Source organism: Actinomadura litoris (assembly GCF_009733595.1).
Taxonomy (GTDB): Bacteria; Actinomycetota; Actinomycetes; order Streptosporangiales; family Streptosporangiaceae; genus Spirillospora; species Spirillospora litoris.
Map to the genome: position 1 here is coordinate 168,284 of NZ_WOFH01000004.1, position 54,934 is coordinate 223,217.

59 protein-coding genes (2 of these 59 cut by a window edge) are annotated in these 54,934 nt (G+C 70.5%); 30 read left to right on the forward strand and 29 right to left on the reverse strand.

All coding sequences use genetic code 11. From position 1 onward, the window contains the following. From GNZ18_RS12065 to GNZ18_RS12075, 3 genes are all read left to right on the forward strand, one after another. A protein-coding gene (locus GNZ18_RS12065; protein ID WP_156216400.1) for a VOC family protein crosses the window boundary here: on the forward strand, nt 1–189 show its 3' portion. 186 nt of this gene lie to the left of the window's left edge; 189 of the gene's 375 nt are visible here — the last part of the coding sequence; the start codon falls outside the window, past its left edge; it ends in the stop codon at nt 187–189. Between the two features lie 160 nt (nt 190–349). Then, entirely contained in the window at nt 350–847 is a 498-nt protein-coding gene (locus tag GNZ18_RS12070) for a pyridoxamine 5'-phosphate oxidase family protein (RefSeq protein ID WP_156216401.1), read from the forward strand. Between the two features lie 21 nt (nt 848–868). Continuing rightward, the gene (locus tag GNZ18_RS12075; protein WP_173390770.1) at nt 869–1,279 is read left to right on the forward strand and encodes a YciI family protein; all 411 of its coding nucleotides are present in this window, start codon (nt 869–871) and stop codon (nt 1,277–1,279) included. Between the two features lie 493 nt (nt 1,280–1,772). On the opposite strand, the gene GNZ18_RS12080 is transcribed toward GNZ18_RS12075, so the two are convergent. Beyond that, nucleotides 1,773–3,059 carry a serine hydrolase domain-containing protein gene (locus tag GNZ18_RS12080; RefSeq protein WP_156216403.1) on the reverse strand — a complete coding sequence of 429 codons (1,287 nt, stop codon included), beginning with the start codon at nt 3,057–3,059 and terminating at the stop codon, nt 1,773–1,775. A gap of 110 nt (nt 3,060–3,169) precedes the next feature. On the opposite strand from GNZ18_RS12080, the gene GNZ18_RS12085 reads away from it, so the two are divergent. Next, nucleotides 3,170–3,322 (forward strand): hypothetical protein, encoded by a 153-nt coding sequence (locus tag GNZ18_RS12085; protein WP_156216404.1) that lies wholly within the window; start codon nt 3,170–3,172, stop codon nt 3,320–3,322. Nucleotides 3,323–3,940: 618 nt separating this feature from the next. On the opposite strand, the gene GNZ18_RS12090 is transcribed toward GNZ18_RS12085, so the two are convergent. From GNZ18_RS12090 to GNZ18_RS41160, 3 genes are all read right to left on the reverse strand, one after another. After that, nucleotides 3,941–5,332: a S1 family peptidase gene (locus tag GNZ18_RS12090; protein WP_156216405.1), complete on the reverse strand. Its 1,392-nt coding sequence runs from the start codon at nt 5,330–5,332 to the stop codon at nt 3,941–3,943. Between the two features lie 452 nt (nt 5,333–5,784). Beyond that, nucleotides 5,785–6,114 (reverse strand): hypothetical protein, encoded by a 330-nt coding sequence (locus GNZ18_RS12095; RefSeq protein ID WP_156216406.1) that lies wholly within the window; start codon nt 6,112–6,114, stop codon nt 5,785–5,787. A gap of 124 nt (nt 6,115–6,238) precedes the next feature. Then, complete coding sequence (locus tag GNZ18_RS41160; RefSeq protein WP_216651253.1) at nt 6,239–6,469, reverse strand: hypothetical protein; 231 nt, start codon at nt 6,467–6,469, stop codon at nt 6,239–6,241. A 682-nt stretch (nt 6,470–7,151) separates the two neighbouring features. Between GNZ18_RS41160 and sigJ the strand changes: the two genes are divergently transcribed. From sigJ to GNZ18_RS12115, 3 genes are all read left to right on the forward strand, one after another. Next, a complete protein-coding gene (gene sigJ / locus GNZ18_RS12105) occupies nt 7,152–8,024 on the forward strand; it encodes an RNA polymerase sigma factor SigJ (RefSeq protein WP_312874447.1) in 873 nt (290 codons plus the stop codon). A gap of 69 nt (nt 8,025–8,093) precedes the next feature. Continuing rightward, nucleotides 8,094–9,275, forward strand: coding sequence for an NAD(P)/FAD-dependent oxidoreductase (locus GNZ18_RS12110; protein ID WP_156216407.1), 1,182 nt, complete (start codon nt 8,094–8,096; stop codon nt 9,273–9,275). A 230-nt stretch (nt 9,276–9,505) separates the two neighbouring features. Then, nucleotides 9,506–9,994 (forward strand): pyridoxamine 5'-phosphate oxidase family protein, encoded by a 489-nt coding sequence (locus tag GNZ18_RS12115; RefSeq protein ID WP_216651254.1) that lies wholly within the window; start codon nt 9,506–9,508, stop codon nt 9,992–9,994. On the opposite strand, the gene GNZ18_RS12120 is transcribed toward GNZ18_RS12115, so the two are convergent. From GNZ18_RS12120 to GNZ18_RS12135, 4 genes are all read right to left on the reverse strand, one after another. Then, nucleotides 9,931–10,668, reverse strand: coding sequence for a recombinase family protein (locus GNZ18_RS12120; RefSeq protein WP_216651255.1), 738 nt, complete (start codon nt 10,666–10,668; stop codon nt 9,931–9,933). The genes GNZ18_RS12115 and GNZ18_RS12120 overlap by 64 nt on opposite strands. A 176-nt stretch (nt 10,669–10,844) precedes the next feature. After that, nucleotides 10,845–11,354 (reverse strand): S1 RNA-binding domain-containing protein, encoded by a 510-nt coding sequence (locus tag GNZ18_RS12125; RefSeq protein WP_156216408.1) that lies wholly within the window; start codon nt 11,352–11,354, stop codon nt 10,845–10,847. A gap of 1 nt (nt 11,355) precedes the next feature. Beyond that, nucleotides 11,356–11,997, reverse strand: a complete 642-nt coding sequence (locus GNZ18_RS12130) for a hypothetical protein (protein ID WP_156216409.1) — start codon at nt 11,995–11,997, stop codon at nt 11,356–11,358. Then, entirely contained in the window at nt 11,994–12,428 is a 435-nt protein-coding gene (locus GNZ18_RS12135) for a recombinase family protein (protein WP_312874448.1), read from the reverse strand. The genes GNZ18_RS12130 and GNZ18_RS12135 overlap by 4 nt, the downstream gene beginning before the upstream one ends. Before the next feature lie 130 nt (nt 12,429–12,558). Between GNZ18_RS12135 and GNZ18_RS12140 the strand changes: the two genes are divergently transcribed. Continuing rightward, on the forward strand, nt 12,559–13,794 hold the full coding sequence (locus GNZ18_RS12140) for an epoxide hydrolase family protein (protein WP_156216410.1): 1,236 nt from the start codon (nt 12,559–12,561) through the stop codon (nt 13,792–13,794). Nucleotides 13,795–14,010: 216 nt separating this feature from the next. Here the strand turns inward: GNZ18_RS12140 and GNZ18_RS12145 are convergent, their stop codons facing one another. Together GNZ18_RS12145 and GNZ18_RS12150 are read right to left on the reverse strand one after the other, a co-directional pair. Then, nucleotides 14,011–14,175: a hypothetical protein gene (locus GNZ18_RS12145; protein WP_156216411.1), complete on the reverse strand. Its 165-nt coding sequence runs from the start codon at nt 14,173–14,175 to the stop codon at nt 14,011–14,013. 348 nt (nt 14,176–14,523) lie between these two features. After that, nucleotides 14,524–15,717 carry a coiled-coil domain-containing protein gene (locus GNZ18_RS12150; protein ID WP_156216412.1) on the reverse strand — a complete coding sequence of 398 codons (1,194 nt, stop codon included), beginning with the start codon at nt 15,715–15,717 and terminating at the stop codon, nt 14,524–14,526. A 526-nt stretch (nt 15,718–16,243) separates the two neighbouring features. On the opposite strand from GNZ18_RS12150, the gene GNZ18_RS12155 reads away from it, so the two are divergent. Continuing rightward, on the forward strand, nt 16,244–17,107 hold the full coding sequence (locus GNZ18_RS12155) for a tyrosine-type recombinase/integrase (RefSeq protein WP_173390750.1): 864 nt from the start codon (nt 16,244–16,246) through the stop codon (nt 17,105–17,107). A gap of 148 nt (nt 17,108–17,255) precedes the next feature. Here the strand turns inward: GNZ18_RS12155 and GNZ18_RS12160 are convergent, their stop codons facing one another. Beyond that, on the reverse strand, nt 17,256–18,158 hold the full coding sequence (locus GNZ18_RS12160; protein WP_312874449.1) for a LysR family transcriptional regulator: 903 nt from the start codon (nt 18,156–18,158) through the stop codon (nt 17,256–17,258). A 188-nt stretch (nt 18,159–18,346) separates the two neighbouring features. Between GNZ18_RS12160 and GNZ18_RS12165 the strand changes: the two genes are divergently transcribed. The 6 genes from GNZ18_RS12165 (at nt 18,347) to GNZ18_RS12190 (ending at nt 22,412) form a co-directional block, all read left to right on the forward strand. Then, nucleotides 18,347–18,652 (forward strand): DUF1330 domain-containing protein, encoded by a 306-nt coding sequence (locus GNZ18_RS12165; protein ID WP_156216414.1) that lies wholly within the window; start codon nt 18,347–18,349, stop codon nt 18,650–18,652. A gap of 408 nt (nt 18,653–19,060) precedes the next feature. Then, a complete protein-coding gene (locus GNZ18_RS12170; protein WP_156216415.1) occupies nt 19,061–19,936 on the forward strand; it encodes an SDR family NAD(P)-dependent oxidoreductase in 876 nt (291 codons plus the stop codon). 9 nt (nt 19,937–19,945) lie between these two features. Further along, on the forward strand, nt 19,946–20,431 hold the full coding sequence (locus GNZ18_RS12175) for a MerR family transcriptional regulator (protein ID WP_156216416.1): 486 nt from the start codon (nt 19,946–19,948) through the stop codon (nt 20,429–20,431). A 287-nt stretch (nt 20,432–20,718) separates the two neighbouring features. After that, nucleotides 20,719–21,069: an ArsR/SmtB family transcription factor gene (locus GNZ18_RS12180; RefSeq protein ID WP_216651256.1), complete on the forward strand. Its 351-nt coding sequence runs from the start codon at nt 20,719–20,721 to the stop codon at nt 21,067–21,069. 2 nt (nt 21,070–21,071) lie between these two features. After that, on the forward strand, nt 21,072–21,596 hold the full coding sequence (locus tag GNZ18_RS12185; RefSeq protein WP_156216418.1) for an SRPBCC family protein: 525 nt from the start codon (nt 21,072–21,074) through the stop codon (nt 21,594–21,596). Nucleotides 21,597–21,602: 6 nt separating this feature from the next. After that, a complete protein-coding gene (locus tag GNZ18_RS12190) occupies nt 21,603–22,412 on the forward strand; it encodes an alpha/beta fold hydrolase (protein WP_156216419.1) in 810 nt (269 codons plus the stop codon). A gap of 117 nt (nt 22,413–22,529) precedes the next feature. Here GNZ18_RS12190 and GNZ18_RS12195 read toward each other — a convergent pair whose 3' ends face one another. After that, nucleotides 22,530–22,994 (reverse strand): DUF6194 family protein, encoded by a 465-nt coding sequence (locus tag GNZ18_RS12195; protein WP_156216420.1) that lies wholly within the window; start codon nt 22,992–22,994, stop codon nt 22,530–22,532. 87 nt (nt 22,995–23,081) lie between these two features. Here GNZ18_RS12195 and GNZ18_RS12200 point away from each other — a divergent pair, with 87 nt between their 5' ends. Further along, nucleotides 23,082–23,783 carry a MerR family transcriptional regulator gene (locus GNZ18_RS12200; RefSeq protein WP_214619464.1) on the forward strand — a complete coding sequence of 234 codons (702 nt, stop codon included), beginning with the start codon at nt 23,082–23,084 and terminating at the stop codon, nt 23,781–23,783. 75 nt (nt 23,784–23,858) lie between these two features. On the opposite strand, the gene GNZ18_RS12205 is transcribed toward GNZ18_RS12200, so the two are convergent. The 3 genes from GNZ18_RS12205 to GNZ18_RS12215 are packed head-to-tail and all read right to left on the reverse strand — an operon-like array spanning nt 23,859 to nt 26,094. Next, nucleotides 23,859–25,103: an RNA polymerase sigma factor gene (locus GNZ18_RS12205; RefSeq protein ID WP_312874450.1), complete on the reverse strand. Its 1,245-nt coding sequence runs from the start codon at nt 25,101–25,103 to the stop codon at nt 23,859–23,861. Next, complete coding sequence (locus GNZ18_RS12210) at nt 25,100–25,423, reverse strand: YciI family protein (protein WP_156216423.1); 324 nt, start codon at nt 25,421–25,423, stop codon at nt 25,100–25,102. Before GNZ18_RS12210 ends, GNZ18_RS12205 begins: the two co-directional genes overlap by 4 nt. 35 nt (nt 25,424–25,458) lie before the next feature. After that, a complete protein-coding gene (locus GNZ18_RS12215; protein WP_156216424.1) occupies nt 25,459–26,094 on the reverse strand; it encodes a dihydrofolate reductase family protein in 636 nt (211 codons plus the stop codon). A gap of 169 nt (nt 26,095–26,263) precedes the next feature. Here GNZ18_RS12215 and GNZ18_RS12220 point away from each other — a divergent pair, with 169 nt between their 5' ends. Together GNZ18_RS12220 and GNZ18_RS12225 are read left to right on the forward strand one after the other, a co-directional pair. Beyond that, nucleotides 26,264–26,836 (forward strand): TetR/AcrR family transcriptional regulator, encoded by a 573-nt coding sequence (locus tag GNZ18_RS12220; RefSeq protein ID WP_156216425.1) that lies wholly within the window; start codon nt 26,264–26,266, stop codon nt 26,834–26,836. An 86-nt stretch (nt 26,837–26,922) separates the two neighbouring features. Then, the gene (locus tag GNZ18_RS12225; RefSeq protein WP_312874451.1) at nt 26,923–27,540 is read left to right on the forward strand and encodes a DUF4865 family protein; all 618 of its coding nucleotides are present in this window, start codon (nt 26,923–26,925) and stop codon (nt 27,538–27,540) included. 17 nt (nt 27,541–27,557) lie between these two features. Here GNZ18_RS12225 and pntB read toward each other — a convergent pair whose 3' ends face one another. The 3 genes from pntB to GNZ18_RS12240 all read right to left on the reverse strand — a co-directional run bounded on the left by pntB (nt 27,558) and on the right by GNZ18_RS12240 (nt 31,392). Continuing rightward, nucleotides 27,558–29,012, reverse strand: coding sequence for a Re/Si-specific NAD(P)(+) transhydrogenase subunit beta (gene pntB, locus GNZ18_RS12230; protein ID WP_156216426.1), 1,455 nt, complete (start codon nt 29,010–29,012; stop codon nt 27,558–27,560). Between the two features lie 3 nt (nt 29,013–29,015). After that, nucleotides 29,016–30,548 carry a Re/Si-specific NAD(P)(+) transhydrogenase subunit alpha gene (locus GNZ18_RS12235; RefSeq protein WP_156216427.1) on the reverse strand — a complete coding sequence of 511 codons (1,533 nt, stop codon included), beginning with the start codon at nt 30,546–30,548 and terminating at the stop codon, nt 29,016–29,018. Nucleotides 30,549–30,846: 298 nt separating this feature from the next. Continuing rightward, nucleotides 30,847–31,392, reverse strand: a complete 546-nt coding sequence (locus GNZ18_RS12240) for a TetR/AcrR family transcriptional regulator (protein WP_156216428.1) — start codon at nt 31,390–31,392, stop codon at nt 30,847–30,849. 95 nt (nt 31,393–31,487) lie between these two features. On the opposite strand from GNZ18_RS12240, the gene GNZ18_RS12245 reads away from it, so the two are divergent. Then, on the forward strand, nt 31,488–32,726 hold the full coding sequence (locus GNZ18_RS12245) for an MFS transporter (RefSeq protein WP_312874452.1): 1,239 nt from the start codon (nt 31,488–31,490) through the stop codon (nt 32,724–32,726). Nucleotides 32,727–33,039: 313 nt separating this feature from the next. Next, nucleotides 33,040–34,455, forward strand: coding sequence for a rifampin monooxygenase (rox, locus tag GNZ18_RS12250; protein ID WP_312874453.1), 1,416 nt, complete (start codon nt 33,040–33,042; stop codon nt 34,453–34,455). A gap of 123 nt (nt 34,456–34,578) precedes the next feature. Here rox and GNZ18_RS12255 read toward each other — a convergent pair whose 3' ends face one another. Next, complete coding sequence (locus GNZ18_RS12255; RefSeq protein WP_216651258.1) at nt 34,579–36,081, reverse strand: MFS transporter; 1,503 nt, start codon at nt 36,079–36,081, stop codon at nt 34,579–34,581. 114 nt (nt 36,082–36,195) lie between these two features. Between GNZ18_RS12255 and GNZ18_RS12260 the strand changes: the two genes are divergently transcribed. Beyond that, a complete protein-coding gene (locus GNZ18_RS12260; protein ID WP_312874454.1) occupies nt 36,196–36,816 on the forward strand; it encodes a TetR family transcriptional regulator in 621 nt (206 codons plus the stop codon). 85 nt (nt 36,817–36,901) lie between these two features. Here GNZ18_RS12260 and GNZ18_RS12265 read toward each other — a convergent pair whose 3' ends face one another. After that, the gene (locus tag GNZ18_RS12265) at nt 36,902–37,252 is read right to left on the reverse strand and encodes a winged helix-turn-helix transcriptional regulator (protein ID WP_156216431.1); all 351 of its coding nucleotides are present in this window, start codon (nt 37,250–37,252) and stop codon (nt 36,902–36,904) included. Between the two features lie 78 nt (nt 37,253–37,330). On the opposite strand from GNZ18_RS12265, the gene GNZ18_RS12270 reads away from it, so the two are divergent. From GNZ18_RS12270 to GNZ18_RS12285, 4 genes are all read left to right on the forward strand, one after another. Further along, nucleotides 37,331–38,179, forward strand: coding sequence for an MBL fold metallo-hydrolase (locus GNZ18_RS12270; protein WP_173390751.1), 849 nt, complete (start codon nt 37,331–37,333; stop codon nt 38,177–38,179). Further along, complete coding sequence (locus tag GNZ18_RS12275) at nt 38,179–39,177, forward strand: quinone oxidoreductase family protein (RefSeq protein WP_156216432.1); 999 nt, start codon at nt 38,179–38,181, stop codon at nt 39,175–39,177. The genes GNZ18_RS12270 and GNZ18_RS12275 overlap by 1 nt, the downstream gene beginning before the upstream one ends. A gap of 37 nt (nt 39,178–39,214) precedes the next feature. Then, nucleotides 39,215–39,688, forward strand: coding sequence for an NUDIX domain-containing protein (locus GNZ18_RS12280; protein ID WP_312874455.1), 474 nt, complete (start codon nt 39,215–39,217; stop codon nt 39,686–39,688). A 63-nt stretch (nt 39,689–39,751) separates the two neighbouring features. Further along, nucleotides 39,752–40,135 (forward strand): hypothetical protein, encoded by a 384-nt coding sequence (locus tag GNZ18_RS12285; protein ID WP_156216433.1) that lies wholly within the window; start codon nt 39,752–39,754, stop codon nt 40,133–40,135. Nucleotides 40,136–40,152: 17 nt separating this feature from the next. Here the strand turns inward: GNZ18_RS12285 and GNZ18_RS12290 are convergent, their stop codons facing one another. After that, nucleotides 40,153–40,806, reverse strand: a complete 654-nt coding sequence (locus GNZ18_RS12290; RefSeq protein WP_156216434.1) for a TetR/AcrR family transcriptional regulator — start codon at nt 40,804–40,806, stop codon at nt 40,153–40,155. Nucleotides 40,807–40,922: 116 nt separating this feature from the next. On the opposite strand from GNZ18_RS12290, the gene GNZ18_RS12295 reads away from it, so the two are divergent. Further along, nucleotides 40,923–41,864: an alpha/beta hydrolase gene (locus GNZ18_RS12295; protein WP_156216435.1), complete on the forward strand. Its 942-nt coding sequence runs from the start codon at nt 40,923–40,925 to the stop codon at nt 41,862–41,864. Between the two features lie 455 nt (nt 41,865–42,319). Here GNZ18_RS12295 and GNZ18_RS12300 read toward each other — a convergent pair whose 3' ends face one another. Beyond that, on the reverse strand, nt 42,320–42,931 hold the full coding sequence (locus GNZ18_RS12300) for a DUF2867 domain-containing protein (RefSeq protein WP_156216436.1): 612 nt from the start codon (nt 42,929–42,931) through the stop codon (nt 42,320–42,322). Nucleotides 42,932–43,034: 103 nt separating this feature from the next. Between GNZ18_RS12300 and GNZ18_RS12305 the strand changes: the two genes are divergently transcribed. The 3 genes from GNZ18_RS12305 to GNZ18_RS12315 all read left to right on the forward strand — a co-directional run bounded on the left by GNZ18_RS12305 (nt 43,035) and on the right by GNZ18_RS12315 (nt 45,992). Continuing rightward, nucleotides 43,035–43,604: a TetR/AcrR family transcriptional regulator gene (locus GNZ18_RS12305; RefSeq protein WP_312874456.1), complete on the forward strand. Its 570-nt coding sequence runs from the start codon at nt 43,035–43,037 to the stop codon at nt 43,602–43,604. Between the two features lie 339 nt (nt 43,605–43,943). Continuing rightward, the gene (locus GNZ18_RS12310) at nt 43,944–44,450 is read left to right on the forward strand and encodes a cupin domain-containing protein (RefSeq protein WP_156216438.1); all 507 of its coding nucleotides are present in this window, start codon (nt 43,944–43,946) and stop codon (nt 44,448–44,450) included. A gap of 78 nt (nt 44,451–44,528) precedes the next feature. Then, nucleotides 44,529–45,992, forward strand: coding sequence for an MFS transporter (locus GNZ18_RS12315; RefSeq protein ID WP_156216439.1), 1,464 nt, complete (start codon nt 44,529–44,531; stop codon nt 45,990–45,992). A 72-nt stretch (nt 45,993–46,064) separates the two neighbouring features. On the opposite strand, the gene pdxR is transcribed toward GNZ18_RS12315, so the two are convergent. Next, nucleotides 46,065–47,507: a MocR-like pyridoxine biosynthesis transcription factor PdxR gene (pdxR, locus tag GNZ18_RS12320; protein WP_312874457.1), complete on the reverse strand. Its 1,443-nt coding sequence runs from the start codon at nt 47,505–47,507 to the stop codon at nt 46,065–46,067. A gap of 212 nt (nt 47,508–47,719) precedes the next feature. Next, nucleotides 47,720–48,115, reverse strand: a complete 396-nt coding sequence (locus GNZ18_RS12325) for a cupin domain-containing protein (RefSeq protein WP_156216441.1) — start codon at nt 48,113–48,115, stop codon at nt 47,720–47,722. 51 nt (nt 48,116–48,166) lie between these two features. Between GNZ18_RS12325 and GNZ18_RS12330 the strand changes: the two genes are divergently transcribed. Next, the gene (locus tag GNZ18_RS12330; protein ID WP_156216442.1) at nt 48,167–49,156 is read left to right on the forward strand and encodes a helix-turn-helix domain-containing protein; all 990 of its coding nucleotides are present in this window, start codon (nt 48,167–48,169) and stop codon (nt 49,154–49,156) included. Nucleotides 49,157–49,257: 101 nt separating this feature from the next. Here the strand turns inward: GNZ18_RS12330 and GNZ18_RS12335 are convergent, their stop codons facing one another. The 5 genes from GNZ18_RS12335 to GNZ18_RS12355 all read right to left on the reverse strand — a co-directional run. Next, nucleotides 49,258–50,259, reverse strand: coding sequence for an isopenicillin N synthase family dioxygenase (locus GNZ18_RS12335; protein WP_156216443.1), 1,002 nt, complete (start codon nt 50,257–50,259; stop codon nt 49,258–49,260). A 256-nt stretch (nt 50,260–50,515) separates the two neighbouring features. Then, nucleotides 50,516–51,475 carry a sulfotransferase gene (locus tag GNZ18_RS43630; RefSeq protein WP_216651260.1) on the reverse strand — a complete coding sequence of 320 codons (960 nt, stop codon included), beginning with the start codon at nt 51,473–51,475 and terminating at the stop codon, nt 50,516–50,518. A 116-nt stretch (nt 51,476–51,591) separates the two neighbouring features. Continuing rightward, nucleotides 51,592–52,281: a response regulator transcription factor gene (locus tag GNZ18_RS12345; RefSeq protein ID WP_312874458.1), complete on the reverse strand. Its 690-nt coding sequence runs from the start codon at nt 52,279–52,281 to the stop codon at nt 51,592–51,594. Next, entirely contained in the window at nt 52,278–53,486 is a 1,209-nt protein-coding gene (locus GNZ18_RS12350) for a sensor histidine kinase (RefSeq protein ID WP_214619436.1), read from the reverse strand. Before GNZ18_RS12350 ends, GNZ18_RS12345 begins: the two co-directional genes overlap by 4 nt. Further along, nucleotides 53,473–54,934: the 3' portion of an MMPL family transporter gene (locus GNZ18_RS12355; RefSeq protein ID WP_312874459.1), read on the reverse strand. The gene runs 710 nt beyond the window's last position; 1,462 of the gene's 2,172 nt are visible here — the last part of the coding sequence; its start codon lies beyond the right edge, outside the window; its stop codon occupies nt 53,473–53,475. The genes GNZ18_RS12350 and GNZ18_RS12355 overlap by 14 nt, the downstream gene beginning before the upstream one ends.

Consider the following 54,934-nt stretch of genomic DNA (forward strand, 5'->3'; position numbering starts at 1 on the left):
AGGGTCGCCAAACTGCCGCTGCACATCGACGTGAACGCCACCGACCGCGACCAGGACGCCGAACTCGAACGCCTCCTGGCGCTGGGCGCGCGCCCGGTCGACATCGGCCAGACCGGCGAGGAGTCCTGGCACTGCCTGGCCGACCCCGAGGGCAACGAGTTCTGCCTACTCCGGGCCCGCCTGAGCTGAGCCCGGATCGGTGGCCGGCGGCGATCCACATCACGTGGCGCAGGCCGGAACCGAAAGTTCTTTCAGATCGGTTCGTCCGAGGTGTCGAGAAGACGGCATCGGCTCCGTCCCTGGGGCACGAGTGGCCACCACGGCCATGTGAGCAACAGGGAGACCGACCATGCACCCGAACGAGATCGCCGAGATCCTCGACCGCCCGCACAGCCGGGAACTGCTGGCCCGCGACGTGACCCGCCTGGCCTACGTCGCCCAGGACGGAACGCCGCGCTCGATCCCGATCTCGTTCACCTGGAACGGCTCCGAGATCGTCATGTGCACGACCAAGAACGCGCCGAAGCTCCCCGCCCTGCGCAGCAATCCCGCGGTCGCCCTGACAATCGACACCGAGGTGCACCCGCCGAAGATCCTGCTGCTCCGCGGCCAGGCCGAACTGGACGTCGTCGACGGCATCCCGGACGAGTTCCTCCAGATCAACGGCTCCTACGAGATGACGCCCGAGCAGCGGGCCGCCTGGGAGGCCGAGGTCCGTTCGCTCTACGACGGCATGGTCCGGATCGTCGTGACCCCCACCTGGGTGAAGCTGATCGACTTCGAGACGACCCTCCCCAGCGCGGTCGAGGAACTCGTCCGGCAGCGGGCCGAACGTCAGAACGCCTGACCGCGCACTCACAAGGGAACCCTGATGAAGTATCTGATCCTGAAGCACTACCAGGGCGGTCCGCCTCCCGCCGTCGAGCACGACTCGATGGACCGGTGGACGCCGCAAGAAGTCGACGCGCACATCCAGTACATGCGCGAGTTCGGCGCCCGTCTCCAGGAGCGGGGCGAGTTCGTCGACACCCGGGCCCTGACGCCCGAAGGCACGTTCGTACGCTACGACGGCCAGGGGCGCCCACCGGTGACCGACGGCCCGTTCGCCGAGACCAAGGACCTCATCGCCGGCTGGTACATCATCGACGTGGACTCCTGGGACCGCGCACTTGAGGTGGCCGGGGAACTGTCGGCAGCCCCAGGCCCCGGCGGCGAGCCCCTCCACGAATGGCTGGAAGTCCGCCCCTTCCTGGCCGACACTCCCGCAGCCCCCAACTGAGACCGATCCCCGAAGTGCGCGGTGTCCTCGTCCGCCGCGAAGCCGACGAGGACACCGCCCAGAAGGCCCCCAACACAGGTGATCGCACGTCTGATCGTTGGTCAGACGACCTACCTGACACTCACCGGCTGCGCAATGCAGGGTGGGGGGAGTGAGCGGCCGTGCGCATTCGCAGTGGTCGGAGGCCAGATCGCCATCGCCTGGCTCCGCGTCGGCTCTCTCACCCCTTGGACAGGGTGTCCTACCCGGGCGTCGTCGAGGCCGGTGCCGCTCTCAGACACGGGTTGAGCAGCATGGACCAAGGGCCCTGGCCATGCGCGGACGGGGGCATCGCTGATCGCCACCTACAGAAGGGGGAGACGCGGCCGATGAGGAGATCGACGACGCGCTCCCCGTGCGGACCAAGCGGCTGCCGGAGCTCTCGCCGCGGCGCAGCCCAAGGCTGACCGTCTCCGAGGGGCCGTCAGATTCTTCCCCGCATCCATTCGCATGCTCAGACTTCGATTCGTCCGGACGCGCGAACGTCGGCCCGGCCCGTGTGCAGGTAACGCGCACGGCCCTCGCCGTCGTCTCCCAGAAACGCGACGGGTCCGTGGCCAGGCTCGGCGGGCAGCAGGGAGTCGCCCCGCCAGCCGAGCAGCTCCGTGCGGTACGGCTTGTTGCCGGCCTTCACCGCGAGGCCGAGGGGGATCTGCTCCAGCCACAGCCGTCCCCGATCGTCCGGGCTCACCGTGGTCCGGCTCGTGCTCGACAGGTAGACGCCCGCGCAGCGCCTGACGTCCGGGCGCGCCGCCGGGTCGGGGACGGGTTCGGCGGGCGACTCGACGACCATGCCGAGGATCTCCTTCATCAGCGGCTTGCGGTCGCCGCCGTTGGTGAGGATCGCCACCGACACCTCGCGGCCGGGGTCGACCCGCAGGACGGCCGACTGCCCGATGGTGTTGCCGTTGTGGCCGAACACCGGGCCGCCCGGCAGGTCGTAGAGCTCCCAGCCCAGGCCCCAGGCCGTCCCCCAGCCGATGTCTGGCAGGGCGACCTGCGGCTCCCGCATGGCCCGCAGTCCCTCGTCGGCGAGATGCGCACGGGCGAAGGCCAGCAGGTCGCGGGGGGTCATGGCGAGCATCGACCCGGCGGGTGCTTCCGAGCGCGGCATCGCCCAGACCGGGACGGGGCGCCCGCCCAGGTGCCCGACCGCCGCGCGATGGAGGATCGCCTCGTACGGATCGCTCGACGCGTGCGTCATGCCCAGGGGTGTGAACAGGTGGTCGCGCATGCACCGGTCGAACGGCTCGCCCCGCACGGCCTCGACGATCCGGCCGAGGACGCAGTAGCCCGCGTTGTTGTAGGAGAACATCGCCCCGGGCTCGAAGATCTGCGGTACGTCCGCAAGCAGTTCCACATACCTCTCCAGGCAGTCGTCGCCCTTGCCCGTGTCGGTGAACAGGTCCCCCTCGAACCCGGCCGTGTGGCACAGCAGCTGCCGGACGGTCGCCTCCCGAAACCCGGGAAGGTATCTGTCCACCGGCGCGTCGAGCTCCACCAGCCCCTCGGCGACGAGCCCCATCACCAGCGTCGCCGTCAGCACCTTGGTGACCGACCCGATCTGGAACACCGAGTCGACCGTCGCCTCCACCCCCGTCGCCGTGCTCAGCACCCCCGCCGCCGCCTCGGCGACCCGCCCCCCGGCATCGACGGCGACCGCCACCCCCGGTACCCCGTGCTCCTCCGCCAGCCCCGGCAGCCGCTCCCGCAGCCACCCCCCGATGTCATCGATCTCCATTCCCCTTCACCCCACCGTAGACAGCCACGCCGACACCGAGTCTGCTCGGCGGCGTTCAGGGAACGCAGTCCGCCGGGCAGATCGGGGAGTCGGAAGAGTAGCCGCCCACCATGGCGACGTCGTGCCGCAGGAACAGCGACAGCGGAGCCGTCGCCCGGACGGCGGCGACCGCGCTGATCGAGAAGGTCGAGCCCCTGCTGACCGCCGAGCTGAACGGGCTGCTGGTGCACGACGCTGCACATGCCCCCGGCTGGCGTGGCTGACCAAGCCGCCGACCGCGAGCGAGTCCGTTCCTGCGTGGCCTGGACGCTTGTCGGCTGGACGTGTCGATGATCCCAGCCGAGCGCCGCCGGTTTACGGCCTCTGTGGGACGCCGCTCGACCGACCAGGCGATGCAGCGCCCCGACCCGCGGCGGTGATACCCGATCCTGCTGACGCCGCCGGCCCAGTCGCCGTGCTGGACGACGTCGTCACCCTGTTCGACCACGCGGTGTCGGCGCGCGAGTCGCGGACCAGATCAGGACCGACGCTGAGTTGACCGAACGGGCCAAGCAGGGGAGGCCCGGCAGCCGCTGATGACCGAGATCCCTGCCGGTGCTGACCGAACCGTCCACCGCGGGCGCGCGGCAGCGCGGTAGGGGCACGGAGAAGATCACGGGCCGCGCCCCCGGCCATCCGGTGCCGGATCGGCGAGCAAGTCCGACTTCACGGTACCGGCGGCCGGCACGACGACATCCCATTGAGGACCAGCCTCCTGGCCGAACCACAATGGAATGCCGCCGGACCGCGTGCTACGTGATCACATTCTCCGTGAGGTCTCTTACGTGACGCCAGGAAGGAACGGCACACTAAGAGCACCATGTGATGGGGTGCGTGGCGTCCTACTTGGTGAAGACCTTGTAGTCGGTCCTGTCCCGGAGAATGCGGATCGTGGTGAACACCGTGCCGGTAGGCCCTCCGCCGCTGAGAGTGCCGTAGGCTTTGCCACCGTAGTAGAAGGGTCCGCCGCTGTCACCGCCCGCCGCAATCAGCTTCCCGGTCCGGACCTGCTTGCCCACCGTGACGCCGTCGGTGAATTCCACGGTGAGTTCAACCGCATTGATGGTGTCGCATTTCTCATTGCTGGTCAGGCCGTAGTGGCAGACCCGGATGCCGACCCGGGGGGTGTTCTCCGAGGTCGCGTAGCGCTTCTGGGTGTGGGTGAAGTAGAAGGTCCGGGTGACGGCGTACGAACCTGCGGTGTTGATGGCGAAGTCACCGTACTTGCCCCGGTGGTACCACACGTTGCCGACCTCGGTTCCCCCGCTGTCGTTGCCGTGGTTGCGGTAGGACTCGGTGCCCGGGCCCAGGCAGTGCTGGGCGGTGGAGGTCCGGTAGAGCGCGGGCCCGGAGACGGCCCTCTCCAGGTTGAAACCGGTGGTGCAGTTACCGTTCAGGTGCCCGCCTCCCCGAATGTAGCCGTCCATTGGTCGTGTCCGGACATCGCCGGCGATGACGACCTTCGCGCTGACTCCCTCGCCGCGGAGCGCGGGAAGCCCGTTCAGCTCCTTTTCGAGGGCGCTGTCATGCTTGACGCCGGGCTTGAGCTGCGCGCTGACGTCGATCACGCCCGACCGGGCATCGGGGCTGGCCGTGACCGCCGCGACGGCCGGGTGGTCGCTCACCTTCTGGTGCACCCGCTCGGACTCCGCCGCTATCTCGGCCTGGTTGTAACCGAGGTCACCGCTGATCGTCGTCTTCACCGGCAGTGCCTTGGCGTCCTCGACGGCCGCCGCCGGGATCTCTCCCTTGAAACCGAACCATGCCCATGAGCCGTCCTCGGCTTTGACGGCACCGGAGAAGAGGTCCGGATAGTCGGCCTCGAACTTGTCGGCGATGTCACTGAATCTGCTCTGCCAGCCCTGCGCGTCGATGGTTTCGGCCAGGTTCTTGCCGTCGTCATTGGCGATCAGGTTCAGGTCATGGATTTCCGCGGCGGTCAGATCGTCGATGGTGACCTCTGGGATGTCGACCCGCCCATCGGGTTCATCGGCCTTGGTCAGCTTGGGCGCCGCGCGGGCAACGTAGTCGTCGATCGCCTGCTTGAGGGGAATCCCCCTCTGCTCCGCGTCAGCTTTTATCTGGTCGAGGGTGGGGCGGTGGATCGGCTGCTGGTCGGCCAGCACGATCTCGGATTCGGAGGGCTCGCCGGGTAGGGCCATCGCCGACGTCATGGGCATGAGCGCGGCGGCGGTCACCGCCGCTGCGGCGAGCGTTATGGGGACGATGGTCAAGCGACGCATGCTCGGTATTTCCTTTCGAGGGGGCCGGGAGGATGAGATCGAGAGGGGAAACGGACGGGATTGGGGGCCCGGCGCGCACGAGATATGGCCGGTGATGCCGATGCGCGAGCGCCCGCCGCGCGAGCAGTGTTGTCGTCAGGTGTTCATCGCCACCGTTCTGCTGGATCGTCGGACTCGGGGTTGGAGTCGAGGCAGGCGAACGCCACCACGACCGCCGCCAATGCAAACGATCTTGCTCTAGATGATCTTGGCAAGCCATCGCGGGAAAAACAAGGGGATGATCATGAACGAGGCCCCTGCGAATGACCGCGCGCGGTTCTGGAGCGTCCCGGACGAGCTGCCAGCCCGGGCTCGCGAAGCGGTACCGGAGGTGGGCCGGCGTGCAGCTTCACTGGCCGGCCCTGGGCATGGTCGGGGGCCCGGCACTCCTTGCGGCTCCCGGACTAGTGATCGGTTGAGCCCCACCCGGCCGCGCGCAGACCTGGCAGCGGTGCTTCGGCCAGAAGCCGAGGTCCCCGTCCGGCATCGCCCGCCTGATCGGCGGCCGCACCGGCGGTCCGCTGTTCTTGGCCGACCGGCGGCCTGCCCCGGCCAGCGCACGCGCGGCCGCCGGCCTGTGCCCACCCGCTGGCCAGCGCCGACTGGCGTAAGGGCGCGCGGAGTGCCTGTTCCAGCAGGACACCGAACAGCGCGACCCGCACCGGAGCGGATGCACACTCCACCGGCTCCGACACCCGCGCGCCCGCAACCACCGTCAGCAGCGGGTCCAGCATTGCCCGCTGCTCAACAACCTGCACAACGAGTCCCACAACCGCTGGCCGGCCGCCTCCGGCACCGAGCCCACCAGCCAGGCCAGCATCCACGCCCGCGCGTCCATGCAGGCCCTGGCGTCCCAGCTCAGACACCAGCCGCAAACCAACCGAAGATCACGTGCTCGCCGCTGCGGCGGCCTGTTCCTCGTGCTCTCGCAGCATCCGCATGACGGTGGCGGGCGCAGGGGTGGAGGGCCATGGACAGCGTGTCGTCGTCGGTGACCCCGGCGCCGCCGATGGGCTTGCCGCGTTTGCGTGCGGACTCGTGGCCGTCGAGGGTGCGGTCTCGGATGTACTCGCGCTCCATGCCGGACATGGCGCGAGCACGGTGAAGACGATGCCGGACGGGTCGCGCGGGCCTTCGGCTCTCCGGTGAGGAACTCCAGACCGACGTCGCCGGCCTCCAGCTCGGGTCGCTTGGTGGCGCGGGTGGAGATCTTCTCCGGGAAGTCCCGTCACACCGGCCTCGGTCAGGGAGTCGAGTTGTGCGTCGATGCGTGGGCGTAGCCGAGGCGGATGTCGATTTCCGAAGCCGCCTGCACGGATGTCTGGAGTCCCCTGCACTGGTGAGGTAGACCTCACGCGGTCTTCTGCCTGGTCGTCTGGGGAGTCGGGCGCAGACGCCAGCTGGTCACTACGGCGAGCCCCCGCACCCTGCGATCGAGCCCAGAACCAGGGATGCCGGTCCTGGCGGCGATCACGCCGAGCGAACCGCCTTGGGCTTTCAGGAACCGGGCATATTCGCCCCAGACAGCGGCGAGGGCCTAGTCGAGGTCGTTGCCTTTGGCGGCGGGTGGTGCCAGAGAAGCCGCGGTCGACCTAGGACTCAAATCGGTTCGGGCGCGTTCCGTTGGAGGATCCTCTTACGGAACATCATTGCAAGATCGCTATCGGTGATAGCGGCCGGTGTGCGTTATCGGGTCGGCTCGGGGCGGTAGATCGCTCTTATCTAGCATTGGGCGTCGACCACTGAACTGTGGGGAGACAGGGGGCCGAGGGTGGGGTTGTCGGGCACGTGGGCGGAGGCCGACTGGGAGCTGTATCGCCCGGCGGTCTTCGGGGCGGCCTACCGGATCCTTGGCAGCGTGGCCGAGGCGGAGGACGTGACGCAGGAGGTCTGGCTGCGCGCCACGGCCGCGGATCTGGTGCAGGTGCGTGATCTGCGGGCCTGGCTGGTGACCGTGGCCGCCCGCACGTCGTACAACGTCCTGCAATCGGCGCGTGTGCGGCGCGAGTCCTACGTCGGTCCCTGGCTGCCCGAACCGCTGCTGACCGGTCCTGACGCCGCCGCCCGGGTGCTGCTGGATGAGTCGGTGGGCACCGCGATGCTGGTGGTCATGGAGCGGCTCACCCCGGCCGAGCGTGTGGCACTGGTTCTGCATGACGTCTTCGATTTTCCGTTCACGCACATCGCTGAGGTGCTGGCCGTCACGCCCGCTGCCGGCCGCAAGCTCGCCTCCCGCGCGCGGGCGCGGGTCGCCGCGGTGCGGGAGCGTCCGCGGGCGAGCCGGGCCGAGACCGAGCGGGTGCTCAAGGCGTTCAAGGCGGCCGCCGACGCCGGTGATATGGCCCGGCTCGTCGAACTGCTGAACCCCGAGGCGGTCTATGTCGCCGACGGAGGCGGCAGGGCGACCGCCGCGCGCCGGCCGGTTCGGGGTGCTGAACCGATCGCCCTGCTGGCGATCAGGCAGATCGAGATCCGACGCCCGGACGCGTTCGAGATCATCGAGGTGAACGGGCGACCGGCCCTGGCGACCTACTGCGGCGGGAAGCTGATCTGGCTCGACACCGTGGAGATCACCGACGGGCGGATCACCGAGCTGCGGAGACTGGTCAATCCCGAGAAGCTGGAGCGCGTCGGTCACATCTGAGCCCGCTGTCTTGTCTCCCTGGCACCCCCACCGATCCCCGGTGGGGCGAGGCTGAGAGAGGACGACTCGATGGCACGCGTTGTGATCATCGGAGGCGGTTTCGCGGGCGTGTGGAGCGCGGCGGGAGCCGCGCTGGCACGTACCCGCACCACGCCGGGGGACACGAGCGCCGGCGCGGACCTGCACATCACGCTCATCACGCCGAACGAGCATCTGGTGCTGCGGCCGCGGCTGTACGAGCCGGAGCCGGAGCTGGCCAAGGTCGCGCTGAGTAAGATCCTCGACCCGATCGGCGTCGAGCACCGGCGGGCCTGGGTGAACACGATCGACACCGACCGTCGAGTGGTGGTGGCAGGTGGTGAGGAGATCGTCTACGACCGCCTGGTCCTGGCGGCGGGCAGCGCGCTGGTCCGGCCGCGGGACCTTCCCGGCAATGAACGGCTCTTCGACATCGACACCCTGGAGGCGGCCCGTCGGCTCGCCGACCATCTGCGTGGCCGGGAGAACCACTCGGTCGTAGTGGTCGGTGCCGGGTTCACCGGCCTGGAGGCCGCGACCGAACTCGCGGCCCGCGGCCGGGTGCTGCTGGTGGATCGGGCGCAGGCGATCGGAGAGCAACTCGGCCCGGGCCCGCGCACGGCCATCGAAGCGGCCTTGGACGAACTGGGGGTCGAGCGGCGCCTTGGAACGACGCTGGAGGAGGTAGGCGACGGATACGCCGTCCTGTCCGACGGCACCAAGGTTCTGGCGGACGCGGTGGTCTGGTCGGTGGGTATGCGGGCCAGCGAGCTCACCCGGCAGATCTCCGGCGAACTCGACCACCTCGGCCGGGTGCCGGTCGACCGTCACCTGCGCGCGCTTCCGGAGGTCTTCGTCGCCGGCGACACCGCCGCGGCGGCCTTCGACGCCGAGCACACCGTCATGCAGGCCTGCCAGCACGCCACCCCGCTCGGCAAGGTCGCCGGCTACAACGCCGGGGCCGACCTGCTCGGCATCCCGCCGCGCGACTTCACCCCCGGTCCCTACGTCACCTGCCTGGACCTGGGCGGCGCCGGAGGGATCTTCACCCGCGGCTGGGACCGCAGAGTCATGGCCGTCGGCGCCGACGGCAAGGACATCAAGCAGCGGATCAACCAGGCGATCCACCCGCCGGTAGATGACGCCTCAAGGATCCTCGCCGCCGCCGACCGCGTCCACATCGAACTTCCCTTCTTCCCCCGCACCCAGGAAGACCCACCCCCGGCGGCATAGTCCCCGCCCTGCAGAACACGGGCGGCCCACCAGGCCGGCCGCATAGCAAGCATCCCTTGTCGGACCCGGGAGGCAGCCTGCCCAACAGCCCCACACGCCAAGCGACGAGCCGCTCGCAGGCTCCCGCTGACGAATGGTCCGGCGACGTGTCGAAGCGCGCAGCGCCGTTGATCTAGAACGTACAGCCGCCAACAGGCGGAGAACTTTCGCCCACGTGAAGGAGGATCGTCGTGCACACTGACGAAGAACTCACCTCAATCCCGGTCCCGCGCAGCCTGGCCGAGCGGCGGGCCCATGCTCGAAACCGGCTCGAAACCGGCTTCCAGATGTGGCTGGCCACCGGCAGCGACGGCCATGGTGCGCATCTGATCCCCGTGGCCTATGCCTGGGACGGCTCGGCCCTGTTTACCGCGACCTTCGCCAAGAGCCGCACTGTCGCCAACATCAAAGCCCACCCACAAGCGCGGGTCGCTCTCGGCGACACCGCCGACGTCATCATGATCGACACCAGCGCGTCGCTGATCGACGTCCCTGACATCGACGCCGGCATCGCCGAGCACTACGCCAAAGTCTCCACAGATCCCCGCACCCACCCGGAGGGCATTTTCCTCTACCTACGCCTGCACCCCGGGCGCATCCAAGTCTGGAACGGCTTTCACGAATTCGTTGGGCGCACGGTCATGCGGGATGGCCGATGGCTGGACACCCCAGTCGACTGAAGCGGTCTCAGACTGGCGTGCGCCCCCCGGGATGGACGATCCATCCCGGGGGGCGGAAGGCCGATGTGATCACCCTGCCTGCCGCCCATCCCCACTCTCTGGCTGGTTCGGTCGAGGTAGCGGTGCAACGAGGTCTTGGGGATGCCGGTCTTGGCGGCGATCACGCCGAGGGAGTCGCCTTGGGATTTGAGGAGCCGGGCGTATTCGATCTTGTCTTCGGGGGCGGACGATCTGGCGGCCGGAGGCTTCGGTGACGGCGCGGGCGTGGCTGGCGCACTCGGCGGTGAAGGTGCTCTCCATCTCGGCGAACAGGGCGAGCAGCAAGAAAACGATGCGGCCCATGCCCTCGTGGGGGTGCTGATGGGCAGCGGGTCGGCGAGTGACCGTATGCCGATGCCCTTCTCGGCCAGGTTGAGGACCTCGCGCAGGTTGCGGCCGATCCGGTCCAGGGTGTGCACGACGATCGTGTCGCCGGACCGGGCGTAGGCCAGGAGCCGGTTCAGGCCGTCGCGGTCGACGGCGGGGCCGGTCTTCTTGTCGGCGTGGATCCGCTCGTCGCCGATCCCGGCGGCGGCCAGGACGGCCAGTCGGCGGTCGAGGGACTGCTTGGTGGTGGAGACCCGGGCGTAGCCGAGTTCGAGCCCGCCCTGAGGATGCTGATTCCCGGTTCCCATCCCCGAATCGCACCGTAAGCCAGTTCCGTACGGGTCCTTTCGGAACGCACTTGTGGAACGACTTTCGGAACGGATGGCGTCCGGTCACGCCCTTTCCAAGGTGCGCGGACGGGTCAGTTCCGTAGTGGCCTGCACGGATGTCCGTACTCCTGTGCACACTGGCCAGTACTCGGTGCTCAGCGCGCAAGGGTGAGTCCGATCCTGCGCCGCGTGACGTCCACCTGAGCGATCTTCACGGTGAGGACATCTCCGATCTCCGCGGTCCGCTCGCCTGGTTCGGAGTTGTGCAGGAGTCCCTCGAAGCCGTGTTCGTCGTCTTCGACGCGGACGAAGACGCCGAAGGGGACGGCCTTAGTGACGGGGCCGGTGACGGTCCGGCCGATCCGCTGCTGGAGCTCGACCAGCGGGTCGTCCTGGAGCGCTTTGAGAGAGAGCGGCACCCGTCGGCGCTCGATGTCGACGTCGAGGACCTCGGCGGTGATCTGCTGGTCGACGCTGACGACGTCGGAGGGGTGGCTGATGGGCCGCCAGGAGAGCTCGGGGATATTGATCATCGCGGTGAAGCCGCCGATGTCGACGAAGGTCACGCCGAAGCCGGCGATCTCGGTGACCGTGCCGGTGATCACCTGACCACGGCGCAGGGTTCGCAGGAAGGCTAATTCCCTCTGGCTGACGGACTCGGTCATGTCACTGGCCTCCGGATGTACTGACCGGGTTGGTTGTACTAGCCGCCTCAAGGAGCCGGGCCACCGTCAACAGGTCGCGGGTGCGGAAGTACTCTGCTTGGTCGTCGCGCCACAGGGCGGGCTGTAGACGGGCCGTGAGCTGATCGATGCAGTGGATCAGCAGCCGCTGCTGAGCGGATGCCAGGCGGCCGCCCGTATCAAGGCACACCTGCGCGAATTCACACACCTCCTGCGAGGGCTTGTCGTCATCGGCGATCAGGGCCGCGAGTCGTTGCCGGTGCCAGAAGCGCACGGCGTGCAGCGCCGCCTCCTGGCGTGCTCCGTACCAGTGTGTGGGGGTGTACGGGTTGGGCTCGCTGGGGTGGGGGCTCCGCTGGCCAGTCCGCTTGGCCTGCCGGCGGGCGGCCGCGTAGGTCCGTTGCTCGGCATGCCAGGCGGAACGGCTGACCTCCAGGACGGCCAGGGCTCGTAGCAGGGCGGCCTCATCTGTGCGGAACGGCCCGGCTTTGGCCTGCAGGAAACTCAGCGTCGCCTGGAAACCGATCGGCCGGTAGAGCTGTACACAGGAGCGAAGCGCCGATACGCGCCGTCCATACGGCAAGGCGGGGTCGCGCACCTTGCGGGCGAAATTGCCGAAACTCATCTGGCCGCATCACGAATCCGCTCCAGCGCCCGATACACCGTCGCCCGCCCAATAGAGAACACCTCCATCAGCTCGGCGATGGTGTGGTCGCCGGTGCCGTGCATGCGCACCAGCTCGGCCTGCTGCCGGGCGGTGAGCTTGGGGGCGCGGCCTTTGAGCTTGCCGCGGGTGCGCATCTTCAAAAGGTCGGCCTCGAACTCGGCGAAGACGGCGCGCATGTTGAAGAACATCGTGCTCATGGGGTCGGCGGGGTCGTAGATGCTGCCGCCCAGCGACAGCCGGACTTCGCGGACGGCCAGGGTGTCGCCGATGTCGAGGACCGAGCGGGCGAGCCGGTCTTCGTGGACGCCGAAACCGGCCAGGATCTCTGTCTGGGCGGTGAGGTCGTGGAACTCGGTCGAGCATCGGGCGTAGCCGATCAGTTCTCCCACCCGCGCAGCGTACTGTTTAGCCCCCGTTACCAAACACTTTCGCTGACCACCCTGGAAATGGCCCGGCTCGCCGCCCAACCATCCAACGGGCCGACGGCACCGCTTCACCCACCCGGTAAGGAACCACGCCATGACCACCCTGCAGTCCTTTCCCCTGGAGCCCACTCCGATCCACGTGTCCGACGAGGTCCTCGATGACCTGCGTGCCCGTCTCAGGCTGACCCGTCCGCCGCTGGATGAAGGGAATGAAGACTGGTTCTACGGCGTCCCGGACGGCTATCTCCGTGAGCTGGTCGCCTACTGGCAGGACGGCTACGACTGGCGCAAGGCCGAGGCCGCCATCAACGCCTACGAGCACTACCAGGTGAGCGTCGCCGGGGTCCCGGTGCACTTCATGCGCAAGCCCGGCCGCGGCCCTCGCCCGATCCCGTTGATCCTCACCCACGGCTGGCCGTGGACGTTCTGGCACTGGTCGAAGGTGGTCGACCCGCTCGCCGACCCGGCCGCGTTCGGCGGCGACCCCGCCGACGCGTTCGACGTCATCGTGCCGTCCCTGCCCGGCTTCGGTTTCCCCGGCCCGCTCACCGGATTTCCCGACGTCAACTTCTGGAAGATCGCCGACCTCTGGCACACCCTGATGACCGAGACCCTGGGATACGAGAAGTACGCCGCCGGGGGCTGCGACATCGGCGGGCTCGTCTCCAGCCAGCTCGGCCACAAGTACGCCGACGAGCTGTACGGCATCCACATCGCCTCCGGGCTGCCGCTCGACTTCTTCACCGGTCCCCGCGCCTGGGACCTCGCCCAGGGCCGGCCCCTCACCGACGACCAGCCCGCCGAGGTCCGCGCCCGCATCATCGAGCGGGACCGCCGCTCGGCGTCCCACCTCGCCGTGCACATGCTCGACGGCGCCACCCTGGCCCACGGGCTCAGCGACTCACCCGCCGGGCTACTCGCCTGGCTGCTGGAGCGCTGGAACGCCTGGAGCGACAACGGCGGCGACCTTGAGTCCGTCTTCACCAAGGACAACATGCTCACCCACGCCACGATCTACTGGGCGAACAACTCCATCGCCACGTCGATCCGCTACTACGCCAATGCCAACCGCTACCCCTGGACCCCCGCCCACGACCGCACCCCGGTCGTACAGGCCCCGGTCGGCCTCACCTTCGTCACCTACGAGAACCCGCCCGGCATCGACACCGCCGACGAGCGCGTCCGCGCGTTCAAGTCCAGCCCGCAAGCCGATTGGTGCAACCACGTCAACGTCAATGCTCACGACCACGGCGGCCACTTCATCCCCTGGGAGAACCCCGACGCCTGGGTGAGCGACCTGCGCCGCACCTTCCACGGCCGCAGGTCCTGAACGACCCGGCGCGCTCGTCGGGCGCCGGGCCAGGTGAACGTCGCCTCGCGAGGTCGTTGCGGGCTGACCGGCCCGCACCGACCGCCACGCCGTGTGCTTGGGCTGACCTCCCTGGGGGAATCCGCGCGCCACCACTCCTTGCGGCAGCCAGGCCATGCCCACCGCGGCACCCGTTCCGTCAGCGGTCCTCTCCAGAGCAACAGCAAGCTCCGGCCATCAGCAGCGGGTCCCGCATTGCCCGCTGCTCAGCAGCCTGCACAACGAGTCCCACAGCCGCTGGCCGGCCGCCCCTCGCACCGAGCCCACCAGCCAGGCCAGCGTCCACGCCTGCGCGTCCATGCACTCCCGCAGATCCCCGGTGACCTCGGCGGAGCCCCCCATCTCTCGTCCTGCCGGATCTCCCCGGTATGCGTGCGGGCCGTGCCGTCAGCACGACGGATCAGCGTTCACCAACTGCTCCGCCGGACCTGCCGCAGGTCGGGCGTGAACCGGCCCAAGAACCGCACGGCCTCTCCCGGCTTAGTTCCCGGTCCGCGTCCGCCATGAGGACCAGCCGCTCCAACTCGGCGCGCGACGGCGTCCCACCGACCGCCCCGCCCCAGCACCCTCCGAGATCGACAACAGCGGCCCACGAGGGCTGGAGGTGTCAATCACATAGGTCAATCCTCCAGACGCGCACGAGTTCGCGGAGATGTTCCTCAAGCCTCTTTCCTGGTCGCCGCTCAGGTTTCAAACCCCAGGCCGGTCCGAAGGGTGTCGTGAGGCGGCCTGCTGTTCGGCGGTAACGGCGCGTTCGCGTTGCGCGTCGGCCTCGGCGCGGGCTGCGGCGCGTTCGCGTTCCAATGCCTGGAGTTGGGCGCGGTGTCCGGCCTGGGCGACGGCCAGGTCGGTGCGGGCCTGATCGCGCTCCCCACGCATGCGTTCGGCCGTTTCTTCGGCATCCAACTGCCGGGAGCGGGCCTGGTCGACCTCACGCTCGGCCGCTTCGCGGGCGGTTCGCAGGTCCTGGACGCCCTGCCGGCGGACGGCGTCGGTCTGCTGCTCGGCGTGTTCCAACCGCGTGGTGAGGTCGCCGATCACCGCGTCCTTCTCGGTGAGGGCCTGACGGGTGGCTGCCAGGTCGGCGGTCGATGCCTCCAGCCGGGCGGCTCGATCATCGCGCTCGTCCCGTACGCGCTCCAACTCGCCTTGGACCCGCCGCAGGTGCGCCTCGGTCTCGGCGAGGCGGCGCCTGGTCTCCTCCAGTGCGGCGCGGGCCTGGTTCCCGCTCTTGATGGCCTCGGCGGTCTCCTGCTCGGCCTTGGCCCGGGCGACCTGCTCGGCGGCCGCGGCGCGTTCTGCCAGGCGGGTCCGCTCGGCGGCCTCGGCGGCGCGCTCGTCGGCCTGCCGGACGGCGTCGCGGGCTGCGTCGGCCTGGTCGCGGGCGGTCTGCTCGCGGCGTTCGGCGGACCTGCGGGCATTGTCGGCCTCGGTCACGGCGTCACGGGCCTGAGCGATCTCGTTTTCAAGCTCGCTGTTGCGCGCGGCCAGAGTCTCTTTGAGTTCGGTGAGGGCTTCGGCGTGCTTCTCGTCGCGGTCGGCGGTCTCGCGCAGCAGCCGCGCGTGGGCGCGGCGGGCCGCCTCCTCCCGGTCGGTCCATGCGATGAGTGTCTGGAGCGGCTGGGCGAGGGCGGCTCCGACGGCCGAGTCACGGGCCCGCCGCGCGGCCTCCTTGCAGTCCTGCCCGCCGGGTCCCTCCCCGCTGCGGTGGTACTCGCGGCGTCGGCCGGTACCCGCGGGCGCGGGGAGCGGTTCCTGGCACTGCTTGCACCGCCCGTACGGAGCATCCGGATCCGGTGCGCCGCCAGGCGCGGTGACCACCTCGTCCGTGAGCTGGACACCGGACGGGACGTTGACCGAGGCCTGATCAGGTTCGGAGCGCATGATCACTACTCTAAGGGAGGTTTCGCGAAACCACGATCAGGTTTCAAGGTTTCGCGAAACCTGTTTCGTCTTCAGCATCTGGTTTGGGTTAATACAGACTTAACCCCAACCGGATTCAAGATCATCGGCTAGGCTCGTGGAACCTGCGCCGTCGCCTCAGGAGGGTTGATCATGCGAGCAGTGTCACGGGACGGCGGCGTGCCGCGACCTGCGCCGGGTCGCCACCGGATCTCCTAACCACCATCTGCGTTCATCACGGAGACCACCAGCCATGTCCACTCTCGGCGACAACCGCGAGCCTCTCGCCATGCAGACCGCTGTCGGGACGTCCGCGGCCATCCCTCCGATCGAGCAACCGGTAGATCCGGACCATGGTCTGTCGCCCGCCGCAGCCGCACGCGTCATGGCCGGGCTGGCCGACAACACCAGCAGGGCCTACACGCGACACTGGGCCACCTTCACTCGCTGGTGCGAGCTGACAGGCCGGACCGCGCTACCCGCCACCCGGGAGACGCTTGCGGAGTACATGCATCACCTGACCGGCACCACCACCCAGTACGGCCGCCCGCCCGCCCCCTCGACCATCGACGCGATGCTCAGCTGCGTGCAGTCGGCGCACAAGCTCGCCGGACACGACTGCGACGCCCGGCTGGCCCGCATGGCGCTGCGCGCCTACCGCAGGGAGCGCGCCAGCGATCCCGATCCGGCGCGCCGCTACCGGGCCCGCCGCGCCCCGGAGATCGACCTCGGCGGGCTCCGCGCCATGATCGACGCGATCGGCTCGGCCGCGGAGGCGCACCGGATCAGCCCGCTGCGTGCCGAGCGCGACCAGGTCGTCCTCGTCCTCGGCTTCGCCATGATGGGCCGCCGCTCGGAAGTCGCCGCGCTGGACATCGAGGATCTGACGTTCACCGGGCGCGGCCTGATCGTCGGCGTGCGGCGATCCAAGTCCGACCAGGACGCGATCGGCCGAGAGGTGATCCTCAAACCAGGACGCCGTCCGCAGACCGACCCGGTCGCCCTGCTCCGCAGCTGGGTGGCCACATTGGACGCGCACGGCATCACCAGCGGCCCGCTGCTACGCGGCATCGACAGGCGCGACCACCTGGCCGGTACGTCCGGCTATGCCGGTCGCGGCGCCGGCCGGATCAGCGACGAGACGCTCAACACGATCGTGCGCGACGCTGCCCGGCGCGCCGACCTGGACGACGCCGCCAGGTACACCTTCCATGGGCTGCGCGCCGGAGCGGCCACCGCCGCCGCAGAGTCCGGCGCGGCCCCCTCCACCATCCAGGAGCACGGCCGCTGGAACAGCCTGGCGATGGTGTTCCGCTACTGGCGGCGCGGCTCGGCATGGGCCAACAACGCCCTGGACGACGTAGGGCTTTGACCAGGCCCTTTCTCCTGAAACTACGCCGAGGCGGCGTGGGCGTGCTCGACGGCTACGAGGTCCGTCTCGCGCTTGGGCCGGACCTGTGCACCTCCGAGGGAGCCCCCAGGGCATTTCCGCGAGGGTCTTGCAGACGTCCGTTTACGCGTCAGTCCGGCAGCCAGTGCAGCTCGTGCGCCAGGCTCTTGGCGGCGGCGCGGATGCGGCGGTGAAGGGGCGACTGCTCGCGCGGGAGGACCAGGTGGAACGTCAAGCTGGGCGCGCCCCGCAGCGGTCGCCAGGTGAGACCGGCCGGTGATGCCGTGGCCGCGGATTCCCCGGCCGGGGCGAGCGTGACCCCATCGCGCAGGTCGCGCTGAGACATGTCGAAGGAGACAGCGGCCGTGTGGAATCGCGGGCGTGGTCGGGTGTCCTGGAACAGTGCGGACAGCTGATCGTGGACCACGGGGTTGGCCATACGGTCCGGGAGTCGCAGTGGATAGGCGGCCGCGTCGGCGATCTCGATCTCGGGGTGTTCGGCCAACGGATGGTGTTGCGACAGCTGGACCCCGATGCGCTGACGCCGCAGCAGGAATCGGCGCACCCCACGGCCCGGCTGTTCACCTCGGGTGATCCCGGCATCGATGCGGCCGTCGGCGACCGCGGGGGAGATCTCCGGTGTCGCCATCGGGACGGCGCCGACCTCAAGTCCGCTGTTGCCGCGCATCAGCCTGTCCACCAGGGCCGGTGCCGTCTCTGCCCCGGCGCTGAGGCTGTATCCGATGCGCAGCGTGCCCAGTTCACCGGCCGCCGCGCTCCGGGCGGTGTCCCAGGCCCGGTCCAGCGCCGCCAGCGCGGGCGGTGCGGACTCCGCCAAAGCCGTACCGGCCGTGGTCAATGCGACGCTACGCGTGTTGCGGACCAGTAGGGCCGTACCGAGTTCCGCCTCCAACCGGCGCATCCGGGCGCTGAGTGCGGGCTGTGCGATACCGATCCGTGCGGCCGCGCGGGTGAAGTTCAACTCCTGCGCCAGGACAAGGAAGTACCGCAGGCTCACCGTGTCCGGCGCCACGTGACCTCCCTGCCGATTGATAACGATCCGTTCTTAGTCTATCGCGTATCGGTCTTTCCCTCGACCGTCTATCAAGCTCTAACCTGCGCATATGACGATTCAACGGAGCGCAGCACCCATCGCAGGGACCGATCGGCCTGAGTGTCGATTCGAAGTCGGACATGGTCGGCCGAACGCAGGAGGTTTCCATGGCTAAGGGCTACTGGGTCAGTGTCTACCCCGCCATTTCCGACCCGGAGGAGCTGGCCGCCTACGACGAACTGGCCGGGGCGGCTGTCCAGGCTGGGGGCGGGCGCCTTCTGTCCCTCCTCCCGGCGAATGGCGGTCGAATCGTCGCCCACGAGGCCGGAACCACGCATCGCGTCGTCCTGATCGAGTTCGACAGCTTCGAACAGGCCGTCGCGGCATACGAGAGCGAGGCGTACCAGAAGGCGCTGGTGGCCCTCCCCGACGGCTTCGAGCGCGACTTCCGCATCATCGAAGGCATCGACTGACCGGCGTGCCCAGCCATCGCTGAGCGTCCGTCACCAGAGGGAAACCGGGAGCGCCGAGCTCGACACGGCCCTTCTCCGCCTGGTCGCGGTGCTCGGCGCCGCCCGCGTGCAGCTCCCACGGCCGCAACACCAGCGCGACGCTCATCGGCTGCCGCTGATGGTGGACTCCGGGCCCGCTCCCGATCGTGTCTCCGGCTGCCAGGTACTCCCGTTTAGGGCTGGTAGCACGGGCTGGGCGGGGCTGGAGACTCCAGGGTTCGCGGGGGGACTGGAGGATCCTCAGCGAACCTGGGGCGACGTTGGTCCGTGGGGGGCGTATTCGGTCCTGGGTGCGGGGACGAGGGACGACGTGCGGTGCCGGACGATCCGCTTGCGTTTGAGCGCGCTCGAACTCCTAGCGTCGTCGGCATGACAGCTCAATCTGGAACTCAGCGGACATGGATCATCACCGGTGCGTCGGCGGGCTTCGGCCGCGCCATCGCCGAGTGCGCGGTCGGGCGGGGCGACAACGTGGTGCTGGCCGTGCGGCGGCCCCTGTCGGTGGCCGACCTCGCGGACGCCCACCGCGACCAGGTGCTGGTCGCCGAGCTCGACGTGCGTGACACCGGGCGCGCCGGGGACGTCGTGCGGTCTGCGGTCGACCGGTTCGGCCGGGTGGACGTGCTGGTGAACAACGCCGGTCGCGGCGTCGTCGGCGCTGCCGAGGAGGTCGGCGCAGAGGAGCTTCGCGCGTCTTTGGAACTGCACCTGCTGGGTCCTGCGGCGCTCGTGCGGGCCGTCCTGCCGTACTTTCGCGAGCAGGGGTCGGGCACGATCGTGCAGATGAGCAGCCAGGGCGGGCGCACCTCCTTCCCCGGCGTCGGCGCGTACTCGGCAGGCAAGTTCGCGCTCGAAGGCTGGTCGGAGGCGCTGGCCGGCGAGGTCGCGCCGTTCGGGGTCCGGGTGATGATCGTCGAGCCGAGCCGGTTCCGCACCTCGTTCAACGCGCCCGACGTGCTCGGGGTCGCCGACGCCAGCGCCGCGTACAACGGGCTGCTGGAAGCCGTCCGCAACGACATGGCGAGCGCCGACGGGATCCAGGAAGGCGATCCAGTGCGGGCCGCGGAGATCATCGTGGACCTGGTCGGCGGTGACGAGCTGCCGCTGCGCCTTCCGCTCGGGCGGGAGGCGGTCGAGCGCATCGGAAGGTCCTACCGGCGGAACCTGGAGGAGCTCGAACGCTGGGCTCCTACCGCGCGTGCCGCCGACTTCCCCGGAGCCTCCGCGTCCGCCCGGCCGATCTAGAGTGGTGTCATGGCCACGGACGATCTGATGTCGAGGGCGCTCGCCGCCCTCGACGAGGTCGACGGCCCGATGTCGGTCGAGGTGATCCACCGCCTCGTCGACGTCGGCGCCGCCAACGAACCCATGACCATCACGGAGGTCGCCGACCTGCTCGACATGTCGCCGCACACGCTGCGCTACTACGAGCGGATCGGGCTGGTCGAGGTGGCCCGCGACGCCAGCGGCCACCGCAGCTACGACGCGGCGGCGGTACGGAGACTGGTGTTCCTGACCCGCATGCGCCTGTCCGGGATGGCCATGCGCGACCTTCAGCACTACATGCGGCTGGCCGACGAGGGCGACGACACCGTCCCCGAGCGACTTGACCTCCTACTCGAACATCGCGACACGATCCGCCGGCAGCTCAAGGAGCTGACCCTGTCGCTGGCGGCGACCGAATACAAGATCGCCACCTACGGCGGCCGAACCGGCCCGGCGTCCGGGGGAGAGGGCTGACCCGTCGGCGCCGAACCGCGCCGCATGGGTCTGCGGCGTCCGGCGCCGACCGGGGAGCGTTGAAACCGATCGCCTTCTCGGCCTTCCGCTCTGCCCGCGTGTTGCTCCGTCCTTGGCCATGGACGGTTCTCACGGCGACCGCACCGCATCTGCCGGCAACCCTGTAGGCAGGACTCGCGCACGGTCCGGTCCATCCGTCCCGGCGACTCGATCTTCAGACGCCCGCAGCTCTGAGTCAACTCGAATATGCACTTGTGTGTATATACACGCTGATGTATGTTCGAGGGGTGGTCAACAGTGTGCAACAGCGGTTGACGGTGATCTCGGAGCCGAATCGGTTCCGGATCGTCGAGTTGCTCAAGGACGGCCCGCTGCCGGTGGGCGGAATCGTCGACGCGCTGGGCCTGGGCCAGCCGCAGGTGTCCCGGCATCTGCGGCTGCTCGCCGAGGCGGGTGTGGTCGAGGTGACCAGACGGGCGCAGCAGCGGATCTACCGGCTGAACACCGGGTCGATGCGCGAGTTGGGCGACTGGGTGCAGGGATTCGCCGTCCTGTGGTCGGAACGGATGGACCGTCTCGGCTCCTTCCTCGAAGACGGCGACCGGGCACCCGACGAGACGGGCCAGGAAGGAGCTTGAGGATGGCCGAGGGCATCGTGATCGACGAGGCGAGCAACACCGTGCGCATCAGGCGCACCTACACCGCCGGCGTCGACCGTGTCTGGTGGGCCTGGACGGACGCCGAGGCGATCAGCCGCTGGTGGGGTCCGCAGGGCTGGGCCACGACCGTCTATGAGATGGACGTGCGGCCGGGCGGACGCTGGCGGTTCCAGATCGCGCCGGAGGACCGATCGGCCGACCCGGTCCGCAGCATCGCCAGCTACCAGGTGGTCGACGCGCGTGCCGAGCTGCGCTACGACGCCGCTTTCGCCGACCAGGGGTGGCGGCCCGACGACACGGGCACCTTTCCGACCGCGGTGGCCTTCGCCTCGACCGGGACCGGCTGCGCCGTCGAGGTCGCGGCGAGCTTTCCCGACGGTCACGCGCTGCGGCGGGCCGTTGAGCTCCAGATGGCCGAGGGATACGCCGAGGCTCTCGGACGACTCGCCGACCTGCTGGACGACATCGACGGCGATCACGCCGACGCACGAACAACCAAGGAGTAACTCGATATGTCCGGCCTTCCCACCGTCGCCTCCGCCGACGGAACGACGATCGCCTATGAGAAGACCGGTTCGGGTCCCGCGATCATCGTGATCAGCAACGTCGCCGAGGACCACACCGGTGTCGCCGGCCTGGCCGCGGCGCTGTCCGAACATTTCACCGTGATCAGCTTCGACCGCCGCGGTCGCGGCGCCAGCGGCGACCCGCAGCCCTACGACCCGGCGCGCGAGATCGACGACATCGCCGCGCTGATCGATGTCGCCGGCGGCTCGGCGGCCCTGGCCAGCGGATCCGGTGCCTGCGGGCTCGCCCTCGACGCCGCCGACGCGCTGGGCGGCAAGGTGACCGGGCTCTATCTGTATGAGCCGCCGTTCATCGTCGATGAATCCCGGACTCCGGCGCCCGCCGACTACGTCGAACACCAGCAGGCGTTGGTCGCGGCGGGCCGGCGTGGCGAGGCCGTCGAGTACTTCATGACCGAGATGGTCGGTGTCCCGGCCGAGTTCATCCCGGCGATGAAGCAGGACCCGTCCTGGGACGCGATGGCCGAGTACGCCCACACCTATGCCTACGAGGGCCAGATCCTGCGCGGCCTCCAAGACGGCAGACCGCTGCCCGCCGACCGCTGGTCGATCGACGCCCCGGTCGCGGTGGCCGTCGGCGGCAACGGCGAGGCGTTCATCCGCGAGGGCGCCCACGCATTGGCCAAGATCCTGCCGGACGTCACCGTGCTGACCCTGCCCGACCAGGACCATTCCGCGTTCTGGATGGCACCCGAACCGGTCGCCCGGCAAGTACGCACGTTTCTGCAAGGCTGACGACCACTGCCCACACGTTCGTGCGAAGCCATCAGCCGGTGGACGGCTCCAGTTGTCCACCGGCACTGGCCACTACGGGGCCGAACCCTTCGGAGTAGAGGGAAGACCGTGGATCCCTCATCCAGCACGTCGCTCATGGCGTGAGCGTGCGAGCTGGTACGCGGTACGCAGCAGTTCACGGGTCGGGGCTTCAGTGCGCCCGCCCGGGTTCACCACTGCCAGCCAGCCGGCGGTGCCGTAGACAGGGTGCGCGATCACGGTGTCGGTGGCGCTCGGGTCGGACCCGGCGGAGGCCGCCTCGCGTGGTGCGCGACCGGTCCACTGGACGAACGCCTCCTTCCCGGCGGCGATGTTCACGCGGAAGGTCTCCGGCCGGTCCAGACGCGATGCCTCGTCGTCGGGGTAGTTCTTGGTCACCACGGTCGCGAACGGTTGAGTCGTCACCGGGGTGGTCCCGTCAGGCGCGTAGTAGAAGAACGTGTCGCCCCAGCTGATCTCCGGCGTCCCGTCGCCGGGCGCGGGCCTGAGGGTCAGGACGCCGTCCAGCCCGTCCACGAAGCCGATGATCTCCTCGATGGTCATGTTCTCTAGCGTTGCATTGAAGTGCATGTGGAGACTTTGACGCGGAGGCAAGGGGGTGCCGGTATGCCAAGTCTCAAATCGGGCGGTATGCGGACCGCTGATGTCGCACGGCGCGCCGGGTACTCCGTCCAGCAGGTTCGCAACCTTGAGCGCGACGGTGTGCTCCCACCCGCGACGCGGACGGCCACGGGCTACCGGATCTACGGAGAGGTGCACCTGCACTCAGCACTGGCCTACCGAGCCCTCGCGGCGGGGGCGGGACCGAGTGAGGCGAAGAAGATCGTCCGGGCCTTCCACGAGCGCCCCCTCTCACAGGCACTCGCCCTTCTCGACGCGGCGCACGCACGGCTCGATGTGGAACGCGTGGAACTGAGGCAGGCCGAGGAGGCCGCCGAGGCGATCTCCAGCGAACCGATCGAGGACGTGCACGCGTCGGACTCGATGAGCGTCTCCGAACTCGCCGCCGCCCTCGGCGTGCGCCCTTCGACGTTGCGGCACTGGCACGCGGAGGAACTCGTCGTTCCGGACCGCGACCCCGTGCGCGGAACGCGGCGATACACACCGGCCCAGGTGCGGGACGCGCGGATCGTCCACCAGCTGCGCAAGGCCGGATACCGCATCCCGCCCCTTCGAGCGATCATGCCGGAGCTGCGGCGCACCCGCCGTTCGCGGGACGTCGCCACCGCGCTGGCCGCCAGGGACGCCGGCATCACCGCTCGGTCGAGGGCCCTCCTCGACGGCGCCACCGCACTCGGCGCCGTGCTCTCCGTTCACAGCCGAACGGCCTGATCTGGGATCGCGGGGGAGCGCCTCTCACCGGTCGACTCAGAACCCCGTCCTCGCCGACGCCCGCACGCGTCGCGGTCAGTGCGGTTGGTCGCGGCGGCGGGTCAGGTAGGCGGTCTCGGCGGTGTTGCCCGCCAGGTCGATGGCCTTGTCGTACGCCGCCCGCGCCTGCCGGCTCCGGCCCAGCCGGCGCAGCAGGTCGGCGCGGGTGGCGTGGTAGGCGTGGTAGCCGGACAGCGTGTCCCCAAGACGGTCCACGGCCGCCAGCGCCACCTGCGGGCCGTCCAGTTCGGCGACCGCGACGGCCCGGTTGAGGGCGATGATCGGTGAGGAGTCGAGGCGGACGAGCTGGTCGTAGAGGGCGAGGACCTGCGTCCAGTCCGTGTCGCGGACGTCGCGGGCGGAGGTGTGCACGGCGTTGATCGCCGCCAGGATCTGGTAGCGGCCCGGAGCCGTCCCCGCCGCGGCGGCGGCTAGGCGCCCGCGTACCAGGCGGTGCCCCTCGGCGATCAGCGAGGCATCCCAGGCACCGCGGTCCTGCTCGGCCAGCGGGACCAGTTCCCCGTCGGCCGAGACCCGGGCGGTGCCGCGGGCCTCGGTGAGCAGCATCAGTGCCAGCAGTCCGGCCGCCTCGCCGTCGTCCGGCATGAGGGCGCGGATCAGCCGGGCGAGCCGGATCGCCTCGGCGGTCAGGCCGGGACGTAGCGGGTCGGTGCCGGGGCCGGTCGCCAGGTAGCCCTCGTTGAACACCAGGAACAGGACGGCGAGCACCCCGGACACGCGCGCCGGGAGGTCCTCCGCCGACGGCACCCGATACGGGACGCGGGCCGCCTTGATCTTGGCCTTCGCGCGGGTGATCCGCTGTTCCATGGCGGTCTCCCGCACCAGGAAGGCGCGGGCGATCTCGGGCACGGTCAGACCGCCGACCATGCGCAGCGTCAACGCCACGCGGGCCTGCATGGCCAGCGCGGGATGGCAGCAGGTGAAGATCAGCCGGAGCCGGTCGTCGTCGATGGCGCCGACGGTCTCGGGCGGGCCGTCGTAGACCATCTGAGCCTCCCTGTGCTTGTCGTCGCGCTTGTTCTCGCGCCGGATCCGGTCGATGGCCTTGCGGGCGGCGGTGGTGGTCAGCCAGGCGCCGGGGTTGGGCGGGACGCCCTCGGCCGGCCATCGCCGGACGGCGGTCGCGAACGCCTCGGCGGCTGCCTCCTCGGCGATGTCGAGGTCACCGAAACGCCTGGTCAGACCGGCGACCACCCGGGCCCACTCCTCGTGGTGCGCCCGGGTGAGCGCCGCCTGGACGTCGATCGCCGGGTTCCTCACAGGAACGGCCGCACCTCGACCTTCCGGTTGCAGGCCCTCGACCCGTCGGCGGCGAGCCTGAGCGCCACGTCCAGGTCGGGCGCCTCGATGATCCAGAAGCCGGCGAGGTACTCCTTGGACTCCAGGAACGGTCCGTCGGTGACGAGCGCCTCCCCGTCCCGGTTGTCGACGACGGTGGCCGTCTCGGGGGCGGCGAGGCCGCCGGCGAAGACCCAGTGGCCCCCGGTGTGGAGCCGGTCGTTGAACACGTCGATCGCGGCTTGCTCGGCCGGGGTGGCGAGCGTGGGCCGGTCGTGGACCACGGACATCAGGTACCGCATCTCAAGATCACCTCCTGTGGCGTCATGCCCCTTGTCTACCGGCTTGCCGCCTCGGCCGGCGGGTAGGTCGGGCGTCCGGCCGGCCGGTAGAGCTGGGTCGTCACGCCCCTGGAGTCGACGCGCGACTCGACCAGGTCGAGCGCGAGATCCGGGCCGGTCTCAGGGAACAGCCGCGTGCCCTGGCCGAGGATCACCGGGACCACGATCAGGGTCATCTCGTCCACCAGGTCGTGCTCCAGCAGCGACCGGACCAGGGTGCCGCTGCCGTGCACCTGCACCTCGCCCCCCGGCCGGGCCTTCAACTCCCGGACGGCCGCCGCGACGTCCCCGGACAGGACGGTGGTCTCCGCCCACTCCGGGTCGGTGAGCGTGGTCGACGCCACGTACTTGGGGGCGGTGTTCAGCGCCCGCCAGACGGGCTCCCAACCGGGGACGTCCCGGGCCGTCCAGGAACCCCACGAACCGGCGAACAGCTCGTAGGTCCGGCGGCCGAACAGGAACGCGTCCGCGCGCTGGTAGGTCCGGTTGATAAGGGCGTCGGTCTCCGCGTCACCCCTCCCCAGGGCCCAGCCGCCGCGCACGAACCCGTTCCTGCGGTCCTCCTCCGACGCGCCGCCGTTGCCCTGCACCACCCCGTCGACGGTGACCTGGGTCATGGTCGTCAGCTTCATGATCGCGGATCCTTCACCTCTGCGCCGCCCCCCGTGGGCGGCCTCACCCCTGCTACGAACACCACCACCCCGATCCGACACCGCCTCCCGGATTTCTCTAAAGAAATTTCCAGGAAGCCTGTCGCCGACGATCCGCAATCCTGTACCTACGAGTATGTACACTGCTCGCATGAGCACTGCGGACCGCCTGATCGAGAGCACTCGCGAGCTGCTCTGGGAGCGCGGCTACGTCGGCACCAGCCCCAAGGCGATCCAGCAGCGGGCCGGGGCCGGGCAGGGCAGCATGTACCACCACTTCACCGGCAAGCCGGATCTGGCGCTCGCCGCGATCCGGCGGACCGCCGAGGAGATGTGCGCCAAGGCCGAGGAGCTGCTCTCCGCGCCGGGGACCGCCATGGACCGCGTCGCCGCGTACCTCCACCGGGAGCGGGACGCTCTCAAGGGCTGCCCGATAGGCCGCCTCACCCAGGACCCCGACGTCATGGCCGACCCCGCGTTGCGGGCCCCGGTCGACGAAACGCTCGCCTGGCTGCGAGAACGCCTTGCCCGGGTGCTGGAGGAGGGGCGCGAGCGCGGCGAACTGGATGCCGCGCTGGACCCGCGCGCGACCGCCGCGACGATCGTCGCGACCTTGCAGGGCGCCTACGTCCTGGCCCGTGCCGCCGGTTCCGTGCGGCCGTTCGACCAGGCGATCACCGGGGTGCTGGGCCTTCTGACCGCGCATGTCCGCCCCACTGAGTAGAGAGGGCCCGTCCATTCACGCGTGTCTTCCGTACCGCGCCGCCCGACCTGTCCGCTGATAGCCCACGAGGAAAGGCAGCAGCGTCCGTGTATGCGAAGCAGTACGAGCTCACCCTGCCCGCCGACTACGACATGCAGATCATCCGCAAGCGGGTCGCCGAGGGCGGGCACGTCCTCGACCATCGGGCCGGGCTGGGGCTGAAGGCGTACGCCATCCGGGAACGCGGTATCGACGGCTCACCGGTCAACCAGTACGCCCCCTTCTATTTGTGGAACGACACCGGCGCGATGGCGCGATTCCTCGTCGGCGGGGGAGGGTTCCAGAACATCGTCCGCGACTTCGGCCGCCCCGTCGTCCGGCACTGGACGGGCATCGCCTGCCATGCCGGTCCCGCCCGTGCGGCACTTCCCCGGGCGGCCTCGCGCCGCCTCACCTCGATACCCTCCGACCCCGACCTGGACGGCACCGGGCTGGGCCTCTCCGAACTGATCGAGTGGGAGGCCGGACAACTGCGGCGGCTCTCCGGCCATGACGGTATCCACACCGCCGCGCTGGCCGTCGATCCCCGGCATTGGCAACTGGTGCGGTTCGTGGTGTGGGCGGACTCCTCCGCACCGGACGAGGAGGCGACCGAGCACTACGAGGTTCTGCACCTCTCCGCCCCCGGGCTGCGGAATCTGCCCGAGGGGCGGAGCTGGTGCTGACCACCGCGCCGAGCTGATCAGGATCGCGAGGCGGTCGCCAGGGGAGTGGCGTGCTGGAGGGCCTGGAGAATGTCGTTGACCCTTTCCTTGGCGTCCCCGAAGAGCATCTGCGTGTTGTCGCGGAAGAACAGCGGGTTCTGGACGCCGGCGTACCCCGTGGCCATGGAGCGCTTGAACACGACGACCTGGGCGGCGTTCCAGACCTCCAGGACGGGCATTCCGGCGATGGGGCTCGTGGGGTCCTCTTCGGCGGCGGGGTTGACGATGTCGTTGGCGCCGATCACCAGGACCACGTCGGCGGCGCCGAAGTCGTCGTTGATCTCGTCCATCTCCAGCACCAGGTCGTAGGGCACCTTGGCCTCGGCGAGCAGCACGTTCATGTGTCCGGGCAGGCGGCCGGCGACCGGGTGGATGCCGAACCTGACCTGGACGCCGCGCTCCCGCAGCCGCTCGGTCAGCGCGGCGACCGGGGCCTGCGCCTGGGCGACGGCCATGCCGTAGCCGGGGGTGATGATCACCGAGGAGGCCCCGGCGAGCGCCTCGGCGGTCTCCTCGGCGGTGATCTCCCGGTGCCGGCCCTGGTCGGCGCCGGACGCCGCGGGCGCTTCGAGCCCGAAGCCGCCGGCGATGACCGAGATGAACGAGCGGTTCATCGCCTTGCACATGATGGCCGACAGGTAGGCGCCGGAGGAGCCCACGAGCGCGCCGACGATGATCAGAAGGTCGTTGCCGAGCAGGAACCCCGACGCGGCGGCCGCCCATCCCGAGTAGCTGTTGAGCATGGAGACCACCACCGGCATGTCGCCGCCGCCGATGGAGGCGACCAGGTGCCAGCCGAGCAGCAGCGCCACCGCCGTGACCGCGACGAGCGCCCACGCCTGGGGTTCGACGACGAAGACGACGGTGAGCGCGACGAAGGCGGCGAGCGCGGCGACGTTGAGCAGGTTCTTGCCCGGCAGCATCAGCGGCGCGGACTTCAGCCTGCCCGACAGCTTCCCGAACGCCACGACCGAGCCGGTCAGGGTGACGGCGCCGATGAACACGCCGATGAAGACCTCGGCGCTGTGGATGCCGAGCATGTCCTCGCGGGCGAGCGAGGCCGCCTCCGTCCCGTCGGGGTGGCGTTCGACGTGCAGGTAGCCGCTCCAGCCGACCAGGACGGCGGCCAGCCCGACGAAGCTGTGCAGCAGCGCGATGAGCTCGGGCATCGCGGTCATCTCCACCGCGCGGGCCCGGTTCAGGCCGATCAGCGCGCCGACCGCGATCGCCGCGACCAGCAGCCCGAACGCGGGCGCGTCGATGCCGTCGTCGATGGTGAGCGCGATGGTGGCGGCGAGCGCCACGGCCATGCCGAGCATGCCGTAGGTGTTGCCCAGGCGCGCGGACTCGTGCCGGGACAGCCCGGCCAGCGCGCGGATGAAGAACAGCGCCGCGACGATGTACGCCGCGGTCGCGGAGGTCGCGATCGTCATCGGCTAGCTCCTGACGAACATGGCGAGCATGCGGCGGGTGACCGCGAATCCGCCGAAGACGTTGATGCTCGCGAGCAGGATCGCCGCGAGGGAGAGCACGGTGATCGCCGCGTTTCCGGCGCTGATCTGCACCAGCGCTCCGACCACGATGATCCCGGAGATCGCGTTGGTCACCGACATCAGCGGGGTGTGCAGCGCGTGGTGCACGTTCCCGATGACGTAGTAGCCGATCACGATGGCCAGCGCGAACACGGTCAGGTGCACCTGCAGCGCCGCGGGCGAGAGCGCGACCAGGCCGAACAGCCCGGCGGCCGCGGCCGCGGCGGCGAGCCGGCGCAGCGCCGGGTTCGCCGCGCGGGACGGGGCCTCCGCCTCGGCCTCGTGCTCCACCGGTGGGGCCGCGACCGGCGCCGCCGACACCGCCACCGGGGGAGGCGGCCAGGTGAGTTCGCCCTCGCGGACGACGGTCATCGAGCGTTGCACGACGTCGTCGAAGTCCAGGACGAGCGCGCCGTCCCGCTGCGGGGTCATCAGCTTCATCAGGTTGAGCAGGTTGGTGCCGTAAAGCTGCGACGCCTGCGCGGGCAGCCGTCCGGCCAGGTCGGTGTAGCCGAGGATGACCACGCCGTTCGCGGTGACCACCCGCTCGCCGGGGACCGTGCCCTCGACGTTTCCGCCGTTGGCGGCGGCCATGTCCACGATCACCGAGCCCGGACGCATCGTCGCCACCATCTCGGCGGTGATCAGCTTCGGCGCGGGCCTGCCGGGGATGAGCGCGGTGGTGACGATGATGTCGACGTCGCGGCACTGGTCGGCGTAGAGCGCGGCGGCGCGGACGTTGTAGTCGTCCGACATCTCCTTGGCGTAGCCGGTGTCGGGGGCGTCGTCCGGCCGGGCGTCGGCGACGGCGAGGTAGTCGCCGCCGAGCGAGCGCACCTGGTCGGCGACCTCCGGCCGCGGGTCGGTGGCGCGGACGATCGCGCCCAGGCTGCCCGCCGCGCCGATCGCCGCGAGCCCCGCGACGCCGGCCCCCGCGACCAGCACCTTCGCCGGCGGCACCTTGCCCGCCGCGGTCACCTGGCCGGTGAAGAACCGCCCGAACTCGTGCGCGGCCTCGATGACCGCCCGGTAGCCCGCGATGTTGGCCATCGAGGACAGGACGTCGAAGGACTGCGCGCGGGAGATCCGTGGGACGGCGTCCAGGGAGAGCGCCGTGATGGGGCGCTTGGCGAGTTCCTCGACGAACTCCGGATCGAGCCGGGGGTTCAGCAGGGCGATCAGCGTGGTGCCCGGTCGCAGCGCGTCCAGCCGCTCGGGGGAGGGCGGGTTGACGCCCAGCACGATGTCCGCGGCGGTCGCGGACCCCACGGCCGCGCCGGCGGCCTCATAGCGGTCGTCGGGGAAGCCCGCCCCGGCTCCGGCACCGGGCTCGACGACCACCTCGTACCCGAGTTTCTGTAGTTCGGTAACGGTGTCCGGGGTCACCGCCACCCGCTGTTCGCCGGGCGGATCCTCCTTGAGAACTCCGATGATCATGACAACCACCTCACATCTCGTGCGCGTCAGCGGCCTGCGGTCGCAGGACGGGGCACCGCGCCGCCGGGCCGGGGTGCCCGCCTGCCAGCGCGGCGCGCGAGCGAGCGGACGGCGTCGGATATCTCGGCATCAAGGTAATTCTGCCGCGCGCTCGACCGCTTCCGCTTTGCGCTGTGTGCCAGTCTTGGCCCTGAATGTTTGGGTACTTGAGATAGTCCCGCTGCGGGCGGTGACGGCGGGGACACGTTGCGACCTGCGGTGGGCCGGGCGCCGCCCGCGCCCGAGGGCGACCCTGCCGCTATCCGGCGTTGGCGAGGAGGGTCTCGGCGATCGCACGGGCCCGGCGCGCGGGCTCGGGGGTCCGGAGGCGCTGCGCGGTCACGATCGCCCCGTCCAGCAGCAGGACGAACTGCTCGGCGAGTTCGGCGTGCTCGGCGTACCCGGCCTTGGCGAGCAGCCCGTCGACGTAGCCGGTGACCGCGCGCTTGTGGTCCTCGGCGAGCGAGTAGACCGCGTGGTCGGTGTCGGCGATCTCGGCCATCGCGTTGATGAACGAGCAGCCGCGGTAGTCGTCGCCGAAGCCCGCCTCCAGCGCGTCGAAGACGGCCAGGGGCTCGTCGCCGCGCGCGGCGACGTCCTCGGCCAGGGCGCGGCGCCAGGTCTCGTCCCGCTCCCGTAGGAACGCCGCCACCAGGTCGTCCTTGCTGGCGAAGTGGCGGTAGAAGGACGCCCGGCCCACGCCGGACCGCTCCAGCAGGCGCTCCACCCCGACCGCGTGGATGCCCTCGGCGTAGAAGAGGTCCTCGGCGGCCTGGACGAGGCGTTCGCGGGCTCGTGTCGGCATACCGCCGAGAGTACCGCGACTTGACCCAAAACGGAACCGATCAGTACCGTACCGGGCAGTCAATGGAACCGATCGGTACCGTTTTGGAGGTCCTGGTGGCCGATGACGGACGGACGCGGCACGCCCGCTGGAGCGTGCTCGCCCTCGGACTCGGAGTCTTCGCGGTCGGGACGGACGAGTTCGTCCTCGCCGGCATGCTGCCCCTGCTCGGCGACACCTTCGACATCTCGATCGCGGCGGCCGGGCAGGTGGTCACCGCGTTCGCGCTGGTCTGCGCGCTGCTGGCGCCGGTCCTCGGCACGCTGACCGCCCGCTGGCCGCGGCGCCGCATCCTGCTGCTCGCGCTCGGCGTCTACCTGGCGGGCAACGCCGCCACCGCGCTCGCGCCGAGCTTCCCCGCGCTGGTGGCCGCGCAGATGGTCGCCGCTGTGGGGGCCGGACTGTTCGTACCGGCGGCGTCGGTGACCGCGGCGGCACTGGTCCCCGCCGAGCGCCGGGGCCGGGCGATCGCCGCGGTCATGACCGGCTTCACCGCCGCCACCGCCCTGGGCGCCCCCATCGGGACCGTCCTCGGCGGGACGCTGGGATGGCGCGCGACGGTGTGGTTCCTGGCCGCCCTCGCCGTCCTCGGCATCGGGACCGTGCCGGCCGTGATCCCCAAGCGGATCACCGCCCCGGCGCCCGAGGGCCTCGGCGAGCGGCTGCGCCCGCTGCGCGACCCCCGCGCGCTCGCCCTGATGGGCACCACGCTGGTCGGCTTCACCGCCGTCTACATCCCCTACACCTACATCTCCGCCGTCTTCGAACCCGCGACCGGCGGAGACGCCGACCGGCTGGCCCTGCTGCTGTTCGTCTTCGGCCTGGTCGGCACGGTGGCCAACTACGCGGGCGGGACGCTGGCCGACCGGCTCGGCGGGCGCGCGGTCGCGTCCGGCGCGATCGTCCTGCTCGTCGCGGCGCTGCTGGTGATGCCCCTGACCACGGACTCCTTCGCCGCGGCGACCGTGATGGTGGTCGCCTACGGAATCCCGGCCTGGGCGCTGACGACCCCCCAGCAGCACCGGCTGATCGCGTTGGATCCGGCCTCGGCCTCGGTCTATGTGTCCCTCAACGCCGCCATCCTCTACCTGGCCATCTCCCTGTCGGGCATGGCCGGTGCGGTCGGCATCGGCTGGCTCGGCGCCGACCGGCTCGCCCCGGCCGCGGCCGTGGTCGCCCTGCTCGCCCTGGGCCTGTCCGAACTGGCCCACCGCCTCGCCCGGCGGCCCGCCGGGCCCCCGGCCGAAACGCTTGCGGGAGGGACGCCCGTCGATCACGCGATGGACAAGCGATGACCGGCGGACGAGGGCGTGACGCCACCGCGCTCCCAGCGCGGCACCGTGAAAAGGAGTGGACGTGATGACGAGGGTGCTTGTAGCTTCCAGTTGGCCGTGACACCGCCCGAGGAGGTGAGACCCATGAACGCAGTAACGACGTGGGTGCTCCCCTTCCGGTCGCGGTTGGGCGATTGACGTAGGTGTCGCCGGGAGCGCCTCACCATCAGGGCACTCCCGAAAGGCAACACCTATGCACGCTTCGCGATCCACCGCCCGGCCGTCGTCGAACGACACGGCCGAGCGCGACGTCCGCGCGCCCCTCGGCCACGACGTGATCATCGCCGGCTGCGGGCCGACCGGTGCGATGCTGGCCGCCGAACTGCGGCTGCACGATGTGCGGGTCCTCGTCGTGGAGAAGGAGACCGAGCCCGCCTCGTTCGTCCGCATCGTCGGCCTGCATATCCGCAGTCTCGAACTGATGGCGATGCGCGGCCTGCTGGAGCGCGTTCTCGAACACGGACGGCGGCGTCCGGCCGGAGCCTATTTCGCGGCCATCAGCAAACCCGCCCCCGCGGGCCTGGACTCCGCCTACGCCTATCTGCTGGGAATCCCGCAGCCGGTCGTCGAGCGCCTACTCGAAGAACACGCGGTCGGGCTGGGCGCGCAGGTCAGGCGTGGTCGCGCGGTGACCGGTCTCGTCCAGGACGAGGAGGGCGTGACCGTCGAGCTGGCCGGCGGAGAACGGCTGCGGGCGCGCTATCTCGTCGGCTGTGACGGCGCACGCAGCACGGTGCGCAAACTGCTCGGCGTCGGTTTTCCCGGCGAGCCCTCACGCACCGACACGCTGATGGGCGAGATGGAGGTGCGCGCACCGCAGGAGGAGATCGCCGCCAAGGTGGCCGAAATCCGTGAGAGCCACAAGGCGTTCACGCTCGGCCCCTTCGGCGGAGGGGCCTATCGCGTCGTGGTCCCCGCCGCCGGGGTCAGCGATCGCGCGGAACCGCCCACCATCGAGGACTTCAGACGGGAGCTGCGCGCCATCGCCGGAACCGATTTCGGCGTGCACTCCCCGCGCTGGCTGTCCCGTTTCGGCGACGCCACCCGGCTGGCCGACCGGTACCGGGTCGGCCGGGTGCTGCTGGCGGGCGACGCGGCGCACATCCATCCGCCCACCGGCGGTCAGGGCCTCAACCTGGGAGTTCAGGACGCATTCAACCTCGGCTGGAAACTGGCCGCGCGGATCCGCGGCTGGGCGCCGGAAACGCTCCTGGACACCTACCACGCCGAACGCCATCCGGTCGCCGCGGACGTACTGGACAACACCCGAGCCCAGATGGAACTGCAATCCGCCGGAGCGGGCCCGCGGGCCGTGCGCAGGCTGCTCAGCGAACTGATGGACTTCGACGAGGTGAACCGCCATCTGACCGAGAAGATCAGCGCGATCGGCATCCGCTACGACTTCGGCGAGGGCCCCGACCTGCTCGGCCGCCGCCTGCACGACATCGACCTGAAACAGGGCAGTCTCTACGGTCTGCTGCGTCGCGGCCGCGGCCTGCTGCTGGACCGCACCGAACGCCTGAGCGCCGGCGGCTGGTCGGACCGGGTCGATCACCTCGCGGATTCCACGGCCGCGCTGGATGTTCCGTGCGTCCTGCTGCGCCCCGACGGCCACGTCGCCTGGATCGGTGACGATCAGCAGGAGCTGGACGGCCACCTCGCCCGCTGGTTCGGCAGGCCCGCCGACTGATCTCGCCTGAGGGCTCGTCCCGTCCAGGAGGCCGACCGGTTCGGCCTCCTGGACGGGCTGGTCGTCCGCAACCACATGCGTCAAGGCGATGCGGCGAGCCCCGCCAGCCCTCGACGCGCCCGGTCAGGTGACCTTGGTGGGCGCGGGGGAGTCCGCCGCGCCCACCTCCGCGGCGACGCGTCTGCGCGGCTGGGCCAGTGCGGCGGCTATGGCCACCGTGCCGACGACGCACACGGCGGCCGTCCCGTACAGCGCGATGTGCAGGGCATCGGTGAATCCTGCGGCCGGCGCGCCGGAGGCACCGCCGGTGACGTCTCCGGCGGCGACCCGCACGGCCAGTTCCTTGGAGCCGACGCGACCGCTGATCAGGCTGACCAGGACGGCGCCGTAAACGGCGATGACAATGGCTTCGCTGCCGATGCGCATGGTGTTGAGAAAGCCGGTCGCCATTCCGGCCCGTTCGGGTTCGACGAGGCTCATCGCCGCTCCGTCCCCCACGCCGAACGACAGGCCGGCGCCCAGCCCGACCATCAGCAGCGGCCCGGCGATGACGGCGACGGACGTGGACGGGCCGATCACGGTGAGCCAGGCGTTGCCGCCCGCGAACAACGCCAGGGAAAGCGTGATCAGTGCGCGGGGCGATACGCCCCGGTTCACCAGCCCGCCGGCCAGCGGCGGGGCCAGCAGCACCGGCGCGGTCATCAGCAGCAGCACCGTCCCGGCGCGCTGCGGGGACAGGCCGCTCGCCCCGACCAGGTAGGTGGGCAGGTAGGTCAGCAGCGTCACGAAGCCGAACGTCGAGACGACGGGCACCATGCACAACGCGAGGAACCGGCGGTTCTTCGCCAGCGACAGGTCGAGGAGCGGCGCGGCGGAACGCGCCTGCAGAACGACGAAGGCCACCAGCAGCCCCACACCGGTGGCCAGCAGAGCCACCACGCCGGGGCTCGTCCACCCCCACTCCGGACCCTGGACCGCACCCAGGACCAGCGCGCCCAACCCGGCGACGAACACCACCGCACCGGTCACGTCCAGCCGGGGGCGCTGCGCGGCGCGCGACTCGGCCACGTAGCCCACCCCGGCCAGCGCCACGGCCACCAAGGCGGCGTGCGTCCCGAAGGTGGCGCGCCAGCCCAGCGCGCCGACCAGCCAGCCCGACAGGGTCGGTCCGGCCGCCAGACCGAGCCCGGCGGCGCTGCCCAGCGCCGCGAACGCGCGGGTGCGCGCCGCGCCGTCGAAGGTGGTGGCGAGGATCGCGCCGCCGCTGGCGAACACCCCGGCCGAGCCGATGCCCGACAGGGCTCGCGCCGCGTCCAGCAGGGCGATGCCGGGGGCGGCGGCCGCGGCCAGCGAGCCGACGGCGAACAGCCCCGCGCTGGCCACGAACGTCCGGCGGCGCCCCACCAGGTCGGCCGTGGAGCCGGCGACCAGCGTGAACGAGGCGAACGTCAGGTTGTAGGCGTTCATGACCCACTGGAGAGGGGCACCGGCGGTGCGCAGGTCCGCGCCGATGTCGGGCAGCGCCACGGCCGCCCCGGAGATCGACATCGGCACGGTGAGGAAGGCGAGCATCACCACCGCGAGCGTGATCGTTGGACGGGGGCGTCCGGCGGGTCCGGTCGTCACGAGTTCGGGCTCCTTCAGGGCAGGATCGACGGCCAATCAGCCACCAAGGCGACAGTGCCACTGAGTGGCACTAGCTGTCAAAGGGCAATAGCCCCCAGGTGGTAGCCTCGTGGTGTGAGTGATGACCTGCGCGACCTGCCGCTGCGCGAGCGCAAGAAGGTGCGCACTCGCCGAGCCCTGGCCGAGACCGCTCTCCGCCTGTTCACCGAACGCGGATACGACGCCACCACGCTGGACGACCTGTGCGACGCGGTGGAGGTTTCCAGGCGTACCTTTTTCCGCAACTACCGGTCCAAGGAGGACGTCGCACTGGCCGCCGACAGCGACCTGTGGTCGGCCTATCTCGACGATGTGGCGGCGCGGGAGATGAACGGCCCGGTGATAGATGCCCTCCGCGTCACGTTGGCCACCACCCTGAGCACCATGGACGACGACTGGGAACGCCGTTTCCTGGCCGCCCGCGAATTGTCGGAAGCCGTCCCCGCCTTGCAGGCGCACAGCCTCGGCTACTGCCAGGACACCACTCGGGCCCTGGTCGCGGTGGTGAGCGGCCGCTCCGACGCCGGCGTCGAGGAATGGCGCCTCCGCCTGGCCGTGGAGATATTCGTCGCCGCCTGGCGCACGGCCTCCCTGCGCTGGACGGCGCAGGGCGGCCGAGGGGACCGCGGCGCACTGATGGAACTGGTCGAGGAGACCTTCGCCGCGATCCCCGCCGCGCTCACCGCCACCGCCTAGCGATCACGCTTCGTAGTTCTTCGGCGAGGGCCGATGATGTCGGCCCGCGGTGCTCATCGACGCCTGCTGGATGCGGCTGACGGCGTCAGGACTCGGCCGGAAGCTCGACCCACTCCAGCGCCCACCGGTTGAGGTCGAGCAGCACCCGGCCGAGCGCGGCCCCCTTCTCGGTCAGCCGGTACTCGATGCGCACCGGGGTGTCGGGCTCCACGCTGCGCTCGACGAGCCCGTCGGCCTCAAGATCCTTCAACCGCTGCGACAGCAGCTTGTGGGTCATGTCCGGAACGGCGGCCGCGATGTCGCTGAACCGGGTGGCGCCGCCGAGCAGCGCGCGCAGCACGGTCGCGGCCCAGCGGCGGCCGATCATGTCCATCGCCGCGGCGTAGTACGGGCAGTACGGCCGGAGGTGCTCGATGTCCAGCTCGCGATGTGACATGGTCCACTTCCCGGATCTACTATCTTTAGGATACCTTCCATCCTTATGATACAACATGATCCACTAAGGAGTAAGGCGATGCCCGAGTCGAGCCCGGCGACGCTGTCGTACGAGGTGTTCGTGTCCGAGCCGATCCCCACCACCGGCACGCTGCCGACCGGGGCGCGCCAGCAGTGGTCTCCGCTGTCGACCACCCTGGTCTCCGGCGACACGGACGCGGTCCTGGTCGACCCGCCGTTCACGGTCGAGCAGACCCGCCGGGTCGGTGACTGGGTCGAAGGCTCCGGCAAGCGGCTGACCCACATCTACATCACCCACGGCCACGGCGATCACTGGTTCGGCGCGTCCTTGCTGGCCGAGCGCTTTCCCGGGGCGCGGGTGCACGCCACCGAGGGCACCATCCGGCTCATGCACGGCTCGACGACCGGGCGGCGGAAGGCGTTCTGGGAGAACCTCTTCCCTGGGCAGCTCCCCGACGTCCAGGTCACCGCGCAGGCGCTTCCGGCCGAGGGCCTCACCCTGGAGGGGCACCCGCTGCGTGCCGTCGAGGTCGGGCACAGCGACTGCGACGATTCCACCGTCCTGCACGTTCCGGCGCTCGGTCTGGTCGTCGCCGGGGACGTCGCCTACAACAACGTCCACCAGTATCTCGCCGACGGCGGGCTCGACGGCGGCATCGACGCCTGGCTCCGCGCCCTCGACACCGTTCGCGCCCTGTCACCGGACGCCGTGGTCGCCGGCCACAAGGACGCCGCCCGCGCCGACGACCCGCGCATCCTCGACGAGACCGCGGAATACCTGCGCACCGCCCGCGAGGTGCTCGCCGGGAAGCCCTCGGCGCGAACGTTCTTCGACGAGATGACCCACCGCTACCCGGACCGGGTCAACCCCGGCACCGTCTGGCTCAACGCGCAGAGGCTGGCCTGATGCGCGGCGTGCGCTTCCACGAGTTCGGCGGACGGGACACCCTGCGGGTCGACCAACTGGAAGAGCCGGAACCGGGCGCCGACAACGTCGTGATCCGGATCGCCCGCGCCAGCGTCAGCCCCCTCGACGACAAGGTCCGCACCGGCGTCCTGCCCCCGTCGATGCACCGACCGCTGCCGCTGGTGCCCGGAGCCAGTGCCGTGGGGCACGTGGCGGAGCCCGGCCCGTCGGGGCACGCACCCGGTGCGCGCGTCCTGCTGTGCGGGTGGGGCTACGGGACGACACGCGACGGCACCTGGCGGGAACTGGCGTCCGTCCCGCCGAGCCACCTCGTCCCCATTCCCGACGACGTCAGCGACGAGGAGGCCGCCGGCCTGGTGGCCGGGGCGGGCTACCTGACCGCCTGGCTGGCGCTCACCAGGACCGCCCGGATGCGGCCGGGGCAGGTCGTCCTCGCACCCGGGATCTACGGCGCGGTCGCCTACGCCGCCGCCCAGGTGGCCCCGATCCTCGGCGCCTCGCAGGTCATCTCCACCGTCCGCGGCGCCGACCGCCTCGCCGCCGTCCCCGGCACCGGCGACCTCGCGGTCATCGACCTGGAGCGGGAAACGCTGGGCGCCGGGGTCGCGCGGCTGACCGGCGGCGCGGGGGTGGACATCGTTCTCGACGGCCTCGGCGGCGACCTCACCGGCCAGGCACTCGGCACGCTCCGGCGCGGGGGAGTCCTGGTCAGCATCGGCTACACCGCCGGCAGGAAGGCCGCCATCGACGTCACCGACCTCATCTGGAAGACCACGCGGGTGGAGGGCTTCCTGTTCACCGCTTTCACGCAGGAGGAACTGGCCGACACGTATCGCACCCTGCTGGGGCACCTCGCGGCCCACGAGATCACCCCCGTGATAGACCGCGTCTATCCGCTGGAAGAGGCCGCCGAGGCTCAAAGACGCGTCGTCGAAGACCGTCCTCTCGGAAGGGTGCTCCTCGACCCCCAAGCCTGATGCCGCCTCATCAGGCGGACCGGACCAGGATCGCTCGGTGCCTTGGACGGATCCCACCTCCTGGTTCGAGCGGTTGCCCGCCTGCTATCTGGCGACGGGCATGCTCCTGACCGATCCGCAGGAACACGTCCTGCTGGTGAAGACCCACTACCGGACCGACTGGGGTCTGCCCGGCGGAGTCGCGGAGGACAACGAACCTCCCCACGTCGCATGCGGTAGGGAGATTCGCGAAGAACTGGGCTTGGACCGTCCAGCCGGCCCGCTTCTGGCCGTCGACTTCGTCGCGGCTGGAAGCGGTCGGCCCCGGCCGATGATCTACCTGATCTTCGACGGCGGCGTCCTCGACCATTCCGCTATCACGGTCCAAGAAGAGGAGATCGCCGCCTTCGTCTTCCTCCCTCCTGACAAGGCGATATCCCGTATGGCGCCCACCGCCGCCCACCGGCTGCCACGTGCACTGACAGCGCGCCACACCGGCCACGTGACCTACCAGTCCCTCAGCCCGACATAGGCAAGCGCCCCGAGACCGGGATTCTGCGGACGCCCGGAGAGTGACCGCAGGACAATACGGGACGTGGCAGATGGAGAAGTGATCGCGGCCGGCGAAGTCCCGTTCGTCATCCTCGATGGGCGAGGCACCGTCATGGCCCGCTACGAGACGGTCCGGCGTGATCAGCCCGCGCACAGCCTGAGCGATCCCGAATCCACCGCCTGGACGCTCGTCCTTGACGGCACGGAGTTCGAGGTGGTCGGCGCGGACGGGCGGCCCTGGGTGCCGATCGGCAGCGGCTGGGCCAGGGGAGGCGAGCAACCGATGATCGCGCGAGCCGGAGTCGTTTCCTACGAATTCTTCTACGCTCACCATCTCGGATGGCTGGCGGGCCCCGTAAAGCTGACGTTCGACGTGGACGCGATGGTCGTCGATGTTGAGAGCAACCTGAAATTCGAGGCCGACTAGGGGGTCGGCAACTCGCCTCAGCGAATCGCGGACTCGATCTGCGCGAGGTGCCCGGCGAGGATCTCGTCGAACGCGGCGCGGCGATCGGCCGCGAGCGGGCGGATCTCGCGCGCGAAGTGGGCCAGAGCGGGAAATTGGTCGGGGTCCGCGCCGAGGACCGCGACACGGAAGTGCTCCATGCCCTGTTCGTATTCATCCGGGGCGAGGGTGCCGATGCCGGCCTCGGAGGCGATCAGCGCGGCGAGGAGGATCACGATCCGGTGGTAGCGGGACGGGATCTCCTCATCGGGCAGACCCGAGGCCCGCAGGGCCTGGAGCACCTCCTCCATCACCAGCCGGGAACCGGCGCCGCCCGACGCGTAGCGTCCCCAGACCACGGCGAGTTGGGGGTGCTGCCCGAACGCTTCTCGCAGGCGCAGGGCCGTGGCGGTGATCCGCTGCTTCCAGTCGCCCTCGGGGCGGTAGCCGTCCATCGCGGCCGCGAGGGTCCGGTCGGCGACCGCGCGTAGCAGCTCGGTCTTGTTACGGAAGTGCCGGTAGAGGCTGGAGGAGTCGGTCCCGAGCGCGGCGGCGAGCTTGCGCACGCTGAACGGCTCGGTGTCGCCCGTACGCAGCAGCTCTGCCGCCGTGTCCAGGATCTCCTCGGTGGACCAACGCCTTCGGCCTGCCATCTCGCCCCTCTCGTCCGTGCTCACTCTAGGGCATGCACTTGCCGTTGCACGCGGTGCGTGCATAATGAGGACAACGCAGCGGCCGAGGGCTCTCGGCCAGGAAGGAAGAGGGAGACATGCGCGAGACCACTGATGTGCAGCGCCCGCCGGAGCCGGACCTCTCGGCGATCACCGCCGAAGAGCTGATCTCCTATCGCACCGCCGAGAACAACTGGCGGGCGTCCAGCGCGGCTCGGGCGTTCATCGGGGAACCGGACCCCGGCGCGTTGATCGAGTGGCAGGACGTCGAGCTGCCCGGTCGAGACCTTCCGGTCCGGGTGTACCGGCCGCTGGAGGCCGCGACCGACCTGCCCCTCGTGGTCCATGTCCACGGAGGCGGTTTCGTGGGGACGGCGGCGCAGTGCGACTGGACCAACAGCCATCTCGCCGCGCGGCTGCCCGCGCTCGTCGTCTCCGTCGAGCACCGCCTCGTCGCCCCGGACAGTCCGCTACCGAACGCCGCCGCCGACGGCTGGGACGTGCTCCAGCACCTGATGCGGAACGCCTCGGAGTGGGGCGCCGACCCGACGCGCACGGCCGTGTTCGGTGAGAGCTTCGGCGCGTTGATCAGCGCCCTGACGGCCGTCCGGGCCCGGGAGGCCGGCGTGGAGCTCAGGGCGCAGGTGCTGGTCAACCCCGCGACCGACGTGACCGAGACGATGCTCGACTACCCGTCCGTCGCCGAGTACGCCTACAGCCCGAGCCGCGCCAAGCCCCTGCTTCAGTTCTTGCGGCGGCTAGCCGTCCCGCAGGGAGTCGACGCCCGCGCGTTCTCGCCCCTGTACGCGGACGACCTGGGCGGGCTCGCTCCCGCCCTGGTCGTGGTGCCGACCCAGGACGCGGTCGCCGATCACGGCCGCCGCTACGCCGAGCGACTGCGAGCGGCCGGGACATCCGTGCAGCTCACGGAGTACCCCGGAGCGCGGCACGCGTTCCTCACCTTGCCGGGTGTGGAGCCGCAGGCGGTGGACGCCCAGGCGGAGATCTTCGAGTTCCTCCGCGTGGCCCTGGCAGCGTGACGGAGGAACGATGCACGCCGCCCTGCCGGGGATGGGGATGACGTCGCCGCCGCAGGTGAGGAGCCGGGCGAGGGCCACCTGGGCGGGAGTCGCTTCCTTGGCGACGGCTCATACGGTCCCGGGGCCCAGGCGGCCCGCTACGGCGACCACAACCTCCGCATGATCGTTCCCGCCGCCCTCATCTGCGCGACAGCATGCGCGCCCTCGACCCGCACCCGTCCCCGATCAGTAGGCCGAGGCGACACAGGGCGCTCGCCGCACTGGGCGCCGTGTGTGGTGAGACCGTTATCGCGACGATGGTTCCGTACCGACCACACCCCGCCCCTAGAAAACCATATCCATACACCCAACTCGGCACTTCGTGCGTACGAATGCTCTCAATGGCGAGGGGTGATGGGGGCGCGTGAGTGACGAGGGCCCGGGTCCATTTGCGGACGCGGGCCCTCTTCATTCCGCTAAGCCCTGATGCCTGGGACGAGGCGGGCGCGGTCGCGCCATGCGCGTTCCCACTGCTGGGTCATCTTGGGGTAGACGATGAGGTACCGGAAGGGCTTGATCAGAGCCATGTAAAGGCGTCCGAATATTCCGTTGGGCTTGACCAGCGCGGCCATGTGCAGCTCGTAGTCGCCGTTCTCGCTCTGTACCCATCCCAGGTGGCACACCGTGTGCACGGTCTTGTTCGCCAGTTCCAGGGCGGACTCGTCTTCGAGGACGTACAGCCGGGTGAACGGAGTGCCGCGGATGGCCTGGCCGTCTGGGGGCACGGGCAGATCGGACGGCAGGATCTCCCGCAGCGACCTGACCCGCTTACCCAGGCTCGCCTTGGGCTTGTCCCAGCCGAGGAGGGCGCCGAGCTTCCAGCGGACGGCGAAGAGGAACCGCACCGAGAGGCCCGCGTTTCCGGGGCCGGCGAGCGCTGCGAGCGCGTCGAGCATCACCGGGAAGTCGTCCGGGCCCGCGCCAGGAGTGCGGTACCGCCACACGTCCTCCACCCGGAATCCCGGTGTGAGTTCGTGGATCCGCCATGGGCGTGAGGTGTGCTCGGTGTGCGGGAGTCGGTTCGACATGGTCTCCTCCTTGCCCACCAGCCCTATACGCTGGCGTATACATCGAGGTTAGGCTCTTATATACGGGTGCGTATAGATCTTGGGGAATGAGGTGGGTCACACGGTGGGAGCCGTTCGAACGCCACAGGCCGCGTGGATCGAGGAAGGACTGCGGGCACTCGCCGCGGGCGGACCCGAGGCCGTACGGATCGAGGCGCTCGCCAAGAGCCTCGGCGTGACGAAGGGCGGCTTCTACGGGCACTTCGCCGACAGGAACGCGCTGCTGGAGGCGATGCTGGACGTCTGGGAGCGCGAGAGCATCGACGACGTGGTGGCCCGCGTCGCACACGAGGGCGGCGACGCTCGGGCCAAGATCCGGCTCGCCGGCCGGCTGACGCTGTCGGGTGACCGCCTGCTGCCGATCGACCTGGCCGTCCGGGATTGGGCGCGACGCGATGAGGTGGTCTCCGAACGCCTGCGCCGCGTCGACAACCAGCGCATCACGCTGGCACGCGAAATGATCGGCACGTTCTGCTCTGATCCCGACGAGATCGAGGCGCGCAGCCTGCTGGCCTTCTGCCTGGCCATCGGCAGTCATTTCCTCGCCGCCGACCACCCGGGCCGCACCCGCGCCGAGGTCCGCGCCCGCGCCACCGACATCGTCTTGATGGACCTTCACGACGAGGACGTCTGACCGTCCCGCACTCGGCTGACCGTGTGCTCGGCTTCCGTGTTCGCCCGGCGTCTGAGGCGTGCGCGCCGGGCGAGCGCCGGCTGTGGTGACGCGCTCCTAGGGGGATGCCGTCCGCGCCTTGACGAGTTCGAGGGCCATCCCGCGCATCGGAAGTGGAGCCCATCGACATGTGCTGGTGGAGGGGCACGTGTCCGGGCGCCCCCCTCGGGGCTACCGAGAAATTGACCCATGATGCTTGTCATCGAATGAACCATCTGGTGGGTCTTTGGCGGCCGTAGATTCATCGGTGTCAGCAAGAAGCGCCTGGTGGGAAGCCAGGCCGGCCCTCCGGGAGAATCCATGAACGCCGCCGCCTCGAACCACTCGAACGCACCCCTTCTCGTCCGGTCCGAGACCGCCGAGTCCCTCCAGGACGGCGCGACGAGCCTGATCACCCTGCTCGCCGACGCGGGCGCGACCGGCGGGGCGCTGACCGCCAACAAGGCCACGTTCCAGAAGGGTTCGCCGGGCGCTCCCGCGCACTTCCACACCAAGGCGACCGAGATGTTCTTCGTCCTGGACGGCACGATGCGGATCCTCGTGGACGCGGAGGTCCTGACCCTGAACAAGGGCGACTTCCTCACCGTCCCGCCGACCGTGCCGCACGCGTTCGCGCCGGCTCCCGGCAGTGAGGCCGAGATGCTGGTGGTCTTCACCCCTGGCCTGGAGCGCTTCGACTACTACCGGCTCCTGGAGCGTGTCCACCGGGGCGAGGCCACGGTGCAGGACATCCGCGACAGCTCGCAGCAGTACGACAACCACTACTTCGACAGTCCCGTGTGGTCGAAGGCCCTCGCCGAGCACTGAGCCCGTAGCCGGGCCGCGTGAACCAGCGGCCCGGCCGAGTGTCCTCCCTGCGCCTCCTTCTCCGAAAGTGGTTTCCCCATGCCCTCGACCACGTCCTCAGCACCCGGGCGGCGCCGCCTGGGAGCGACGCTGGCGCTGCTGGCGTTCGCCCAGTTGATCATCTCGATCGATTACAACATCGTGTACGTCGCGCTGCCGGAGATCGGCTCCGGCCTCGGCTTCTCCGCGCAGGACCTCCAGTGGGTCGTCAGCGCGTACGCCGTCGCGTTCGGCGGCTTCCTGCTGCTCGGCGGGCGGGCGAGTGACCTGTTCGGGTCGCGGCGGCTGTTCGCCTCGGGGTTGGTTCTGTACGCGGTCTCCTCGCTGCTCGGCGGCCTCGCCGAATCCGCCGCGGTGCTGGTCGGGGCCCGCGCCGGCCAGGGGATCGGTGGGGCGCTCCTGTTCCCCGCGACGCTCACCCTGGTCTCCACGAGCTTCGCCGAAGGGCGTGAGCGCAATCGGGCGTTCGCGGTGTGGGGCACTGCGGGCGGCAGCGGGATGATCCTCGGCTCGCTGCTCGGCGGTGTGCTGACGGACGCGTTCGGCTGGGAGGCGGTGTTCTTCGTCAACGTGCCCCTGGCCGGTGCCGCCGCGCTGCTCGCCTTCGTGTTGATCGCACCGGACGGCCCGCGCGCCGGTGGCCGTTCGATGGACGTCGCGGGGGCGCTGACCTCGACGATCGGCGTCACGGCCGTGGTGTTCGCCCTGGTGCAGGGGCCGGAGTCGGGATGGCTCTCGCCCGTGGTCCTGACCGCCGCGCTCGCGGGCGCCCTCATGCTCGCCGCTTTCGTCGCGGTCGAACGGCGCAGCGCGGATCCGCTGATGCCGCTGCGCCTGTTCACCAACCGCGACCTGAGCGTGGGGACGGTCGTCACGTTCCTGTACATGGGCACCTTCGGCACGCTGATGTACTTCCTGACCGTGTACTTCCAGGGCGTGCACGGCTACGACGCGCTGACCACCGGGCTGGCGTTCCTGGCGCCGATGGCCGCCATCGCGGTCGGCTCGCAGCTCGCGGGCAGGCTGGCCACCCGGTACGGGATCCGGCCGGTGCTGGTCGCGGCGCTGGCGGCGGGTGGCGTCGGCGCCGTGATCGTCGCCGCGACCATGGCGACCGACGCCTCCTACGCCGCGCTGATCCCCGGGCTGCTCGTGCTCGGGCTCGGCCAGGGCGCGGGGTACACCCTGATGTTCGGTGCCGCCGCGTCGGGGGTGGCCGCGGCGGACCAGGGCATCGCCTCGGGCATCGTGTCCACCAGCCAGCAGGTCGGCGGCGCGGTCGGCCTGGCCCTGCTGGTGGCCGTCGCCAACGCGGGCCTGGACGGGCTCGGGGGCCAGGCGCTGCGTACCGCGACCACCGACGGGCTGCGCGGTGCGGTGTTGATCGCCGCGGCGGGCATCGTGGCGACCGCGCTGGTCGCACTCGGCCTGCGCAAGCCCCGCACCGCGCCGGTGGCCGAGCGCCACGAGCGGACCGGCGGTCGATCGGTGATGCACGTTTGATCGTCACAGGTTCGGCGTGGTGCCACCCCTTCCGGGTGGCACCACGCTTTGCGTTCTGGAGCGGTGTGCGGCTCAGGCGGCGGGGGGTGGCGGCAGGGCGCGGCACAGCCCGTCGAGCGCCGGTCGGTAGCGGTGGTCGGGAGGCGTGGCGTATCCGACGACCAGGCCGTCGCGGTGGGGTTGGGGGCTGTCGGGGTGGCGGAACGTCGCGAGGCCGTCGAGCGCCACGCCCATCCGGGTGGCCGCCCTGACGGTCGAGGCCTCGGTACCGGGTGGAAGACGCAGGACCGCGTGCAGCCCGGCCGCGATCCCGGTCACCGCGATGTGCGGGGCGCGTTCGGCCAAGGTCACCGCTAGCAGGTTGCGGCGGGCACGATAGCGCTGCCGCATGCGGCGGATGTGCTTGTCGTAGTTCCCGGACGCGATGAACTCCGCGAGCGCCAACTGGTCGGTGACACCCGTCCACGCCTCGCGCAACCCCTTGGCCGCGAGCATCGCCTCGACCAGGTGCGGCGGCAGCACCATCCAGCCGAGCCGGATCGCCGGGGACAGGCTCTTGCTCACCGAACCGAGGTAGACGACGTGGTCAGGATCGAGCCCCTGAAGGGCGCCGACCGGTTCACGGTCATAGCGGAACTCGCCGTCGTAGTCGTCCTCCAGCACCACGCCGCCACGGCCGCGCGCCCAGTCGACGGCTGCGGCACGGCGCGTCGGATGCAGCGGGCCGCCGGTCGGGAACTGGTGAGCGGGCGTGAGGAGGACGCCACCTGCCCCGCGCCGCGACGCGAGACCAGGGTGCGACGCCAGTTCGTCGGTCCGTGCGCCGCTCTCGTCAAGGCCCATCGGGATCGTGCGCACTCCGGCGTCGGCCAGGATGCCGCGATGGAAGGACAGGCCGTACGGCTCGACGGCCAGCGGCCCGGACAGCACACCGCCGAACAGCAGGCGCAGCCCGTGCGCGAACCCGGCGCAGACAACGATCTGGTCCGGTGAGGCGGACACCCCACGCGCCCGCGCGAGGTACTCGGCCAGCGCCCGGCGCAGTTCGGGACGTCCCTGGGGATCGCCGGGGGCGAACGCGTCATGCGGCGCGGCGGTGATCGCGCGACGGACGGCCGCGGTCCACGCGGCACGGGGGAAGGACGTCGCATCGGGTTGGCCCTGCCGCAGATTGTGGGCGACGGCGCCGACCTTGCGGTCGGGCGCCTTCCCGGGCGCGCGTCGGGGCTTGGCGACGACGCGTGCGGCGACCCGGGTACCGGCACCCTGCCGAGCGGTCAACCAGCCTTCGGCGACCAACTCGGCGTAGGCGTCCGCGACCGTGTTGCGCGCGACCCCCAGGTCCACCGCCAGCGAACGGTACGGCGGCAGCCGCGTCCCCGGCGCGAGCCGTCCACTGCGCACCGCCTCCCGCAGTGCCGCCGCCACCGCCGCCCGGCGGGGTCCGGTGGGCGACAGCTCAAGATGCAGGTCGGAGCCCGCTTCACGGGCAGAATTGACCGGAGAGTCCGGCACTCGACTGCCCCCTTGGATCGGTCTTTCGGATCCCCAGGGTAGCCGCGTGCCCAACGTCTCACCGCAAGCAGGGCCGGATAGGCGGTGGTCCTGGCCTCCAGGCTGGGCAGGGAGGCCAGGACCAAGAAGGTGGGTCTTCAGCCGCTCTTCGGTCCGATCTGCCGGAACGGCACGCCTCGGTGAGGCTGCTCGCCGTTCGAGCGTGCTCTGGATCAGGAGTCGAGCGCGTGCCCGGTCGTCGCGTCCACGTGGTCCGGGATGTCGTCGTGGCGATCGCCGACCGTCGAGGTCCCGGAGGGTTCGAACATGAGGATGGAGGCGCCGGACGGAGCGTAGGGCCTGTGCTCCGTGCCCCGGGGGACGGTGAAGACCGCGCCTTGGGGGAGCAGAACGGTGCGCTCCCCTGAGGGCTCGCGCAGGGAGATGTGCAGCTCTCCGTCGAGCACGAGGAAGAACTCGTCGGTGTCGTCGTGGACGTGCCAGACGTGCTCGCCTTCGACCTTCGCGATGCGGACGTCGTAGTCGTTGACCCGCGTGACGATGCGGGGGCTCCACAGGGCGTCGAAGGAGGTCAGCGCCTTGCCGAGAAGGATGGGGTCGTTGCTCATAGGCTCATCCTGGGGTGTGCGGGCGCTCCGCGTGAGTGCTAGGAATTGCATATGGCGAAAGAATCCTCGCACGCCGTTCGCGCGGGCCTGCACCGGGTCGTCGTGATCGTCGACGAGAACTCCAACCCGTTCGAACTCGGCTGTGCGACCGAGGTCTTCGGTCTGCCCAGGCCCGAGCTCGGCCGTGACCTCTACGACTTCAGGCTCTGCGCCGCCGAGCCGAGCACCGTGATGCGGGACGGGTTCTTCACTCTCACGGGGGTCGCCGAGCTGGAGGAGGCCGACGAGGCGGACACCCTGATCGTCCCCAACCGGCCCGACGTGGAGGTTCCCCGCCGTCCGGTCGTGCTCGACGCCATCCGGCGGGCGCACGCGCGCGGGGCACGCCTGATCGGCTTCTGCAGCGGCGCCTTCACCATGGCCGAAGCCGGGGTGCTCGACGGACGCCGCGCCACCGCGCACTGGCAGTGGGCGGACTCCTTCCGCACCCGTTTCCCTTCCGTGCGGCTGGAGCCGGATGTGCTGTTCGTGGACGACGGTGACATCCTCACCGCCGCCGGAAGCGCGGCCGCACTCGACCTCGGGCTGCACGTGGTCCGCCGCGACTACGGCGCGGAGATCGCCAACGCCGTGAGCCGGCGACTGGTGTTCGCGGCGCATCGCGACGGCGGGCAGCGGCAGTTCGTGGAGCGTCCCATGCCCAACCTGCCGGACGAGTCGCTGGCACCCGTCCTGGACTGGGCCAACGAACGGCTGGACTCGCCGCTCACGGTCGCCGCCCTGGCGGCGCGTGCGGCGGTCAGCCCGGCGACGCTGCATCGCCGCTTCCAGGCGCAACTGGGCACGACCCCGCTGAGATGGCTCACCGGCGAACGCCTCGCTCTGGCATGCCGCCTGATCGAGCGGGGCGAGACCCGCTTCGAGGTCGTCGCGCGGCGCAGCGGGCTCGGCACCGCCGCCAATCTGCGTGCGCTGATGCGTCGCGAGACCGGCGTCACCCCCTCGGCGTACCAGCGCAGGTTCGGCCCCGAGGCGAAATAGCGCCTGCCCCTGAGCGGCGGAGCGGTGCCGGGCGCTGCGAGTCCGCGTGGGCTCCGCGGGGCGCCCGGCATTCGCGGCCCCCGGCCCGGCGGAACCGTTGGCTACTGGGCGGGGGCGAACAGTTTCTGTGTCTTCATGGCCATCCATTCCCCGGCGATGACGGACTGGGGCGGTTGCTGGTTGGCGACGGGGGAGAGGGGCGGTAGCGGATCGATCTCCGCATCGTGGTTGGGCTGGAAGAAGAACGGGATGGACAGGCGTGAGGAGGTGTCCGCCCGCTCGGGGTTGACCACCCGGTGCATGGTCGAGACCCACCGGCCGCCGGTCCACAGGGCCATGAGGTCACCGATGTTGATCACGAAGCTGTCTGGGATGGCGCGGACGTCGCGCCAGGTGTCCTCGCCTTGAAGGACCTGCAATCCTCCCTTGTCGTCCTGCTGGTAGAGGACGGTGAGCCCGCCGAAGTCGGTGTGCGCGCCTCTGCGGAGCTGGTTGGGCAGCGGCTCGTCCACCTGGGGGTAGTAGAAGTTGGCGACCAGCGATGAGACGTGCCGGTCGAACCTGTCGTCGAAGTGGTCTTCGGCGAGCCCGAGGGCGCGGGCGCACAGATGCAGCAGGTCGGCCGCCAGCACGTGGATCGCGGCCATGTATTCCTGCCAGGTGTCCTTGAAGTCGGCCGGGGTCCGCGGCCACAGGTTGGCCAGTTTCCAGGTCGCCCAGTAGTCGCCGAGCGCCTCGCGCTCCCGGTCGCCCAGCTCTCCCGTGACGTGCGCGCCGAAGGACTCGCACAGGTCGGGCGGCGTCCTGCGGTCGAGGCTCTGGGCGGTGGTGCCGCCGGACCGGCGGAAGCCGGAGAATCCCGGTCGGCTCGCGAACCGGTCCTTCTCTGCGTCCGGCTGTGTGAAGAACGTGGTGGTCGCCGTGTGCATGCGCTCGATGAGCGCAGATGGGATCCCGTGGCCGACGATGACGAAGAAGCCCGACGTCCGGCAGGCCCTGCCGATCGCCTCGGCGAGTGCGGCACGGCCGGATTCGTCGTGCCGGGCGGCGATATCGATGACCGGAACATATCCGTCGACCATGGTGACCGAATTCGGGCTCATGGGTTCCTCCATTGTGCTGTTTTCGCCGACTGGCCGGGCGGGGTGGAATGGACTGGCTTGGGGGATTCCTCAAACCGGGCTTGGTCGAGGCTGTCTCCGAGAGCCATGACTTCCACTGTTCCGTTGAACCGGTCCCGGAGGCTTTCGCCGTCCGCGATCTCGGCGACCAGCCCGAACCAGCCGGCAACCCTCAAGCACATGGAGAAGCCCTCGGTGGGGTTGATCGAGACCCCGTGAGGGTGCGCCGGTTCGGTCGCTACCGGTATCCCATGGCTGCGATGACATCCCCGAGTGCTCGTTCGATCAGGGCGCGGGTGCCGCTGTCGAACCGGTCGTCGCGGTGGTGGAGGTTGCGCTTGCGGAACGTCGACGCGGTCGCGAAGTCGTCAACGCCGACGCTCTCGAAGAGGGCCTTTCGCTGCTCCGGCCAGGCCGCGGCGAGGTCCTCCGCCTTGATCTCAACGTAGCGCCTGGTATCGAGGTCGGCGTTCGCCTTCCAGGCGAGCCATCGGTCATAGATCGGCTTCAGCCAGGCGAGCACGCCGTCGACCGTGGACGGCGCCCATGGCTGGTCGATGTGCGACGCGACCACCGCTACCGGGTGGCGCTTGATGTGGACGATGGTCGCCTCGGAGTAGAGCTCCCAGAGGAAGTCCATGCACAGAAGATTGAACGGTGTCTTCTCGCACCAGATCGGCTTTCCCGCATCTTCTGCCGCACCGCCGAACATCGTGTCGACGGCCCGACGAAGGACGGCGAGCAGTTCACTCCGATCACTGAAGTACCTCGGGACCGCGCGTCGGCGGCTCTGAGGCTCGAACGGCCCGGGGGGCAAGTCGGTGTGGCCGAACCCCGCGCCCGGCACGGGCTCGTCGAACGTGGTCGCGACGAGTTCCGGCCACAGCCGTCCCACCGCGCCCCAGTAGTGCCGCTCGCCGATGGCCTGCGGAACGTTGTGACCACGGTCGATGTCGATGTCGAGAACGAGTCGCCGGGTCAGGAGATCGCTGAGCCTGCGGAGGGCGTCGTCCCCGACGTAAGGGTCGTATCGGATCGTGAGCGCGTCCGCCAGGTCCCTGAAGCCGCCCGGGTCGACCAGGAACCTGGTCTCGATCGGGATTCTGTGTACCCGGGGGTGTTCGCCGAGGATGTTCGCGAGCTGCGATGTTCCCGACCGTCCGGTACCGGCTACGAAGACAGGCGAGGGAGCGACCACGTGGAAGTACTCAACTCGCTACGCTCCGAAGCGTCAATCGAATTAGGGGTGTCCAAGCTCCAGCCGTCCCCGTTCGCGATTGGAACCGGCACCGACCGGGCGGCGGCCGGTGAGCGTCAGGTCTCGTCGGAGGTGTGCTCGGAGGCCTGGGCCAGCCCCGTCTGGTAGGCGATGACGACGAGCTGCGCCCGGTCGCGGGCGTCCAGTTTCGTCATGGCCCGTTGGACGTGGGCGCGGACGGTGAAGGGGCTGAGGAACATCCGGTCGGCGATCTCCTGGTTGGACAGGCCGGTCGCGACCAGGGCCACCATCTCGCGTTCGCGCGGGGTGAGGACGGCGAGCTGCTCGGGAACGCGCGTCGGGGGCCCGTCCGGTGCGGTGGCCAGAAAACGGGCGACCAGGGACCGGGTCGCGGCGGGGGAGAGCAGGGTCTCGCCGTCGGCGATCGTGCGCACGGCGTGCAGCAGGTCCTCGGCCCCCATGCCCTTGCCGATGAAGCCCCCGGCCCCCGCGCGCAGCGCCTGGGCGACGTACTCGTCGGTCTCGTAGGTGGTCAGGATCAGGATGCGGCTGGCGCGCAGGTCCGGGTCCGCGCAGATCTCGGCGGTGGCGGTGAGGCCGTCCACCTCGGGCATGCGGATGTCCATGACCACCACGTCCGGACGCAGCTCCCGCGTGAGCCTCACCGCCTCCGCGCCGTCGGCGGCCTCGCCGACCACCGTGATGTCGTCGGCGCTGTCGAGGAGCAGGCGGAAGGCGCCGCGCAGCAGGGCCTGATCGTCGGCGAGCAGCACCCGGAGCGTCACGACGCGTCCTCCGCGGCCGTGTCCCTGGCGGGCGGGAGGGGCAGTTCGGTGGAGACGAGGAAGCCGCCCTCCGGGCGGCTGCCCGCGGAGAGGTGCCCGCCGACCGCGGTGGCGCGTTCGCGCAACCCGATCAGCCCGTAGCCGGGCGGCTGGTCCGCCGCGGGCGCGTCCCCTCCGTCGTCGGCGACGGTGATGGTGACGCGGTCGCGGTTCCAGGCGAGGCGCACCCGGGCGGTCCCGGTGCCGGCGTGTTTGGCCACGTTGGTCAGGGCCTCCTGGACGATGCGGTAGGCGGTGAGGTCCACTCCCGGTGGCAGCGGCCTGGCGGTGCCCTCATGCTCCACCGTCACCTCAAGGCCCGCGCGGCGGAAGGATTCGAGGAGCGTGGGAAGCCGGGACAGGCCGGGCGCCGGTTCGGAGGGCGCCACCGCGTCCCCGGACTGGCGCAGCAGGCCGACCGTGGCCCGCAGGTCGTCGAGCGCGTCGCGGGTGGTCGCGACGAGTTCCCGCAGGCTCTTGCGCGTCTGCTCCGGACGGGCGTCGAACAGGTGGGAGGCGACCGTCGCCTGGGCGTTGGCCAGGGTGATCTGGTGGGCGACCAGGTCGTGCAGCTCCCGGGCGATGCGCACCCGCTCCTCGGCCACCCTCCGGCGCGCCTCGCTGTCGCGGCTCTCCTCGGCGCGCCTGGCCCGCTCCTCCATGGCCGCCAGGTAGGCCCGGCGGTTCCGCGTCGAGTGGCCGAGGACCGCCGCGATCAGCGGGGACGCCGCCACCAGCCCCATCCGGCTCGCGTCCTTCCAGGAGAGATCCCCGAAAAGGGGGGTGGAGGCGACCAGCAGCGCGGCGGAGGCCAGCGTCACCGCGCTCGCCGCGCGCCCGTCGAGGCGCACGGCGAGCGAGTAGGCGGCGACGACGGCGGGGACCACGATGAGCGGGGTCAGCAGGAGGCCCAGGGGCTGCACCAGCACGCCGCACACGGTCGTGCCCGCCACGGCCGCCAGCGGGGCCCGGTGCCGCACGGGCAGGACGGCGCAGGACACCACGGCGATCACGTAGGCCGCGACCGGCGGCGGTCCCAGCGTGTCGTCGATCTGGAGCACGCCCCCGAGCAGGCAGAACGCGAACGCCACCGCCGTGACCGCCCCCGCGCGCCACCGCGTCCCGCGCACGGCCCCGTCCGCCATGTCCGGCTCAGCGCCCGCCATGGCGCAACCGCGGCAGGGTGGGCGCGGGGGACGGGGCGCGCCTGCTCAGCGCCTCACCCTCGATGTCCACGTTCGGCAGCACACGGTTCAGCGTACGGGGCAGCCACCAGGCCCGGTCGCCGAGCAGCGCCAGGACCGCGGGCGCGATCGCCATCCGGACCACGAAGGCGTCGAAGGCGACGGCGGAGGCCAGGCCGACGCCCATCGTCTGGATGGTCGGGTTGTTCATGCCGATGAACCCGGTGAACACGCTGATCATGATGATCGCCGCGGCGGCCACCACGCGTCCGCTGTGCCGGAATCCGCTGACGATCGCCTCGCCGGGGGACGCGCCGTGGACGTGGGACTCCCGCATCCGGCTGACGAGGAACACCTCGTAGTCCATGGCGAGGCCGAACACGATGCCGATGATGAGGATCGGCATCAGCGACATGACCGGCCCGGTCTGCTCGATGCCGATCAGGTCCGCCGCCCAGCCCCACTGGAAGACGGCGACGACGACGCCGAAGGCGGCGCCGACCGACAGCAGGAAGCCGAGCGCGGCCTTGATCGGGACCAGGATCGAGCGGAAGACCACCAGCAGCAGGAGCACCGCCAGGCCGATCACCACGGTCAGGTAGGGGACGAGGGCGTCGGACATGGCGTCGGAGATGTCGATGTTCAGCGCGGTGGTGCCGGTCACCAGGACGCCGGCGCCCGTGCGGGCCTCGACGCCGGGGGCCGCGTCCCGGATCGCGTGCACCAGGTCCTTGGTCTCACCGCTGTTCGGCGCGGTCTTCGGGACGGCGGTGAGGACGGCCGTGTCCCCGCTCCGGCTGAGCACCGGGGCACCCACCGACGCGACCCCGTCCACCCCGCGCACGGTGTCGACGACCAGGTCCGCGGTGGCCTTGGCGTTCGCGGACCCCGGCATGTCCACGACGACGGTCAGCGGGCCGTTGAAGCCGGGGCCGAAGCCGTCCGACAGCAGGTCGTAGGCGCGGCGCTCGGTGGTGTCCGCCGACTTGGACTCGTCCCCGGGCAGGCCGAGTTCGAGGCTCAGCGCCGGGATCGCGACGGCGCCGAGCCCGAGTCCGGCGACCAGCAGCACGGCGACCGGTCGGCGCAGCACGAACCGCGCCCAGCGGATGCCGAGGCCGGGCCGCCCGGCCTCGGCGGGGTGCGGTCGCTCGTTTCCCGGAACCGTCGCCCTGCGGACGGCGCGGGACAGCACCCGCCGCCCGAAGAAGCCGAACAGCGCGGGCACCAGGGTCAGCGCGACGAGCACGGCGAGCGCCACGGCGCCCGCGCCGGCCAGGCCCATCCTGGTCAGCTCGGGGATGCCGACGACCCCGAGGCCGACCAGGGCGATGAAGACGGTCGCACCGGCGAAGACGACGGCGGACCCGGCCGTCCCCACCGCGCGGCCCGCGGCCTCCTCCGGCTCGCCGCCCCGGGCGCGCTCGTCG

Coding starts and splice junctions, on each gene's coding strand:
- GNZ18_RS12070 (WP_156216401.1), top strand. CDS start 350: ATGCACCCGAACGAGATCGCCGAGATCCTCGACCGCCCGCACAGCCGG.
- GNZ18_RS12080 (WP_156216403.1), bottom strand. CDS start 3,059: ATGGAGATCGATGACATCGGGGGGTGGCTGCGGGAGCGGCTGCCGGGG.
- GNZ18_RS12085 (WP_156216404.1), top strand. CDS start 3,170: ATGGCGACGTCGTGCCGCAGGAACAGCGACAGCGGAGCCGTCGCCCGG.
- GNZ18_RS12095 (WP_156216406.1), bottom strand. CDS start 6,114: ATGCTGGACCCGCTGCTGACGGTGGTTGCGGGCGCGCGGGTGTCGGAG.
- GNZ18_RS41160 (WP_216651253.1), bottom strand. CDS start 6,469: ATGTCCGGCATGGAGCGCGAGTACATCCGAGACCGCACCCTCGACGGC.
- GNZ18_RS12110 (WP_156216407.1), top strand. CDS start 8,094: ATGGCACGCGTTGTGATCATCGGAGGCGGTTTCGCGGGCGTGTGGAGC.
- GNZ18_RS12120 (WP_216651255.1), bottom strand. CDS start 10,668: ATGGGAACCGGGAATCAGCATCCTCAGGGCGGGCTCGAACTCGGCTAC.
- GNZ18_RS12125 (WP_156216408.1), bottom strand. CDS start 11,354: ATGACCGAGTCCGTCAGCCAGAGGGAATTAGCCTTCCTGCGAACCCTG.
- GNZ18_RS12130 (WP_156216409.1), bottom strand. CDS start 11,997: ATGAGTTTCGGCAATTTCGCCCGCAAGGTGCGCGACCCCGCCTTGCCG.
- GNZ18_RS12140 (WP_156216410.1), top strand. CDS start 12,559: ATGACCACCCTGCAGTCCTTTCCCCTGGAGCCCACTCCGATCCACGTG.
- GNZ18_RS12145 (WP_156216411.1), bottom strand. CDS start 14,175: ATGGGGGGCTCCGCCGAGGTCACCGGGGATCTGCGGGAGTGCATGGAC.
- GNZ18_RS12150 (WP_156216412.1), bottom strand. CDS start 15,717: ATGCGCTCCGAACCTGATCAGGCCTCGGTCAACGTCCCGTCCGGTGTC.
- GNZ18_RS12155 (WP_173390750.1), top strand. CDS start 16,244: ATGCATCACCTGACCGGCACCACCACCCAGTACGGCCGCCCGCCCGCC.
- GNZ18_RS12165 (WP_156216414.1), top strand. CDS start 18,347: ATGGCTAAGGGCTACTGGGTCAGTGTCTACCCCGCCATTTCCGACCCG.
- GNZ18_RS12170 (WP_156216415.1), top strand. CDS start 19,061: ATGACAGCTCAATCTGGAACTCAGCGGACATGGATCATCACCGGTGCG.
- GNZ18_RS12175 (WP_156216416.1), top strand. CDS start 19,946: ATGGCCACGGACGATCTGATGTCGAGGGCGCTCGCCGCCCTCGACGAG.
- GNZ18_RS12185 (WP_156216418.1), top strand. CDS start 21,072: ATGGCCGAGGGCATCGTGATCGACGAGGCGAGCAACACCGTGCGCATC.
- GNZ18_RS12190 (WP_156216419.1), top strand. CDS start 21,603: ATGTCCGGCCTTCCCACCGTCGCCTCCGCCGACGGAACGACGATCGCC.
- GNZ18_RS12195 (WP_156216420.1), bottom strand. CDS start 22,994: ATGACCATCGAGGAGATCATCGGCTTCGTGGACGGGCTGGACGGCGTC.
- GNZ18_RS12200 (WP_214619464.1), top strand. CDS start 23,082: ATGCGGACCGCTGATGTCGCACGGCGCGCCGGGTACTCCGTCCAGCAG.
- GNZ18_RS12210 (WP_156216423.1), bottom strand. CDS start 25,423: ATGCGGTACCTGATGTCCGTGGTCCACGACCGGCCCACGCTCGCCACC.
- GNZ18_RS12215 (WP_156216424.1), bottom strand. CDS start 26,094: ATGAAGCTGACGACCATGACCCAGGTCACCGTCGACGGGGTGGTGCAG.
- GNZ18_RS12220 (WP_156216425.1), top strand. CDS start 26,264: ATGAGCACTGCGGACCGCCTGATCGAGAGCACTCGCGAGCTGCTCTGG.
- pntB (WP_156216426.1), bottom strand. CDS start 29,012: ATGACGATCGCGACCTCCGCGACCGCGGCGTACATCGTCGCGGCGCTG.
- GNZ18_RS12235 (WP_156216427.1), bottom strand. CDS start 30,548: ATGATCATCGGAGTTCTCAAGGAGGATCCGCCCGGCGAACAGCGGGTG.
- GNZ18_RS12240 (WP_156216428.1), bottom strand. CDS start 31,392: ATGCCGACACGAGCCCGCGAACGCCTCGTCCAGGCCGCCGAGGACCTC.
- GNZ18_RS12265 (WP_156216431.1), bottom strand. CDS start 37,252: ATGTCACATCGCGAGCTGGACATCGAGCACCTCCGGCCGTACTGCCCG.
- GNZ18_RS12270 (WP_173390751.1), top strand. CDS start 37,331: ATGCCCGAGTCGAGCCCGGCGACGCTGTCGTACGAGGTGTTCGTGTCC.
- GNZ18_RS12275 (WP_156216432.1), top strand. CDS start 38,179: ATGCGCGGCGTGCGCTTCCACGAGTTCGGCGGACGGGACACCCTGCGG.
- GNZ18_RS12290 (WP_156216434.1), bottom strand. CDS start 40,806: ATGGCAGGCCGAAGGCGTTGGTCCACCGAGGAGATCCTGGACACGGCG.
- GNZ18_RS12295 (WP_156216435.1), top strand. CDS start 40,923: ATGCGCGAGACCACTGATGTGCAGCGCCCGCCGGAGCCGGACCTCTCG.
- GNZ18_RS12300 (WP_156216436.1), bottom strand. CDS start 42,931: ATGTCGAACCGACTCCCGCACACCGAGCACACCTCACGCCCATGGCGG.
- GNZ18_RS12310 (WP_156216438.1), top strand. CDS start 43,944: ATGAACGCCGCCGCCTCGAACCACTCGAACGCACCCCTTCTCGTCCGG.
- GNZ18_RS12315 (WP_156216439.1), top strand. CDS start 44,529: ATGCCCTCGACCACGTCCTCAGCACCCGGGCGGCGCCGCCTGGGAGCG.
- GNZ18_RS12325 (WP_156216441.1), bottom strand. CDS start 48,115: ATGAGCAACGACCCCATCCTTCTCGGCAAGGCGCTGACCTCCTTCGAC.
- GNZ18_RS12330 (WP_156216442.1), top strand. CDS start 48,167: ATGGCGAAAGAATCCTCGCACGCCGTTCGCGCGGGCCTGCACCGGGTC.
- GNZ18_RS12335 (WP_156216443.1), bottom strand. CDS start 50,259: ATGAGCCCGAATTCGGTCACCATGGTCGACGGATATGTTCCGGTCATC.
- GNZ18_RS12350 (WP_214619436.1), bottom strand. CDS start 53,486: ATGGCGGGCGCTGAGCCGGACATGGCGGACGGGGCCGTGCGCGGGACG.